The following is a 57262-nucleotide window of genomic DNA, read 5'->3' on the forward strand; positions in this document are numbered from 1 at the left end:
TGAAGGTGCGCCGCACCTTGCCGTCCGCGCCGACCAGCCACACCCGGTCGTCGTCGGTCGAGTAGACGACCCGCTCGCCGCTGCCGGACCGGGCGGGCAGCGCGGCCGGGTTCTTCTTGTCCCGGGGCGTCTTGGAGGCGGTGGTCTTGGGCGTGGCGCTCGCACGCGGCTTGCCCAGGGTGTCCGGAACACTCGCGGACGCCTGATAGGCGAGGAAGCCGACTGCGGCGATCGCCGCCACCGTGAGCCCGGCCACGAATCCCGAGCTGCTCCTAGCCACCGTGTGTGCCCACCTCTCGACCTTCGTACGTCTTTGCTGTGACGGTAGCAGCAGAGGGACGGGACTCCCGGGCGGCCGTGCGTCCGGCTCGGGCGCCGTAGGCTGTTTGCGTGCTCTTGCTCGCTCTGGATACCGCCACCCCCGCCGTCACCGTCGCCCTGCACGACGGAACCTCCGTCGTCGCCTCGTCGAGCCAGGTGGACGCGCGACGGCACGGGGAACTGCTGCTGCCGGCCGTCGACCGGGTGCTCGCCGAGGCCGGTCTGCGGCTGGACGCCGTCACCGGCGTCGTCGTGGGCGCCGGCCCCGGCCCCTACACCGGGCTGCGGGTCGGCCTCATGACCGCCGACACCCTCGGACTCGCCCTCGGCGTGCCCGTGCACGGCCTGTGCACCCTCGACGGGCTCGCGTACGCGGCCGACGTGGAGGGCCCCTTCGCCGTCGCCACGGACGCCCGCCGCAAGGAGGTCTACTGGGCCCGCTACGCCGACCCCCGCACCCGGGTGTCGGAGCCGGCCGTGGACCGCCCCGCCGAGATCGCCGCCTCGCTCGCCGGGCTGCCCGTGGTCGGCGCGGGCGCCCTCCTCTATCCCGACGCCTTCCCGGACGCGCGCCCGCCCGAGCACGTCTCGGCCGCCGCGCTCGCCGCGCTGGCCGTGGAACGGCTGGCCGCCGGCGCGGAGCTCCCGCCGCCCCGGCCGCTGTACCTGCGCCGCCCGGACGCGCAGGTGCCGAAGAACTACAAGGTGGTCACCCCCAAGTGACCGCCGAACTGCGCGAGATGCGCTGGTGGGACATCGATCCCGTCCTGGAGCTGGAGAAGGAGCTGTTCCCCGTCGACGCCTGGTCCCGGGGGATGTTCTGGTCCGAGCTGGCCCACGCCCGCGGTCCGCAGGCCACCCGCCGCTACGTGGTGGCCTGCGACGGCGACCGCCTGGTCGGGTACGCCGGGCTCGCCGCCTCCGGCGACCTCGGCGACGTGCAGACCATCGCGGTCCGCCGCGACCAGTGGGGCACCGGTCTCGGCGGGCGGCTGCTCACCGAGCTGCTCCAGGCGGCGACGGCGTTCGACTGCGCCGAAGTGATGCTGGAGTGCCGGGTGGACAACGTGCGCGCGCAGAAGCTCTACGAGCGCTTCGGCTTCGAGCCCATCGGCTTCCGGCGCGGCTACTACCAGCCGGGGAACGTGGACGCGCTGGTGATGCGGCGGCACGACCCCTCCACCTCCGTACAAGGAACAGAGACCCATGGCTGACGAACCTCTCGTCCTCGGCATCGAGACCTCCTGCGACGAGACCGGTGTGGGTGTCGTCCGCGGCACCACGCTGCTCGCGGACGCGATCGCGTCGAGCGTCGACGAGCACGCCCGCTTCGGCGGCGTCGTGCCCGAGGTCGCCTCCCGCGCCCACCTGGAGGCGATGGTGCCGACCATCGAGCGGGCGCTGAAGGAGGCCGGGGTCACCGCCCGGGACCTGGACGGCATCGCCGTCACCGCCGGGCCGGGGCTGGCCGGCGCGCTGCTCGTGGGGGTCTCGGCGGCCAAGACGTACGCCTACGCGCTCGGCAAGCCGCTGTACGGCGTCAACCACCTGGCCTCCCACATCTGCGTGGACCAGCTGGAGCACGGCGCGCTGCCCGAGCCGACGATGGCCCTGCTGGTGTCCGGCGGGCACTCCTCGCTGCTGCTGTCCACCGACATCACCTCCGACGTCCGGCCGATGGGCGCGACCATCGACGACGCGGCGGGCGAGGCCTTCGACAAGATCGCACGCGTGCTGGACCTGGGCTTCCCCGGCGGCCCGGTCATCGACCGGTACGCGAAGGAGGGCGACCCGACGGCGATCGCGTTCCCGCGCGGTCTGACCGGACCGCGCGACCCGGCGTACGACTTCTCCTTCTCCGGTCTGAAGACGGCCGTCGCCCGCTGGATCGAGGCGAAGCGGGCGGCGGGGGAGGACGTGCCGGTGCGCGACGTCGCCGCGTCCTTCCAGGAGGCCGTGGTGGACGTGCTCACCCGCAAGGCCGTGCGGGCCTGCAAGGACGAGGGCGTCGACCACCTGATGATCGGCGGCGGGGTGGCCGCCAACTCGCGGCTGCGCGTCCTCGCCCAGGAGCGCTGCGAGGCCGCCGGCATCCGGCTGCGGGTGCCGCGCCCGAAGCTGTGCACCGACAACGGCGCGATGGTGGCCGCGCTCGGCGCGGAGATGGTGGCGCGCAACCGGGCCGCCTCGGACTGGGGCCTGTCCGCGGACTCGTCCCTGCCGGTGACCGACCCGCACGTGCCCGGCCGCGGTCACGCGCACCCGCACGAGCACGTGCACGAGGTCGCGAAGGAGAACCTCTACTCGTGACCGTCGCGCTGATGTGGGAGGCCCGCGCCGTCGCCGGGCGCGGCGAGGACCTGCTGGCCTGGGTGCGGCGGCAGCCGACGGAGGGGGAGCCGGTCCGGCGCGAGATCCTGCGCGCGCCCGCCGACCGGGTGCTCGTCATCACCTGGTGGGACGCCCCCTACGACGCGGATCTGCCCGAGCTGCCCGAGCCGGAAGGCGATCTGGTGACCCGGGCGGTGCACCGGTGGCGCTTCGAGTCGGTCCCGCAGGACGGGACGGCGGGCTGATCGGAGGGCGGGCGGGACACCGCCGGCGGCGCGGGGCGGACGGCTGCCCCGGGCCGCCCCGCACGGCCCTCCACCGCCCCCGCCCTCCACCGCCCTCCACCGGCTCCGGGTCAGTCCTCCGTCCGGACCTCGCAGCGCAGCCGGCGGTCCGCGCCCAGCACGCGTCGCGGTCCCGTCAGGGTCAGCCGCGCGGTGTACCGGGTCTGCGCGCTCGACGCCCCCAGCCGCAGCTCCAGCGCGCCCGGCTCGACCACGCGCTCGCCCGCGCGGTCGGTGAGGGCCGACAGGTCCGCGTGGAAGCCGAAGACGACCCGGCGGGACGCGCCGGGTGCCAGGTCCAGCCGCCGGTAGCCGATCAGCCGGACGTCCGGACGGGTCACCGAGGCCACCGGATCGTGCAGATAGAGCTGGACGACCTCGCTGCCGTGCCGGTCCCCGGTGTTGCGGACGGTGAGCGCCACCTCGTACGCGCCGTCCGTCGCGATCTCGGCGTCCGGTCCCCGGAAGTCCTCCCAGGCGAACGTCGTGTACGAGCGGCCGTGGCCGAAGGCGTGCAGCGGTGTCGGGTCCAGGTTGCTGACCTCGCTTGCGAGGCCGAGCGGAGGCTGGAGGTAGGTCCAGGGCTGGCCGCCGGGCAGCCGCGGCACGCTGACGGGCAGGCGGCCCGAGGGGTTGACGCGTCCCGACAGGACACCGGCCACCGCCGGACCGCCCTCCTCGCCGGGGAAGAACGCCTGCACCACCGCGCCCAGCCGGCCGTCCCAGCGGCCGAGCGCGTAGGGGCGGCCGGTCAGCAGGACCAGCACCACCGGGACCCCGGTGGCGGCGAGCGCGTCCAGCAGGTCGCCCTGGACGCCGGGCAGCCGCAGGTCGGAGGCGTCGCAGCCCTCGCCGGACGTGCCCCGGCCGAACAGTCCGGCGCGGTCGCCGAGGACGGCCACGCACACGTCGGCCTCGGACGCCCGCGCCACCGCCTCCGCGAAGCCGGCGGGGTCGGGGTCGGTGACGTCGCAGCCCCGCGCGAACGTCACCTTGGAGTCCGGCAGTTCGGCGCGCAGGGCGTCGAGGACCGTGGGGATCTCCAGGCCCGTCGGCACGTCCGCGTGGTGCGTGAGGACGTGCGAGGGGAAGGAGTAGCAGCCGAGCATGGCCAGCGGGTCCGCCGCGCGGGGCCCGACGACCGCGACACGGGTCTGCGGGGCCAGCGGCAGCACGCCGGACGGGTTGTCCAGCAGGACCACGGAGGCCTCCGCGAGGCGTGCGGCCAGGTCCCGGTTGCCGGGCGAGTCCAGGTCCACCGGGCCGTCGGGCTCCGGCCGCCAGTCCTCGTCCAGCAGGCCCAGTGCGCACTTCTGCGCCAGCACGCGGCGGGCCGCCCGGTCGATCAGCGACTCCGGGACGCTTCCCCGCCGTACGGCGTCCACCAGCGGCTGCCCATAGCAGTTCACCGTCGGCAGTTCCACGTCGATGCCCGCCTCCAGCGCCGCGTGGGCCGCCTCGGCCGGGGTGCCCGCCACCCGGTGCAGGGTGCGCAGGAAGTCCACGCCGAAGTAGTCGGCGACCACGGTGCCGGTGAACCCCCAGCGCTCCCGCAGCAGTTCGGTGAGCAGCCGGGCGTCCGCCGACGCCGGGACGCCGTCCGTCTCGTTGTACGCGGCCATCACCGAGCGGGCGCCGCCCTCGCGGACCGCCATCTCGAACGGCGGGAGCGTGACGTCCGCGAACTCCCGAACGCCGGCCCGCACCGGGGCCAGGTTCCGCGCCCCCGCCGAGGACGCGTACCCGGCGAAGTGCTTCAGCGTGGCGACGATCCCCGCCGACTCCAGGCCCCGGACGTAGGCCGTGCCGATCGTGCCGACGAGGTGGGGGTCCTCGCCGATCGTCTCCTCGACGCGGCCCCAGCGCAGGTCGCGGACGACGTCGAGGACCGGCGCCAGGCCCTGGTGCACCCCGACCGAGCGCAGGTCGGCGCCGATGCGCGCGCCCAGTTCCTCGACCAGTTCCGGGGCGAAGGTGGCCCCCCAGGCGAGCGGGACGGGGTAGGCCGTCGCCCGCCAGGCGGTGAAGCCGGCGAGGCACTCCTCGTGGGCGACGGCCGGGATGCCGAAGCGGCCGGCCGCGGCGATCGCCCGCTGGGCGCGGGCCAGCGCCCTCGCCCCGACCTCCGGGTCCACCGGGGCGGTGCCGAAGGAGCGGGTGAGCTGGCCGAGCCCGAGGGTGATCAGCTCGTCCCAGTCGTGGTCGGCGGTCATCTCGTGCTGGAGCGGGGCGACTCCGCCGCCGTCCGTGGCCGCGCCCACCCACACCCCGTACAGCTGGGCGGTCTTCTCCTCCAGGGTCATCCGGGAGAGCAGGTCGTCGACGCGGGCTGCCGCGCTCTGCGAGGGGTCGCGCCAGGGGGCGGTGGTCATGTGACTCCTGTCGGTGAGGTGGGGTCCGGCCGGCCCCCGGTCGTACGCGGTCACTTGCCGCCCACGCCCATGAGGCCGCCGACCAGGGCGCGGCGGGCCACCAGGTACACGACGAAGATCGGTACGCCGGAGAGGACCACGGAGGCCAGCAGCGCGGGGATGTCCACGCCGAACTCGCTCACGTAGGTGAACAGGCCGAGGGTCAGGACGCGCGGGCCGTCGGACTGGGTGAAGATCAGCGGGAAGAGGAGGCCGTTCCATGCCTGGAGGGCGGAGTAGACGACGACGGTCCCGATGCCGCCCCGGGCGAGCGGCACGGCCAGCCGGAACAGCATCCGGGTGGTGGAGGCGCCGTCGAGTTCCATCGCCTCGTACAGCTCCTCGGAGATGTCCCGCAGGGTGCCGGTGAGGATCAGGACCGACACCGGCATCGCGAAGGCGGCCGTCGGGAGGATGATCGCGAGCAGGCTGTCGTACAGGTCGAGCTTGGCGATCATCAGGTAGAGCGGGACGACGACGGCCTGCGCCGGGATCGCGACGCCCAGCAGGAAGAGCCGGAAGGCGGCCCCCGACCAGATGCCGCGGGTGCGCACGGCGACGTAGGCCAGAGGCACGCACAGGGCCAGGACGATTCCCACGACCCCGGCGGCCACCAGCACGGTGTTCCACAGCAGGTGGCCGAAGCCGTTGTGCAGGACGGTGGAGTAGTTGTCGAGGGTCGGGTGGGCGGGCGGTGTCAGGGCGTTGTGGCCGAGCGCCTCGCTCTGGTGGGTGAGCGAGGCCGAGATCATCGCGTAGACCGGGACGACCACGACGGCCAGCCAGACCACGGAGCCCACGCCGGCGAGCGGGTTGGCGCGGCCGGGCCGCCGCCCGCGGCGGCGCGCGGCGGGGCCGGGGCCCGGGGCCGGGTCCGTCGTCACCGGGCGGCGCAGGGTGGCGTGTGCCATGGCGTCACATCCCTTCCCGGGTGCTGCGCATCGCGCCGAAGCCGGACAGCCGCACCATGAGCAGGGACAGCGCGGTCGCGGCGACCACGAGGAACGAGGCGACGGCGCTGGCGTAGCCGAAGTCGTAGCTCTTGAAGCCCGCCTGGTACATCAGGTACGGCAGGATGGCCGTGTCGGTGCCGGGGCCGCCCTGGGTGAGGATCAGGACGGTCTCGAAGTACGTGAGCGAGCCGACGACCATCAGCACCCCGGAGGTGGTGGCGGTGTTGCGCAGCTGCGGCAGGGTGATGGAGCGGAACTGCCGCAGCCGCCCGGCGCCGTCGACGGCCGCCGCCTGGTAGAGCACCTCGGGGATCTGCCGCGCGCCGCCCTGGTAGATGAGCGTGTGGAACGGGATGAACTGCCAGCCGCCGACGAACACGAGGGCGAGGAACGCGCCGTCGGTCGTGCCCAGGGTGTCCGCGTGGATGATGCCGAAGTTCGGGTCCAGCAGGGCGTAGAACAGCAGGGATATCGCCGTGGACGACAGCAGGAAGGGCGTGAAGAACACCGCCGAGAGGATCGCGCGGTTGCGCTGTCCGCCCGCGGCCCACACCCCCAGCAGCAGGGAGCACACCGTCTGGAACACCCAACTCGCCACCGTCAGCGCGACGGTGACCGTGAGGGACTGGGTGAGCCGGTCGTCGGTGACCAGCTTGCGCCAGTTCGCGAGGCCCACCGGCTGCGGGTCCCCCAGGCCGTTCCACCGCGTGAACGAGAGGTAGAAGGCCAGCGCCATCGGCGCGAGGGCGAAGAACGCGAAGAACAGCACGCCCGGCAGGGCCAGGACGGGGCTCGGGCGGCCCACCCTGCCGCGCGCGGTGGCGCGGGGGCGGCCCGTGGCGCGGGGGCCGCCCGTGAGGTGCGTGCGGCTCACTTCAGCCCCTGGAGGGCCGCGACGAACCGCTCCGGCGAGGACTTGCCCACGAACAGCTTGTCGACCTCGGTGAGCATCGGGGTCGACACGTCCGGGGCGACGGCCTGGTCCCAGCTCAGCGTGAACGCCGGGGCCTCCCGGACCATGCGGTACTGGAAGTCGGCGAACTCCGGGTTGGGCGAGGCGCTCAGCAGGCTCGCGGCGTTCGCGGTGGCCGGCACGTCGCCGTTGGCGATGAGCTCCTTGGTGTAGGCGGTGGAGGCGCTGTCGCGCAGGAAGGCGATCGCCGCGTCCTTGTTGGCGGTCCCGGCGTTCACCGACCAGTAGTTGGTGGGGTTGCCGACCACGTTGCGGATGTCGCCCGCGCCGCCCTCGATCGTCGGGAAGGCGCACCAGCCGAGGTTCTTCCGGGCGAAGTCGGGGAACTTGCCGAGCTGCGTGGAGTACTCCCACGAGCCCATCAGGTGCATCGCCGCCCGGCCCTTGGCGAAGACGGCGGGCGCGCCGCCGTTCCCGTAGCCCACCGAGCTGTAGCCGGTGCCGAAGGCGCCGTCGTCGACGAGTTCCCGGACGGTGCGGGCGGCCTTGAGGACGGCGGGGTCGCCCCAGCCCGCGGCGTCACCGTTCTTGATCTTCTCGAAGACGCCGGGTCCGCCGATCCGGTCGACCAGGTACTCCAGCCACATCAGCTCGGGCCAGATGTCCGAGCCGCCCAGGGCGAAGGGGGTGATCCCCGCCTTCTTCAGCCTGGCGTTGATGTCGAGCAGCTGGTCCCAGGTGGTCGGCGGCCGGAGCTTGTGCTCCGCGAAGACGGTCTTGTTGTAGAAGAGGATCACGGGCTGCATGCCCCGCATCGGGACGCCGTACTTCCTGCCGTCCAGCCCGCCCGCGCTGAGGACGGCGGGGAGGAAGCCGTCCTTGAGGACGGGGTCGGAGGCGATGACGTCGGTGAGGTCGACGAGCCGGCCGGCGTCCTTGTACGCCTTGATCGAGCCGCCGCCCCAGTTGAAGAACACGTCGGGGGCGTTGGGCGAACCCATCGCGGTGCGCAGTTTCGCCGGGTAGTCGGTGGGGGGCAGCTTCTGGAGTTTCACGGTGCCCCCGGTCTTCCGCGCGGCGGCCGACGCGTTGAACCGGCTGACGGACTTGACCTGGATCTTCGCCGCGTCGTCGCCGTAGACGAACGCGGTGAGCGTGTCGCCTCCGCCGCCCGAGCCGCTGCCGGATCCGCAGGCGGTGAGCCCGCCGACGGAGGCCAGGGCGGTCGCGCCCGCGCCGAGGAACCAACGTCTGCTGTGCGACGACTCCATGGGTCGGCACCTCTCGGTCTGCGCGCGGGCCTGCGACAGGCCGACGCGAATGTTTCGACTGGATGAGCGAATGTTCCGGGAACGTAGGGCGATCCCGAGGGTTCGTCAAGGGGTCGCGCAGGGATACGATCGCGGGCATGAAGCCTGGGAATTCCGCGGAGGCACGGACCGCGACGCTCGCCGAGATCGCCCGGGAGGCCGGTGTCTCGGCTCCGACTGTTTCGAAGGTGCTCAACGGCCGCGCCGACGTCGCTCCCGCGACCCGCACCCGGGTCGAGGAGCTGCTGCGCGGCCACGGATACCGGCGGCGCGGGGGAGAGGCGGGCCGCTCCCCCCTCATCGACCTGGTCTTCCACGAGCTGGAGAGCGCCTGGGCGATGGAGGTCATCCGCGGGGTGGAGAACGTCGCGCGGGACGAGGGGCTGAGCGTGGTGCTCTCCGAGAGCGCCGGCCGGCTGACCCCCGGCCGGACCTGGGCCGACCAGGTCGCGGCCCGCCGCCCGCACGGGGTGATCCTCGTGCTGTCCGGGCTCGACGAGGCCGGGCGGGCCCTGCTGACCAGCAGGTCCGTGCCGTTCGTGGTGATGGACCCGGCCGGCGACCCCGGGGACGACGTGCCGTCCATCGGTGCCACCAACTGGCAGGGCGGGCTGGCCGCGACCCGCCATCTGATCGAACTCGGCCACACCAGGATCGGCGCGATCACCGGCCCTTCGCGGATGATGTGCAGCCGCGCCCGGATCGACGGCTACCGCGCGGCGCTGGAGACCGCGGGGCTGCCCGTCGCTCCGGAGCTGATCCGTCCCGGGACCTTCCACCACGAGAGCGGCCACCGGGCCGGTCTCGACCTGCTGCGCCTGCCCGACCGGCCGACGGCCGTCTTCGCCGGCAACGACCTCCAGGCGCTCGGGCTCTACGAGGCGGCCCGCGAGCTCGGGCTGCGCGTCCCCGAGGACCTGAGCGTCGTCGGCTTCGACGACCTTCCGGTGGCGCGCTGGGTGGGGCCGCCGCTGACGACCGTGCGGCAGCCGCTGACGGAGATGGCCGAGGCGGCGGCGAAACTGGTGCTCGAACTGGGGCGACAGGAGCGGCCCGCGGCCGGCACGCGGATGGAGCTGGCGACCCGGCTCGTGGTCCGCAGCAGCACGGCGGCGCCCCCCCGCGTGACCGGCCCCGCCCCCGGTACCGGGGGCGGGCGCGGGCGGTCGAACCCGGAGGGGTAGGAGGGGGCGCTCAGCGTGGACGAGTCGCGGGCGAATGAGGAGGCGTCGCGTCCTGCGGTGCGACGACGTGGGCGCGAGCCGGGCGGGACCCGGTCCCCACCGCTTCAAGGTCTCCTTCAACGACGCCGAACCGGCGATCGTGCAGGAGGCAGCCGACCGAGAGAACCAGGCACTCGCGTCATGGGTCGGTCAGGCCTCGCTGGTCGTCGCCACGGAACAGGTGGTGCCCGTCTCGGCGGATTATGGGCATCCCGGCCGGGGTGCATACCAGGAACAGGCGCAGGCCCCAGAAGAACCGGCTGTGGCTGGCGCAGTACCCGTATCCGGCCCATCCGGCCATGTCCGACCGCTTCACGGTCGAACGCGAGCGACCGCATTCCACCGGCGTGGAGTCGACGATCCAGTGGTTGTCGAACCAGAAGTCCGTGTCGGCGGCCAGGAGACGTATGGTCTTCTTGACCAGCGGCAACGCGGCCCTCAGCCGCTTGTTCCAGCCCGGCTGCTTGGGCACGTACGGGAACATCTCACCCAAGCGGGAGTCGACGAACCGCAGCCACCGCGACTCCGAAGTGAAGCCCAGCAGCGCCTGCGCGACGGCGAGGCAGACGAGCTCGGAGTCTGTCAGCTGCGGCGGTCGGCCCAGCCATCGGGTGCCTCCTATCGCGTCGTCGATCTTCACGTACAGTGCGGTCAGCAGGGCATCCAGGTTGTTCGTCACACATTCCCAGACACCGTCAGCATTCGAATGTCAACGAGAGCCGCACCGCCAGTTCGGTCGGCGACCGTTCCAGCATTCGTGACAGGGTGAACGAATGGCGACGAACCGCGGGCACTCACTCGATCTCCACCCCACCGGATTCAAACCGTGGTCGGACACCACCCCGGCCCACAGAGATCTCCTCGCGGCGAAAGCGCTCGTCTACGACCCCTCCGGGTTCACCTGCTCGCAGCCGGCCCCAGAAACCGAGAGTGCCGCATACGCCGCCCACGCCTTCACTCTTGACGGACTCGCCATCCGATTCCGCGCAGCCAAGACGACCCCGACCAAGGTCGGCCAGTTCGTCACCGTATGGAAGAGGTCCCCGGGCGGGCCCATCCAGCCTTTCGACGCCACCGACCCCGTCGACCTCTTCGTCGTCAGCACCCGCGACCGTCATCACTTCGGCCAGTTCATCTTTCCTATGGACGCGCTCTGCCAACACGGTGTCGCATCAGCGGACGGCTCCGGTGGGAAACGAGCCTTCCGCGTCTACCCGCCCTGGGTGACCACCACCAACCGCCAAGCCGGCACTGCGCAGGCGTGGCAACTGGACTACTTCCTGCACCTGCCCCAGGACCGACCCATCGATTCAGCCCGCGCCCAAGAGCTGTACCACCCATAGGACGCACACGTAGGCGGCGGCCGCGTCGTCGGTGTCGTCGTCGGGGCCGGTCATGGGGCGCTCTCTGGTCGCGGGTCGGGGCCGGCGGCCTGGGGGTGGAAGGCGGCCTCCCACTCGGGGTGGTGCCGCCATCGGCTGTGGGCGACGAGCCGGAGAATCCAGCCGACGGTGTCCACACGGCCGACGAAGGCCGCGGGTACGTGGCCGGCGCAGGCATTGCGCCAGCCGGGGAGGATGTCGAGGACCCACATCAGCGCGGCGCGCTCCTCACTGCAGGCGACAATCTCGACCTCGCACATCCGGGCGGTGAGGAAGGCCCCCAGGCGCAGGTCGCGGGCGCGTTCCCAGGCGGCGTGGGCGGAGGTGTGGCGCCTCTCCTGTGCCGGGTCGGGGCGGTCGTGGTCCTCGGCACTCACCGGGAGTCCACCATCCGGTATTCGGCGGCGATGACGCGCGCCTTGCCGTGGGGGGCGAGGACGGCGAGGCCCTGGTTCTGGAACTCGTCGGTGATCACGGCCCGGCTGGTCGAGTCGTAGATGGACTCCCGGTCGCCGGGGTTGATGTTGTAGGCGCCCCGGTAGGCGGGCTTGAGGAGCGTCTCCTCGGTGTAGGAGCTGGGGAAGGCGGCGAGGACGCCGCCGTCGGCCAGGCGCAGCGCGTAGGTGGCCGGGTGCGCGGGTGTCTTGGCGAAGTATTGGGTGGTGCTGGAGGCGGACATCGCGGGCGCGGTGGCACTGCTGCACGCCGGCAGGGCCAGCAGGGCGGCACCGACGGCGAGGGCGGCCATCGGGCGCCGCAGGGCGGGGGAGAGGGGGCGGCCGGTCATGCGTGATCCTCCTGGATCGGGTGGCGGGCGTGGTCGGTCGACGAGTGGGGGGTGCGCAGGGCGGCGGCGAAGGCCTGTCCGGCGGCGGCCGCGGCCTTCACCGGGGCGCGGGGGTGGGCGTGCATGTGGCGGATGACGGCGGAGCCCACCGCCACCAGGTCGGCCCAGCGGGCGGCGGCGCGGGCCTGGTCGGGCGTGGAGATCCCGATGCCTGCCGCGATCGGCAGGTCCGTCAGGCTCCGCAGGCGGCTGATCAGGTGCGGCAGGGTGGCGCTGATCGACGGGCCGTTGCCGGTGATGCCGTCGGTGGCGGGCGCGTAGATCATGCTGGTGGCCATGGCCGTGATCCGGGCCAGTCGCTCGGGTGTGGTGCGTGAGGAGACGAGCGGGATCGCCGCGAGGCCGGCGGCGCGCGCGGCCTCCAGCCAGTCCCGCGACTCCTCCAGCGGCAGGTCGGGCAGGAGGACGCCGGAGATCCCGGCGGCCGCGGCCCGCGCGGCGAACCGGGCGGGCCCGTAGGCGTGGACGGGCTGCCAGTACGACGTGACCACCAGCGCGGCCGCCGACGTCGCAGACAGCTCCCGCGCCGCCTCGAACAGATGCCGCATCCGGAATCCTGCGGCGAGCGCGGTCCGGGAGGCGTCCTGGATGGTGGGGCCGTCCAGGACGCCCGGGTGCGGGATGCCCAGCTCGATCACGTCGGCGGACTGCGCGAGCAGGTGCAGCGCTTCCCGGCCGGTCGCCTGGTCGGGATAGCCGACAGGCAGGTAGACCGCGAGCGCCGACCGGGCCTGTGCCCTGGCCTGCTCGATTGTGCGGGCCAGGTGGGCCCCGACAGGCTCGGGGGCAGGCCACCACGGCAGCGCCACGACCGGTGCCGTGGTGGCGGGCGCCTTCACCGCTGCACCCCGTACAGGCCGCGGCCTTCGAGGGCCCGGATCGCCTGGTGGTCGGCGTTGATGGCGTCGGCGCTGTCCGAGGCCAGGGTCAGCCGGCCGGGCGAGGTGAGCAGGTCGACGGTGCGGGTGATGGGCGCGCCGGGGGTGAGCGCACCGACGTGTCCGGTCACCGTGGGCAGGGCCAGCAGCTCGGCCAGCAGTGCCTCATCGAGGGCGCCGTCCTGTGGGGCGATCAGGGAGACCTTGGTGACTAAGCGCGGCGGGCGCCGTGCGTCGGCGTGCAGGGTGGGCCGCCCGGTCAGGGCCGCGAAGACGGCGTCACGGACGTGGTCGCTGTCGGTGGCCTCCCGCATCGCGGCCACGTCGTAGGAGCCCTCCGGGCGGGCACCGGTCTCGATGAGGACCGCGCCGCGCCGCGGCACCCACATCACCTCGGTGTGCGCGGGCCCGGTCCGCACCCCGAGTGCGTCGAGGACGCGCGCGGTGTAGAGGGCGAGCTGGCGCGGGATCAGCCGGGAGGGCTGGAGCAGGTCGAGGCGGTCGCAGAGCAGGCCGGTGCGGTGATCGGCCCAGACTTCGGTGAAGGCGTGGCGGGGGACACCGCTGCCCGGGGCGGGCGCGGACACGGAGTTGACGACGTACTGCTGCCCGACGAGCCGCTCCTGGACGACCAGCTCGTCGTTGGGGCCGCCGAGTGCGTTGGGCACCTGGTGCAGTCGCCCCCAGGCGGCCCGGAGGTCGGCAGGGCCGGAGCAGAATGCCACCCCGTCACTGCCGCCGGAGTCGGCCGGCTTGAGGACGAACTCCCCGCCGGGCTGCCGCTCCGCCCAGTCCAGGGCCTCGCCGAGACGGTCGGTGCGCAGGCTGCGCGGTGCGTCCAGACCGGCGTGGCGCAGCGCTTCGGCCATGGCGCCCTTGTTCCGGCGCAGCTCCGAGGTCCGCGGGTCGTTGCCGGGCAGGCCGAGCCGGTGGGCGAGGATCTCGGCGAGGGGGACACCGATCTCCGTCCCCGCGAGGATCGCACTCACCTCCAGCTCGCGCAGCGCCCGCGCGGTGCGCTGCATGTCGCCGTCGTGCACGACGACGTCGCGGTAGCCGACCGGGTCCAGGGCGCCCCGGTACATCGCGGGCAGCAGCGCGTCGGAGAGGGTGACGGCGACGCAGTCCCATCCGCGGTCGGTGACCTCGGCCCGGTAGTGGCTGCCGGTGCCGAACGGCGCGACGACGGCGGCGACCCCTCGGGTGGGGCGGGCCGTGGATGTGGTGGCGGTGTCGAGCGCGGACACGGTCATGGAAACCTCCAGGGGATGGGAACGGGCAGGAGAAGGCGGGCGGGTGGTCAGCGGACGCAGGTGGTGGTCCGAGGCGGCACGGCGGGGGCGGGCCGCCCGGGCACGGCCGTCGCCACGCCTGCCTGCCGGGCGGAGTCGGTCGGGAAGTGCGTCACCTCGTCCGCCCGGCTCACCTCGTCGGTCAGGCCGGAGCGGGCGAAATGCGCGGAGGCCTCGGCGTGCGGGTTTCGTCCGCGGCGCGAGCGATGGGCAGGGTCGACGGATGGCTCCTTCCGGGAGGGGGACGGTGGTGGCGGCGCGCGGCAGCGGGGCCATCGGCGGGCCCGGCACGATCACCCCGCACGGCCGCAGGTGTCGCCGCCGCGGCGATGCCCGGCCGCGGCCGGGCATCGGAAGCCCGCCGGAGTCGGGTCAGACCTGGAACGTGTGCGCCGCACTGCACTTCACGGGCCGGGCCGACCCCTTCTGCACACAGACCCTGATCCGCTTGGTCGCCCCTTCGGAGAGGGTCGGCCGCGTCGAGGTGCACGAGCCGTCGTTGAAGCGGTCGGTGGCAACCGAGGCCCACGTGCCGGTCGCCCGTGTGATCTGGACGACCGCCTTGTAGCCGTCCGTGGCGATGTCGCAGGCCGTCACCCGCTGGGAGACGTGGTGGTAGAAGCCGGAGGCGCCGCCGCCGGTGGAGTACCACCAGCCCGAGCTGGCCGATGCGGGAGCGGACAGTGCGGCAGCGACGAGGGCTCCGCCGACCAGGGCGGGCATGGAGCGCTGAGTGAAGCGTGTGAAGGACATCGACAACTCCGGTCGGTCAGTGCGTGGGAGAGAGGGAGGGCTGCGGCGAGCGGGGGCCGCGCAGCAGCAGACCCAGCGGAAGGCACACCACGGCGCCCAGGACGACGCAGGCGAAGGTGGTGTCACCGACGAGCCCCGGCCCGCCGTGCGTGAGCGGCCACCCGGCCAGAACAGGCGCGCAGATGATCGCGGTGGTCAGCGTCGTGCCCCAGATACCGGTGCAGAGGCCACGGGCGTGCGGCGGCGCGATCCGGTCGAGTACGGCCGTCGCCGCGACGAACGCGACGATTTCTCCGGACACGGCTCGTCCTTGCGTCAAGGGGGAAGCCACGACATCCAGGGCCCGGCGCGGGCTCTGGATGTCGTGATGGAGGCCGTTCGGGGTGCCGCCGGAGGAACACGGCGGCACCCCGCGGGGCCGAGGGCCGCAGGCTTGTGGCAGAGCCCGGGCGCGAAGCCGGTGAACGGCATGCTCGGCCGGAGGGGCCTGGTCAGGCGGGAGGCAGGTTCCCCTGACCAAGCGGCGGGAAGGCGTCAGGGTCGGCGCGGCGGGCGCCCGGGACGCCCCGTGGCCGTAGCGGCGGGTCGCTGCGCGGCGGTCCGTGTCCGGTGTCGCGGCGCGTGGTGCAGACTACGGGGGGAATCGGGCACAGCTTCCTCCTACGAGGTGCTGGGGCGCTCCGACGCAGGCCGCACAGCTGGTACTTGTCCCTCTGAGGCAGGTACGCGGTGGCCTATTCTGTCCGGCGGCGTGCTCGAACACGCCGCCTGAGCACCCCAGGGCGAATGGTGATCTCTGGTGGTGCGCTGCTCGCGGCGGTCGTCTCCTGCGTCAACAGGAGGCGACCGCCGTTCCTCGTGCCGACCCCACTCCGCGTAGCCCGGGCCCGTGGTGCCGTCTGCGTCAACAGACGGACCGGCGGCTGAGTTGGTACAGGCGCCCGCGGCGTGGCGTCAGTTGATCGTCAGGCTGCCTGCACGGTCTCTCGGGGCCGGATGCGCCGTGGCGAGGCGCCGAGCGGAGGCCTTCCGCTCGGCGCTCCCCGACCCTCCGACCGGGCCGGTGCTCCCCCGGGGCGTCGGTGCTGCGCCCGTGGCCGCCGCCTTGTGCGGGCGTTAACGACGTCCATGTCTCCCCCTGTGCTGGACCCGCGGGGCGCGCCGTTCCGCACGTCGGGCTGTGCGGAGGCCGCCTGTCGCGGCGTGGATCTGGCGGACCGTTCGGTCCGACAGATGACCATATTGTCAGTTGGCTTCGACTGTGCGCCATTGGCGCCGGCCGATGGTGCGGACTCAAGCTACTCGATCAGACACCAGGTCTCACAAGCAGATTCGTGCCTCTGGTCGCCGTCCAAGCGCACTCGGCTACGGAACTTCGCCATCGAGCCCCGTATGCCATACGCCCGGTTTACGACGTTCAGTCGTTTATCTGTAAGTGACCAGTTGGTCTGTTCAGGTCGCGCCAAGTCTGGGACTCTCGTCGCTGGAACGTCAAGCGCAAGGGGGGTGGAGGTGGCCCGGCGGGTTGGTTCCGCCTCGTCGGTCACGAAAGGCGTCCTGTCGGCCACCATGTCGACCGTGTCTGGCTTTGTCGGCTGTCTGGAAGGCAGGGGTGCCGACGTCCGAACCGGTGCCGTCGTCGCGAGAAACGGAGAGCGCGTGAGGGGAACCCGGCGCACCGTGCGCCCGAGCGCTCCGCAGGGTTGCCTCGGGGGGAGCTGCTCTCGGCGCACGGGGAGTGCTGTGCCTGCGGCGGTCTCGCCGTGCCCGGCCTGATGGCGCCGGGCGAGCTGAGCAAGCCGCAGGCGTGCCATGATTCCGCCTGCGGGGGAACTATCGAATGGGTGCTCAATCGGCAGAGGCTGATCCGACTCGTCCACGGGACTGGTCCGGAGTACTCATTCTGGAATATTCGGAATGAATCGCTGCAAATATGGCGCGTGATAGTTCGCCCGATACCCCGGGCGGAATGCGGAAAGGTAAGGCCAGTGCCCGAGGCGCCCAAGAAATACGAAGCTCTCTCCGGTCGGCATGGATGGTCCCCGCAGGAACTCAAGCTTATCCGGGCGGCGGGACACGAATTCGAGGAGAATGGGTACGAAGGGGCAGCCGTACGCAAGATCGTGCAGCGGGCCGGCGCAACGCAGGGTGCCTTCTACTACCACTTCGACGGCAAAAAGGATCTGGCCGCCGCGATCCTCAAGGCGACTTTCACGGTCGAGGGTCTTGTAGAGCAAGACATTCAGCTTCAGATGGTTGTCGACACCGGGATGATCCTGGCCTACAAAATTGTTCGGGACACCGCCATCCGGGCGGCGTTGAGGCTGTCCCTTACGTATAATGCGCGCGACGTCTACGGGACTCCTTGGCCCGACTGGATCAACATCAATACCGCCCAGTTGGACAAGGCCAAGGAGATGGGCGAAGTCGGGGCGGACGTCGACACCGTCGCGCAGGCCCACCAGATCTCCGGCGCTTGGTCGGGCATCGTTCTCACCCATCACGCCGTCTACGGGAACCTTGACGGCCTCGAAGGGCACGTCTCGACGATGTACCAGAACCTCATGACCGTTATCGCGCACCCGCGTATCCTGAGGAAAATCGACTTCTCGGAGTCGCGCGGGCGGGACCTTTACCAGGCATTCCTGGAGCGGCAGGCCTAGGCCCCGAACTTCCCTTCCGATTCGCGCCGAGTGCATGCCTATCGGCCGCTTTGTGGTGCCCTGAATCACTGGCGATGAGCGTGACGGGCGGGCGATGCCCGGACGTTACGTGTGGCGTGCATCTCTGTTTGCATGAAAATTCAACCGCAGGGGTATGCAGCGCTCGCCATCGGTACGTGATTTTTTGAGAAAGGGTTGCCTTGGAGCCCTCCACGGCCACTGATGCCGTCGACCGACGTGCACTCATCTCGCTGTTCGCCCGCCTGAGGAAAAGCGCCGGCCAGGAAAACCCCCTCCCCGCATACAAAAGCCTTTCCGCGATGGGCGACGTCATTCCTGCGCCGTGGGGCGGATATCTCGTAACGTCCTACCGCCTGTGCGACCGTGTGCTCCGGGACAGGTCCTGGAAGGTCCCTGACCGCGACTGGCGCACGACGCAAGCCGACAGGGCCCGTTGGGATTCGCCCGCCTCGCGCCAGATGGGTGCCGCTCTGCCGATGATGAACCCGCCCCACCACACACGCATGCGCCGGTCACTGGGGAACCTTTTCCCTCAGGTGTCCCTGGCGGCGATGCAGCAGACCGTGCAGAGTGCAGCCGACGAGTTGATCGACCGATTCGTCGAGCACGTGCATGCCGGACCCGCCGACTTCAACCGACTCGTCAGCGACGAACTCCCGGTCATCAGCATCGGACGATGGATGGGCCTGCCCGCAGCCGACTACGGCCTCCTGCGCGACCTCACCCACGATCAGGTCTACTCGCAAGAGCTGTTTCCGACCACCAGCCAGCTCGCAATCTCCGACGCCGCCACGGCGCGACTGCGCTCCTACTTCACCGAATTGATCCGTGAGCGCCGACGAATACCGGGCGACGACCCTGTTTCGTCCTGGCTCACCACCTGGGACACCCTCGAACCCGACAGAGTCAGGGCAGACGAAGCAGTACACGGACTGGCCCTTTTCATGATCCTCGCCGCCCTGGAAACGACGGCACACGTCCTGTCGAGCACCTTACGCCTGCTGCTGGAACACCCCACCCAGATGGACTGGCTGCGCCGCCATCCCGACCTCATTCCCGGGGCCGTCGAAGAAGCGCTCCGCTACGACGCCCCCATCCACATGATCAGCCGCATCGCCCCCGCCGACACGGTCATCGGGGACGTCCTCGTGCCCGCCGGCCAGATGGTGCAGCTCATGGTCGGAGCCGCCCACCACGACCCGGACCAGTACGCCAACCCACACCGCTTCGACGTCCGGCGCCGCGCCCCGCACCTCGCATTCGGGGCGGGCATCCACTACTGCCTCGGCAACGCCCTGGCGCGGATGGAAGCCGCCGCCCTGCTCGCCTCCATCCTCCGCAGGCCCATCCGGCCCCACTTGAGCGAGCCGGCGCGATGGGCCCCACGAGTGGCCTTCCGCCGCATCACCGCCCTCCACCTCACCCTCCCCTGACCGAACAGAATCGAGATGAAGCCGCGCATGCGCACGGATTTCAAGACTCTCCGCGTCACCCTGAACGGCCCCGTGCTCACGGTGGAGCTGAACCGCCCCGACCACGGCAACGCCGTCGACGGGCAGGTCCTCATCGACCTGCTCGACCTGCTGAGAGCGCTGGAAGAGGACACCGCCGTCCGGGTGGTGGTGCTGTCCGGCGCCGGAGACCACTTCTGCCAGGGCGGTGATCGATCCGAGTTTCCCGCGCTCCTGGCCCAAGAACCCGGCGGCCAAGCCCTTCGGGCTCTGGCCGCCCGGGCCCACCGAGTGTGTGCCGCGCTCGCCGAACTGGGAGCGGTGACGATAGCGCGCCTGCACGGAGACGTCATAGGCGCCGGGCTCGGGCTCGCCGTCTTCTGCGACCTGCGCATCGGTGACGAGAGCTGCCGCTTCCGGATGCCCGAGGTCGGACTCCGAGTCCCTCCGGCGTGGGGCGGAGTCCTGCCGCGCCTGGTGGAGGAGGCAGGGCGGGCCACCGTGCGCAAGTTGCTGCTCACGTCCGAGGAGTTCGACGCGGAGAAGGCGGAGAAGTTCTCCATCCTCCACGAGGTCGTCCCGGTCGGTCATCTGAATGCGAGAGTCGACCAGGTCGCTCGACTCGTTGCCCGCCGCGACCCGGCCACCGTTCAGATCACCAAGCGCATGCTGTCGGCCGACGCACATCGCACCGCCGGTCTCCTCGATGAGGAGCTGCTCACTGCGGCGATCTCGCGACAGAGCAGCGGGAGCCGGGGGCGAGCCGTGCGTGCCGGTCAGTGAACCGGCCTCGGGGGCCGGCCAAACAGCCATCAGCGGTAGCGGGCACTCCGTTTGCCGGGCGAGCCGACCTGTCGTCGGAAGGGCAACGACGGGTGCTCATCCGCTGGCTATCGGATTACTCAAGTTCGTCCAGTCCCATGGCGGAGCCCTGCTCCCCTCAGGCTCACGCCCGAACCGGAATCGCACCTGATCGCCTCCATCCGGCCGTCGCGGGCGTGTGCGACGGCCTCGCCGAGGCGGGGATCGTGGCAGGCGGTGCTGGTCATCGCGGTCAGGTCGGCGCCGGTGAACGCAGCCGGAGACCCTGGGTACGCCGACCCGCGAGTGATGGCCGTCGGCGGGCGCACGGTGCCCCTGTGGGCCTTGGGCCGTCGGCCGCTCTGGTTCCCCGAGGAGTCCGACTGGGTGGTGGGCTGCTCCTACCGGGGCCTGCCTGTGGGCGTATTCCCCGCGCCGGTCCGGCCCGAGACAATGACCTAATTTCGGCGCCGCGGTGCCGACGCGGGGCTCCGGAGACCAGCACCCCTCGGCCGCCGCAGGGCCGCTCGGGCACCGCTGGGCCGCCCGGCTATCGCCGGGCCGCTCGGGCACCGCTGGGCCCCTCGGCTATCGCCGGGCGGCTCGGCTGCCGCCGGACCACCTCGGCCACCGCCGGGCCCTTCGGCCATCGCCGGACCCCCTCGGCCACCGCCGGACCCGCGGGCTCGTTGTCGCCCGCCGCCGGGCCCCTCGGCCACCGCCGGGCCGCCTCGGCCACCGCCGGGCCGCCTCGGCCATGGCCCGGCCGCCCGGCCGCAGCCAGGCCCTCGGCCGCCGCCGGACCCGCGGGCTCGTCGCTGCCCGCTGCCCGCTGCCCACCGCCCGCCGCCCGAACAGCCCATCGCGCTGCGCCCCTTCGGGGGGCCCGGCCGACCCTGCCGTGTACAACCAAGGCGCCGGCCGGTGAGTCTCGTGCGGTGAGTCGTTGAGTCGTTGAGTCGGTGCGTCGGTGAGCCGGTGCGTCGGTGAGCCGGTGACCGCGACAGGAGGGTGGTGGCGATGGACGCCGTGGGTGCGCGGTGGGCGGGACCCCTCGCCCTGGGGCTGCTGGCGCTGGTCGCGCCGACCGGGGCCGGCCCGTCCGGTGCGACGACCGTCCCCGTCACCCCCGCCTTCGTGCCGGTTCCCGCCGCGTCCCCCGTCCGCGACGACTTCGACGGTGACGGCCACCCGGACCTCGCGATCGCCGACAGCCGGGCCACGGTCGGCGGGCGGCGGGGCGCGGGCCGCGTCACCGTGCTGTACGGCGGCCCGGGCGGCGACCCCTCCACGGCCCCGGCCCGCCGGGCCGTCGTCAGCCGCGCCACCGCGGGCGTACCCGGTGCACCGGCCGCGGGGGAGGGGTTCGGGACCGCGATCTCCCGGGGCGACCTGGACGCCGACGGCTACGCGGACCTGGTCGTCGGCACCGCGGGCAGGGGCGGTGCGGTGATCCTCCGCGGCGGCCCGCACGGCCTGTCCGGCGCGGTCCCGCTGCCCGCCGCCACCGCGCGGGCGGGCGACTTCGACGGCGACGGCCTGCTCGACCTCGCGCTCTTCCGCCCCGGCCGCGGAGTCGCCGCCGGGACCGTGGCGGCGATCTGGACGGGCCCGGTGGGGCGCGGCGGCGAGCCCGCCCGGGTGAGCGCGCTCGACCCCGGCGGGCTCGCCCGCGTCCGGGTCGCGGGCGGCGCCTCCGGGGACCTCGACGGTGACGGCCGGGACGACCTGGCGCTCGTGGTGCGCGCGGGCGCGGGCCCGTACCGCGTCCACGTCTACCGTTCCACCACCGCCGGCCCGGTGCGGACCGCGGACCACCGGGGCGGCCCCGGACTTGCCGTCGGCGACCTCGACGGCGACGGCTACGCGGACCTCGTCGCCGGCTCCGGGCGGCGGGCCGAGATCGCGCACGGCTCGGCCGCGGGCGTCGGCCCGGGCAGCGGCTGGACGACGGTACGGCTCGGGGGCGCGCCGGTGCCGTCCGGCCGGTCCGGCGCGGGCCCGGACGTCACCGGCCCGGGAGTGCGGCTGCTCGACACCGACGGCGACGGCTGTGCGGATCTGGCCGCCGTGCCGGGCGGGCCGGCCGCCCGGCACGGCGGTCTGCGCCGGCTGTCCGGCTGTCGGGCCGGCGCCGTCCGGACCGTGGCCGGCGGCGGCTGACGCACCCCTGCGGGCACACCGCGAAAAGAATCCGGGGAATCCTCCCCGGCGGTGTCGAAAGCGCCGCTCCCCGATCGACGCACGGGTGAGAGGCGGGGACGGCCCCGTCCCCCGGAACGACCGACGACCATCCGGAAACACCCGGAGTCACCGGGAACCACCGGGCATCACCGGGCATCACCGAGACACACGAGGAGTCACCATGCCGCGCTACCTGTCGCTCGTCCAGATCGACGAGAGCACCGCGCCCCCCGAGGGCCCCAGCCCCGAGCTGATGCAGCGCATGGGCGAGCTGATCGAGGAGATCACCAAGGCGGGCGTCATGCTGGAGACCGAGGGGCTGACGCCCTCCGCGCAGGGCAAGCGCGTCCTGTGGTCGGGCGGCGAACTGACCGTCACCGACGGCCCCTTCACCGAGTCCAAGGAGGTCGTCGGCGGCTACGCGATCATGCAGTGCAAGGACATGGACGAGGCCCTGGAGTGGACCAAGCGGTTCCTGAAGGTGCACGAGGAGCACTGGACGGTGACCTGCGAGGTGCGCGAGATCGCCGGCGGCTGAGCGGGCGTTCCGCTTGGCCCGGGGCCGCCGCGGGTGTCTGATGGTGGGCTGTGGAACAGCAGCCCGCCCAGGCCCCCGGCGGCGGCGTCGACCGGGCCGTCGAGACCATCTTCCGCATCGAGTCGCCCCGCATCATCGCGGCCGCCGCGCGCATCGTCCGCGACGTCGGCATCGCGGAGGAACTCGCGCAGGACGCCCTCGTCGCGGCCCTGGAGCAGTGGCCCCGCGACGGGGTGCCCGACAACCCCGGCGCCTGGCTCACGGCGACGGCCAAGCACCGCGCGATCGACCTGGTGCGCCGCCGGGAGCGCTACGCCCGCAAGCTGGAGGAGGTCGGCCGGGACCTCTCCAGGTCGGCGCCGCACCACCTCGACGAGCCGTCCGATCCGGACGACATCGACGACGACCTGCTCCGGCTGGTCTTCACCGCGTGCCATCCCGTCCTGTCCGCCGAGGCCCGGATCGCGCTCACCCTGCGGCTCGTCGGCGGCCTGACCACCGCCGAGATCGCCCGCGCCTGCCTCGTCCCCGAGGCGACGGTCGCCCAGCGCGTCGTCCGGGCCAAACGGACGCTCGCGGCGCGGGCGGTCGCCTTCGAGGTGCCCTACGGCCCGGACCGCGAGGCCCGCCTCGGGTCCGTGCTGGAGGTCGTCTACCTGGTGTTCAACGAGGGGTACGCGGCCACGGCGGGCGACGACCTGCTGCGCCCGGCGCTGTGCGAGGACGCCCTGCGGCTCGCCCGGGTCCTCGCCGAACTGATGCCGAAGGAGCCCGAGGTGCACGCCCTCGCGGCCCTGCTGGAACTCCAGGCGTCCCGCGCCGCCGCCCGCACCGGGCCCGGCGGCGCACCGGTCCTGCTCAAGGACCAGGACCGCCGCCGCTGGAACCGCAGGCTGATCCGCCGAGGCTTCACCGCGCTCGACCGCGCGGGCGCCGTCGCCACCGGGAGCCCGGGGCCGTACGCCCTTCAGGCCGCCATCGCCGCCTGCCACGCGCAGGCCCCCGACTACGAGGACACCGACTGGCAGCGGATCGCCGTCCTGTACCGGCTGCTGGCCGCCCGCGTCCCCTCGCCGGTCGTCGAGCTGAACCGCGCCGTCGCCGTCTCGATGGCCGACGGGCCCGGCCCGGCGCTGGAGATCGTCGACGCCGTCGCCGGTGAACCCGCGCTGCGCGGCTACCACCTGCTGCCCAGCGTGCGCGGCGATCTGCTGGCCCGGCTCGGGCGGACGCAGGAGGCGCGGGCGGAGTTCGAGCGGGCCGCCGCGCTGGCCCGCAACGACCGGGAGCGCGCTCTGCTCACGGCGCGGGCCCGGCAGGTGCCGGACGCCGGGTGAGAGGCGCCCGGGCCGGCCCGGCGGTCAGGCCGCGGCCGGCCGCGCGGGCGCCCCGACGAGCATGGTCGGTGCGCCCGCGACCCGGGTCAGGAACACCGTCGCGGACCGCGGGCCGCGCGGTTTGACCAGGCGCCGCAGCTCCTCCGGTTCGACGGCCGAGCCGCGCTTCTTCACGGTCAGGACACCGACCTCCCGCTCCCGCAGCAGCGCCTTGAGCCGCTTCACGCTGAAGGCCAGCCGGTCGGTGATCTCGTAGGCGGAGGCGAACGGGGTGGGGCGCAGGTCGTCGGCGGTGACGTACGCGATCGTCTCGTCCAGCAGGCCGCCGTCGAGGTCGGCCGCCACCTCGGCGACCAGGTGGGCCCGGATCACGGCGCCGTCCGGTTCGTACAGATAGCGTCCGACCGGCCGGACCGCCGGGTCGGGCAGACCGCGCCCGCGCAGTTCGCGCGGGCCCGGCAGCAGGGTGGCGCGCACCAGTCCGGGCTCGGTGCCGAACCACAGCACCGCCTCCTTCACGTCGCCGCCGTCGGAGATCCACTCGGCCTCCGCCGCGGCGGGGACCGCCTCGTGCGGGATGCCGGGGGCGATCTTCAGCGCGGCGACCGGGGCCTTGGCCGCCGCGCCGAGCGCCCAGGACAGCGGGGGCGTGTAGGACTCCGGGTCGAAGATCCGGCCCCGGCCGCCCCGGCGCCCTGGGTCCACGAAGACCGCGTCGTACCCGGCGGTGTCCACCGCGGTGACGTCGCTCTCGCGCACCTCGATCAGGTCGGCGAGCCCGAGCGCGTCGGCGTTGGCCCGGGCGGCGGCGGCCGTCTGCGGGTCGTGGTCCACGGCGAGCACCCGGATGCCCGCGCGGGCCAGCGCGATGGCGTCGCCGCCGATCCCGCAGCACAGGTCGGCGACGCTGCGGACGCCCAGCGCGCGCAGCCGTGCGGCGCGGTGCGCCGCCACGCTCGTGCGGGTGGACTGCTCCACGCCGTTGGGTGTGAAGAACATCCGCCGCGCGTCCTCGGCGCCGAACTTCGCCGCCGCCCGCTGCCGCAGCCGGGCCTGTCCGAGGGCCGCCGAGACCAGGTCGGCGGGGTGGTCGCGGCGCAGCCGGGTGGCGACGGCCAGTTCCCGCGCCGGTTCGGTGCCGTGGACCTCGTCGAGCAGGGCGCGGCCCTCGGCGGTGAGCAGGGAGGCGAAGGAGACGTCGTTCACCCGGCCATTGTGGGCCAGTCGGTGGACGGTGCGCCGCCGGCCGCGGTGTCGGGGCGGTGCCGGGCCGCTGACCTGCCAGGATGCGGCCCCATGCGACCCGTACGACAAAACGATAAGAACCGCGCGAAGCGGTCTGTTGTGCGCTGCGGGGTCGGCGTGCTCGCCCTCGCCGCCCTCGTCTCCGGCTGCGCTTCCGACGGCTCCGGCTCCCGCGCCGCGCGGCCGGCCGCCGGCCAGCAGGCCGGGCGGCTCCAGGCGCCGCCCGCCCGCGCCCTCGACGCGTACGCCCTGCGGCTGCGCAAGGCCCAGGCCGCCCGCACGGCCGTCGCCAAGCGCTGGGGGCTGGCCGTCGCACCCCTGACGCCCCCGGCGCCGCCCGCACGGAAGCCGGTCATCGAGGCCCGCAAGGGATTCGAGGTCGACGACCAGAGGAAACTGGGACTGCCGCCGGTCTTCACGACCGTCCCCACCAAGGACAGGGTCGTCTTCCTCACCATCGACGACGGTGAGGAGAAGGACCCGGAGTTCCTGCGCATGATGAGCGAGCTGAAGATCCCCTACACCGTCTTCCTCAGCGACTACCTCGTCAAGGACGACTACGGGTACTTCCGGAAGATGCGGGACAGCGGCGTCACCCTCAACAACCACACCCTGCACCACCCCTATCTGCCGGGGCTCTCCTACGCGCGGCAGAAGCGGGAGATCTGCGGCATGCAGGACGTGATGAAGAAGCAGTTCGGCAAGCGGCCGACGCTCTTCCGCCCGCCCTACGGCAACTACAACCAGGACACCCTGCGCGCGGCCAAGTCCTGCGGCGTCAAGTACGCGCCCATCTGGGACGAGGAGGTCTTCGTCGACCACTGGGAGTACCGCGAGGAGGACCAGGACCTGCACCCCGGCGACATCGTCCTGACCCACTTCCGCGGCCCCAAGGAGTGGAAGGGCACCATGCCCGACCTGGTCCGCCGCTTCCTCCAGCGGGTCACGGCCGAGGGCTTCGCGGTCGCGCGCCTGGAGGACTACCTGTGAGGCTGCGGCTCCCGGTCGCCGGACTGCTCGCGGCGCTGCTGCTCACCGGCTGCGCGCAGTCCGTCGACCCGATCGAGCGGCTGGGCAGGAAGGCGGCGCAGCGGGTGCACCCGCCGGAGGCGGCGTACCGCCGCTGGGGTCTGGCCGCCCCGATCGCCCCGGCGCCGCGCCCGCCCGCCCGCACCGCCGCCCGCACCGCCGGACCCGGGCTGCCGCCCGTGGTGGACCACGTCCGCACCCGCGACAAGGTCGTCTTCCTGACGTACGGCGACGGAGCCGAGCGCGATCCGCGGTTCGTCGACATGGTCCGTGAACTGCGGCTGCCGGTCAGCATGTTCCTCACGGACAGTGTCGTCGGGCCGGGGTACGCGCACGTCGCGCGGCTGCGCGCGGTCGGCGCCACCGTCCAGAACCACACCCTCGACCACGTCGCGCTGCGCGGCCTGCCCTACGCGGGCCAGCGGGCCGAGATCTGCGGCCAGCAGGACAAGCTCCACCGGCGCTTCGGCATCCGGCCCCGGCTGCTGCGGCCCCCCTACGGCCGGTACGACGCGACCACGCTGCGGGCCGCGGCCGACTGCGGGGTCGGCGCGGTCGTCCTCGGCAGCGCCCCCGGCGCGCACCGGCTGCGGCCGGGGGACATCCTCGCCGGCTTCGAGGAGCCCGACCTCACGGAGGCGACGCTCCGGCTGCTCCGCCGCGCCCAGGCCGAGGGCCTCACGCCCGCCCGGCTGGAGAACTACCTCTGAGGTGCGGTCCCGGGCGGCCCGGGGGAGGGGTCCGGGGGAGCGGTCCGGGACGCGCCACGCGCCCGGCTTTGGCACTCCGCTTGACCGAGTGCTAATCGCAGTCATAGTCTCAGGCCTGGCACTCCCCACTGGAGAGTGCCAACAGCGACGGGCAGGTCCGGCACCCGCGACGACGGATCGACCTGGTCGCCACCTCAGACAGTTAACCCCGTGAGATCTCCGAAGGGGGAGGTCGGATCGTGACGACCGCCAGCTCCAAGGTTGCCATCAAGCCGCTCGAGGACCGCATCGTGGTCCAGCCGCTCGACGCCGAGCAGACCACGGCCTCTGGCCTGGTCATCCCGGACACCGCGAAGGAGAAGCCCCAGGAGGGCGTCGTCCTTGCCGTGGGCCCGGGCCGCTTCGAGGACGGTAACCGTCTTCCGCTCGACGTCACCGTCGGCGACATCGTGCTGTACAGCAAGTACGGCGGCACCGAGGTGAAGTACAACGGCGAGGAGTACCTCGTCCTCTCGGCTCGCGACGTGCTCGCGATCATCGAGAAGTAATTCACCGGGCAGGAGCGTCCGGGGGCTTCCCCCGGACCACCTCGCGCCCAGCATTGCAGTGAACTGCGCCCCTGGCCCCCCGCTCCTTCCGATGAACCGGGCGCTGGGGGCGCCGTTCGTTTCTCCCAAGTTTTCCGAGAGGGCTGAACCGCTCCCATGGCGAAGATCCTGAAGTTCGACGAGGACGCCCGTCGCGCCCTTGAGCGCGGCGTCAACAAGCTTGCCGACACGGTGAAGGTGACGATCGGCCCCAAGGGCCGCAACGTCGTCATCGACAAGAAGTTCGGTGCCCCCACCATCACCAACGACGGCGTGACCATCGCCCGCGAGGTCGAGGTCGACGACCCGTACGAGAACCTCGGTGCCCAGCTGGTGAAGGAGGTGGCGACCAAGACCAACGACATCGCGGGTGACGGTACGACCACCGCCACCGTGCTCGCCCAGGCGCTCGTGCGCGAGGGCCTGAAGAACGTCGCCGCCGGCGCCTCCCCCGCGCTGCTGAAGAAGGGCATCGACGCGGCCGTCAAGGCGGTCTCCGACGAGCTGCTCGCCACGGCGCGCCCCATCGACGAGAAGTCCGACATCGCCGCCGTCGCCGGCCTGTCGGCCCAGGACCCGCAGGTCGGCGAGCTCATCGCCGAGGCGATGGACAAGGTCGGCAAGGACGGTGTCATCACCGTCGAGGAGTCCAACACCTTCGGCCTGGAGCTCGACTTCACCGAGGGCATGGCCTTCGACAAGGGCTACCTCTCGCCCTACATGGTGTCCGACCAGGAGCGTATGGAGGCCGTCCTCGACGACCCGTACATCCTCATCCACCAGGGCAAGATCAGCTCCATCCAGGACCTGCTGCCGCTGCTGGAGAAGGTCATCCAGGCGAACGCCTCCAAGCCGCTCCTCATCATCGCCGAGGACGTCGAGGGCGAGGCCCTGTCGACCCTGGTCGTGAACAAGATCCGCGGCACGTTCAACGCCGTCGCCGTGAAGGCCCCCGGCTTCGGCGACCGCCGCAAGGCCATGCTCGGCGACATCGCCACCCTCACCGGCGGCCAGGTCATCGCCGAGGAGGTCGGCCTCAAGCTCGACCAGGTCGGCCTGGACGTGCTCGGCACCGCCCGCCGCGTGACCGTCACCAAGGACGACACCACGATCGTCGACGGCGGCGGCAGCGCCGACGAGGTCGCCGGCCGCGTCAACCAGATCAAGGCCGAGATCGAGAACACCGACTCCGACTGGGACCGCGAGAAGCTCCAGGAGCGCCTCGCGAAGCTGGCCGGCGGCGTGTGCGTGATCAAGGTCGGCGCCGCCACCGAGGTGGAGCTGAAGGAGAAGAAGCACCGTCTGGAGGACGCCATCTCCGCGACCCGCGCCGCGGTCGAGGAGGGCATCGTCTCCGGTGGCGGCTCCGCGCTCGTCCACGCCGCGAAGGTCCTGGAGGGCAACCTCGACAAGTCCGGCGACGAGGCCACCGGTGTCGCCGTGGTCCGCCGCGCGGCCGTCGAGCCGCTGCGCTGGATCGCCGAGAACGCCGGCCTGGAGGGCTACGTCATCACCTCCAAGGTCGCCGAGCTCGACAAGGGCCAGGGCTTCAACGCCGCCACCGGCGAGTACGGCGACCTGGTCAAGGCCGGCGTCATCGACCCGGTGAAGGTCACCCGCTCCGCCCTGGAGAACGCCGCCTCCATCGCCTCCCTGCTGCTCACGACCGAGACCCTGGTCGTCGAGAAGCCGGCCGAGGAGGAGGCCGAGGCCGGTCACGGCCACGGTCACGGCCACGCCCACTGACGCTCCGCGTCGTGAGTGCGGGTCGGCCCGCCGCGGCACGACCCCGTGAGAGAAGGTCCCCGTTCCCTGCGGAACGGGGACCTTCTCGCGTCGCGGAAGCCTTGCTCCTCCGCCGTGCCCCCGGCCGCCCGCACCGGGCGGCGCCGCCGCCAGGGGGCCCTGCGAGCGGCCGACGCGGAACGCCCGCCCCGCGCGGTCCTGTAACGAGCGGGCCACAGGACCGCGCGCGTCCGGAATTCCGCAGTGCACGCCGCTGCTCCTGTGCCACCATCAACCTTCCTTTGTCACGGGAAGGTTGGTCATATGGCGGGCTGGACCAATGATCACAAAGTCAAGATCGTTGTCGCTTTTGTCGGTGCGCTGGCGGTGATCGTCGCCGCGGTCGTCACCGGCCTCATGAAGTCGGACGGCACGAAGGTGGATCAGAAGACGGGCAGGGACGGCACCGTCTGCGTCCAGTCGACGTGCTAGGCAGTGGAAACCATGCGGGCGTGGCGAACAGTGGTGCGTGCGTCGGCGTTCGTGGTGCTGTCGGCGCTCGCGGTCACGTCGTGCAAGGACACCACGATCAACCAGAAGGCGGGCGGTGACGCCGAGGCCTGCGTCCAGGGGGCCGTGTGCTCCCCGGACCGGGGCTCCGCGGACGCGCCGGAGGACACCGCCGCCGCGGAGAGCGCCGCTCCGCCGGACGCGGACGGGTCTGCCGACGGCCCCTCGGTGCAGGGCGACGGCGGAGGCGACGGCGGAGGCGAGGGCGCGGCGTCCGGCGGGGAGCGTGCCGGCGGCGCGCGGGGCGACCGCGGGCAGGACGGCACCGGCACCGGCTCCGTGCAGGGCGAAGCCGTCCCGGTCAGCGTCGCGTTGTCCGGCGGGAACCTGCCGGAGGGGCTGAAGGACTCCGCGGACGGCTGCGTGATGGGAACCTGCACGTCCTGGAACACCGGCGACGTGGTCATCGGCGGGAAGACGTTCGACACCGGATTCCTGGTCGCGTGCACGATCGCCTGCGGAGGGAGCGAGAACGGGTACTTCCAGATGAAGCTGGCGGGCAGGTACGCGACGCTCGACGCGACCTTCGGCATCGCCGCCGATTCCCCCGGGTCCGATACGACGGAGACGCTGAAGGTGAACCTGGTCGACCAGGGCACGGGCAGGGTCCTGTACGCGCAGACGCTCGAGTACGGCAGGAGCCATGCGCTCAGAGGCTTCGACGTCTCGCACGTCGGGCTGCTCAGGATCTCCTTCGAGGGGGCGCTCGGCAGGGCTCACGGAGCGGTGGGCGCCCCGGTGGTCCGCAGGTGACGGGGGTGCCGGACGTGCGACGCCCGAGGAGAGCGGCCCGCGGCGCCGTCCTGCTGTGCGTGCTGGTGTCCGCGGTGGCCGGATGCGGGGAGACCAACAACATCCACCAGCAGGCCGGACGGGACGGCAAGGTCTGTGTGAACGCCGCCTGCCCCGAGGAACCGGAGCAGCCCGGGCCGTCCGCGTCCTCCGCCGCGTCGCCCTCCGCCCCGGAGAGTCCGCGCGAGTCCTCCGGCGACCACACGACCGACCGGGAGACCGCGGCCGGCCCCGACCCGGGAGGCGACGCGGAGGAGCCGACGGCAGCACCCCGCCCGGACGTGCGGGTGCGCTACCTGACCGACGACGGGCCGATCGGCGGATACGGCAACAACGAGCGGAGCGACGTCGCGGTCCTCGGTGACGGCCCGCACCCGAAGAGCGTCGTCTTCTCGCCCGGGGTCTTCGGCAAGGAGGTCAAGCCCCTCTCCTTCACCGTTCCCACCGGCCTGACCGGCTTCCGCGCGAAGGTCGGGCTCGACAAGGACACCCTGCCCGACTACGTGGCGCTGGTCGCGATCACGCGACGCGACGGATCGACGGTCACGAGCCTCACGCTGCACGGCGGCGAGGTGCACGACGTCACCGAGGACGTGTCCGATGCCGGCCTGATCACGATCGACGTCTCGATCGTGACGTGGGCGTCCGACGCCATCAACAGCAGGCCGCACGTCGTCGTGGGCGACGGCCGGTTCGTCACGTAGTCGTGCCGACGGCGCCGCCCGTCCGCTCCGCGGCCCGCCGCCGGGGACGAGCCCGCCGGGGACGAGCCGGTCACCCCGGCCACCACCACCGAGACGGTCCCGGCGCCCGGCCCGCCCGCCGCCGGCCCGGTCCCGGCCCGCCCGCCGACCACCGCGGCACCCCCGAACGTGAAAGGTCCCCGTTCCGCAGGGAACGGGGACCTTCTCGGGTAAGAACGACGTCCGACTCATGCCGTCAACCTCTTCACCGGGGACCGTACTTGCGTCCCGTCTTCGACGTGATCCCGCCCAGCAGCGCGCGCGGGGTCACCTTCACCACCCCCATCAGCACCTTGTACCGGGCGTCGGGGACGGACAGCGTCCGGCCGCGGGCCAGATCCGCCAGCGCCGCCGTGACCAGCTTGTCCGCGTCGAGCCACATCCAGTTCGGGATGTTGTCCGTGCCCATCCCGGCCCGCTCGTGGAACTCGGTCCGCACGAAACCGGGAGCCAGCGCCATCAGCCGCACCCCGCTGCCCGCCAGGTCCCTGGCCGCGCCCTGCGTGAACTGCACGACCCACGCCTTCGACGCCCCGTAGGTGCCCCGCGGCACGAACGCGGCCACCGACGCGACGTTGACGATCCCGCCCCGGCCGCGCTCCCGCATGCCCTCGGCCGCAGCCGACGTCAGCCGCAGCACCGCCTCGCAGTGCACCTTGAGCATCGTCAGCTCGTCCGCCATGGCCACGTCGAGGTACTGGCCCTTGTTGCCGAAGCCCGCGTTGTTGACCAGCAGGTCGACCGGGCTCCTGCGGTCCGAGAGGCGGGCGGCGACCGCCTCGATGCCCTGGTCGGTGGCCAGGTCGGCCGTCAGCACCTCCGCCTCGATGCCGTGCCGGTCGTGCAGTTCGGTCGCCTGCTCGTGCAGCCGCTTCGTGTCCCGCGCCACCAGCACGAGGTTGTGTCCGTCCGCCGCCAGCCGCCGCGCGAAGGCGGCGCCGATCCCCGCGGTCGATCCCGTAATCAGAGCCGTTGTCATGGCGCAAGGTTAGTGACCCGCCCGCGGGCCCTGCGCCCGGTGCCGCCCGGGCCCGGTCCGGCCCGTCCGCCGCCGCTCGGCCGGGGCGGGCCGGACCGGAGAGCCCGTCATGCCTCCTGCTGCGCCACGTACTTCTCCGCGATCGCCCGTGCCTCCGGATGCAGGGCCGCACCGGCCGCCAGCAGCCGCGGCAGCAGCTCCCGCCGGGTCGTGACCGCGCTGAACTGCAGGGCGACGGTCACCTCGTGATCGGGCCGGTGGACGATCTCGACCCGGTCGCCCGCGCGGATCTCGCCGGGCACGACGACCCGCAGGTACGCGCCGGGCGCGCCCCGCTGCGTGAACCGCCGGACCCAGCCCTTCTCGCCCAGGTGCTCCTGGAAGGTGCGGCACGGGATGCGCCCGCTCGTGACCTCCAGGACCACCTCGGGGCCGATCCGCCAGCGCTCGCCGATCCGCGCCCCGGACACGTCGAGTCCCTGTGTCGTGAGGTTCTCGCCGAACGCGCCGTTCGCCAGCGGGCGGCCCAGTTCGTTCTCCCAGACGTCGAGGTCCTCGCGCGCGACCGCGTACACCGCCTGGTCGTCGCCGCCGTGGTGGCGCAGGTCGCACACGGCGTCCCCGGCGATCCCGCTCCCGGCGGTCCCCTTCGGCCCGGGGGCCGCCACCCGCAGGGGCCCCTCGACCGGACGCTTGTCGATGCCGGTCACGCCGTCGGGCTGGTCGGTGTGGTCGACGGACCGCGCCCGGCCCACGTTCAGCGACAGAAGCTTCATAGGGCCACGCTAAGTGATCGATTCCAAAGCGTCGACACCATATTCGGCGCCGTGTCCAAGCCTGGCTTATGCTCGACGGGTGATCGAGGCCCGTCATCTCCGCGTCCTGCGTGCCGTCGCCGGCACCGGTTCCTTCTCGGCGGCCGGCCGCGAACTGGGCTGCACCCAGCCCGCCGTCAGCCAGCAGATGAAGGCGCTGGAGTCCTCGGTCGGGACCCCGCTGCTCGTGCGGACCGGCCGCGAGATGCGCCTCACCCAGGCCGGTGAGGCGCTGGTCCGGCACGCGGCGAGCATCCTGGCGGGTCTGACCGCCGCCGAGGAGGAGGTCGCCGCGATCGCCGGCCTGCGGGCGGGCCGGGTCCGGCTCGTCTCCTTCCCGAGCGGCAGCTCGACGCTCGTGCCCACGGCCCTGGCCGCCCTGCGGGCCGCCCACCCCGGCACCCGGGTCTCCCTGGAGGAGGCCGAACCGCCCGCGTCCGTGGAGAAGCTCCGGGCGGGCGACTGCGACATCGCGCTCGCGTTCCGGTACGAGGACGCGCCGGGCGGCGAGGAGTGGGACGACCTCGTCGTACGCCCACTGCTGACGGACCGTCTGGTCGGGCTCGTCCCCGAACGGCACCGGCTCGCCCGCGCGGAGTCGGTGGCCATCGGGGAGTTCGCCGCGGAGGCGTGGATCGCCGGCTGCCCCCGCTGCCGGGGCCGGCTGGTCGAGGTGTGCCGGGCCGCCGGGTTCGAGCCCCGCATCGACTTCGCCACGGACGACTACCCGGCCGTGGTCGGACTGGTGGGTGCCGGACTCGGCGTCGCCGTCCTTCCCGAACTCGCGATCGAGTCCGTCCGCGCGAAGGGTGTGCGGACGGTCACGGTGGAGCCCGCGGTGCGCCGCGAGATCGTCGCCCTCACCCTCCCCGACCTGGCCGAGGTGCCGGCGGTGGCCGCGACGCTGGACCGGCTCGCACGGGCGGCGGCCCGCTGAGACCCCCGCGGGCGCGCCGGTGGGCGCCCGTTAGCAGAAACGTTCCTTCACGTGTTCGAAGCGGAGCCGCCACCGCTGCCGCCGGCCGACGCCGTGACCAGCCGGTTGCGGGCCCGGCCCATGAGTTCTTCGCGCTCGTCCTCGGTCAGTCCGCCCCATACGCCGTACGGCTCGCGCACCGCGAGCGCGTGTGCCGCGCACTCCGCGCGCACCGGGCATCTCATGCAGACCTCTTTGGCCGAGTTCTCGCGTGCGCTCCGTGCCGCACCGCGCTCGCCCTCCGGGTGGAAGAAGAGCGAGCTGTCGACCCCGCGGCAGGCCGCGAGGAGCTGCCAGTCCCAGAGGTCCGCGTTCGGACCGGGAAGGCGGGAGAAATCTGCCATTGCTTGTCCCCTTGTTCCGTTCTGGGCTGCCCTGTGACCACCGACCGTACATCTACGATCTAAGGAGATGAAAATATGACTCATTGCGAATCTAGCCTCAGACACCAGCAAAGGGGAAGAAAACAGGCTGAATGGGGCATAGGTTGTGGTGAAACGTTGAGGGTCGGCGCGCATGTCTGCACTGTGTCCGGTCCCTCACGTACAGTGCCGATGACGACTGGCTGCCCCGTAACTCTTTCGGGTGACCGTCGTTGAGATGGGCGGAGGCGGTTGAACAAACAAACGCTCGGGCAGACGGTCCTATCCGTCGGCGGGCGTCGACCGCACAGGTGACGATTCGTACCCAGCCTGGAGGCTCAACGTGACGCGCATCAGCTGCGGAGGGCGGCCATGACATCCGTCCTCGTCTGCGACGACTCCCCGCTTGCCCGAGAGGCGCTCCGCCGCGCGGTCGCGACCGTGCCCGGTGTCGAGCGCGTGACCACGGCGGCCAACGGCGAGGAAGTCCTCCGCCGCTGGGGGGCCGACCGCTCGGACCTGATTCTGATGGACGTGCGCATGCCCGGACTGGGCGGCGTCGAGACGGTCCGGCGGCTGCTGTCGGCCGACCCCGGTGCGCGCATCATCATGCTCACCGTCGCCGAGGACCTGGACGGTGTGGCGCTCGCCGTCGCCGCCGGCGCCCGCGGCTACCTGCACAAGGACGCCTCCCGGGCGGAGCTGCGCGCCACGGTGACCCAGGCGCTCGCCGACCCCACGTGGCGGCTCGCCCCGCGCCGGCTGCGGTCGGCCGAGATGGGGGCCGCGCCCACGCTCACCGCGCGCGAGATCCAGGTGCTCGAAGGGATGAGCCACGGGCGCTCGAACGCGGAGATCGGCCGTGAGCTGTTCCTCTCCGAGGACACGGTCAAGACGCACGCCCGGCGCCTGTTCAAGAAGCTCGGCGCCTCCGACCGGGCGCACGCGGTCGCCCTCGGATTCCGCTGGGGCCTCGTCCGCTGAGAGGCGCGACCGCAGGAGTCCCCGCCCGTCGGACGACGGGTGGGGCCGGGCCGGCGACAAAACCGTCCGCCGGGCCTGGGAGGAGAGTGTCGTCGGTGTCCGATCCCCGTTTCCCGGCGGATGCCGCATCCTTGAGGTGTGGAGTTCCTCGGGGACAAGTCGGACGAGCGGAAGGGGAGGGCGCAGGAGATGAGTTCCGGCGCACCTGCTCATAACGCTTCGGTGCACAACTACGGACGCGGTGCCGCGGACGCTTCGGCGCCGAGGCACCATGGACCGATGCGTGACGACGAGACGACGGGGATCGGTGCGCTCGTCCATCGCGCGGTCGACGGCGACGAGCAGGCGACCCACGATCTGCTCGCCCACGTGCACCCGCTCGCGCTGCGCTACTGCCGCACCCGTCTGTCCCGGCTCCCGGGCGACGCGCGGCACTTCGTGGAGGACCTGGCGCAGGAGGTCTGCGTCGCCGTGCTCCTCGCCCTTCCGCGCTACAAGGACACCGGCCGCCCCTTCGAGGCGTTCGTCTTCGCCATCGCCGCGCACAAGGTCGCCGACCTCCAGCGCGCCGCGATGCGCCACCCGGGGTCCACGGCCGTTCCCTCCGACGAGATGCCGGAACGGCCCGACGACTCCCTCGGCCCGGAGGAGCGCGCCCTGCTCAGCAGTGACGCGGAGTGGGCCAAGAAGCTCCTCGCCAACCTTCCCGAGAACCAGCGCGAGCTGCTGCTGCTGCGGATCGCGGTAGGCCTCACGGCGGAGGAGACGGGCCAGATGTTGGGAATGTCACCGGGCGCCGTCCGGGTCGCCCAGCACCGCGCCCTCAGCCGGCTGCGCGCCCTGGCCGAACAGTAGGCTCCGCCGCCTCGGGCACCTCCCGGCAGCACCCGGTTCTCCCGTCTTCGTTCTCCTGTCCTCTCGCCGCCTCGCGGGCCCAACGGCCGCGGGGGCGGCGACGTTCCGTGGCGCCGGCCCGCCCGGCAGGGCCGCGCGATCCGGCCCCGCGAGCCCGCCGCGACCGCGCCCGGGGGCCGGACTGAACACGGGCGGCGGAATGACCGTACGAACATACGAAGCCGTCGCCTTGCCGGAACCGTGGAATGAGAGAGCCGTCCTTCCCGTTAGCATGGACATCCGCACCGATCAAGGCCATTTGGGGAAGGTGTCATGACTGCCAACGTCGACGGAGTGCCCGCCAAGTTCGCGACGCTCGGGCTGACCTACGACGACGTGCTGCTGCTGCCGGGCTCGTCGGACATGGCGCCCGACCAGATCGACACCGCCTCGCACATCTCGAAGAACGTCAGGGTCAACATCCCGCTGCTGTCCGCCGCCATGGACAAGGTCACCGAGTCGCGCATGGCGATCGCGATGGCCCGCCAGGGCGGCGTCGGCGTCCTGCACCGCAACCTGTCCATCGAGGACCAGGCCAACCAGGTCGACCTGGTGAAGCGCTCCGAGTCCGGCATGGTCACCGACCCGATCACCGTGCACCCGGACGCCACGCTCACCGAGGCCGACGCGATCTGCGCCAAGTTCCGCATCTCCGGTGTCCCGGTCACCGACGGCGGCGGCAAGCTGCTCGGCATCGTCACCAACCGCGACATGGCCTTCGAGACCGACCGTTCGCGCCAGGTGCGCGAGGTCATGACCCCGATGCCGCTCGTCACCGGCAAGGTCGGCATCTCCGGCGACGACGCGATGCAGCTGCTGCGCCGCCACAAGATCGAGAAGCTTCCGCTGGTCGACGACGCGGGCGTCCTCAAGGGCCTCATCACCGTCAAGGACTTCGTGAAGGCCGAGAAGTACCCGAACGCGGCCAAGGACGGCGAGGGCCGCCTGCTGGTCGGCGCGGCCGTCGGTGTGGCGGGCGACGCCTTCGAGCGCGCCCAGGCACTGATCGAGGCCGGCGTCGACTTCATCGTCGTCGACACCGCGCACGGCCACTCCCGGCTCGTCGGCGACATGGTCGCCAAGATCAAGTCGAACGCGTCCGGCGTCGACGTCATCGGCGGCAACATCGCCACCCGCGACGGCGCCCAGGCGCTCATCGACGCCGGTGTCGACGGCATCAAGGTCGGCGTCGGACCGGGCTCCATCTGCACGACCCGCGTCGTCGCCGGCATCGGCGTCCCGCAGGTCACGGCGATCTACGAGGCGTCCCTCGCCGCCAAGGAGGCCGGGGTCCCGGTCATCGGCGACGGTGGCCTGCAGTACTCCGGTGACATCGCCAAGGCCCTGGTCGCGGGCGCCGACACGGTGATGCTCGGCTCGCTGCTCGCGGGCTGCGAGGAGTCGCCGGGCGAGCTGCTCTTCATCAACGGCAAGCAGTTCAAGTCGTACCGCGGCATGGGCTCCCTGGGCGCCATGCAGTCCCGGGGCGAGCAGCGCTCCTTCTCCAAGGACCGCTACTTCCAGGAGGGCGTCGCCTCCGACGAGAAGCTCGTCCCCGAGGGCATCGAGGGCCAGGTGCCCTACCGCGGCCCGCTCTCGGCGGTCGTCCACCAGCTGGTCGGCGGGCTGCGCCAGTCGATGTTCTACGTCGGCGGACGGACCGTGCCCGAGCTTCAGGAGCGGGGCCGCTTCGTGCGGATCACCTCCGCGGGCCTCAAGGAGAGCCACCCGCACGACATCCAGATGACGGTCGAGGCGCCGAACTACAGCCGCGCCAAGTAGGCGCGCGGTACCGATCGACGGGCGCCACGCCTGTGCGCGGCACCCCGACAGGGCGGCTCCGGGAGGTTCCGGGGCCGCCCTCGTCGTGGGCGTCGGGGATACTGGGAGGCGCAGAAGCGAAGAGGGAAAGGCCACAACGTGACTGAGATCGAGATCGGGCGCGGCAAGCGCGGCCGCCGGGCGTACGCCTTCGACGACATCGCCGTCGTCCCGAGCCGCCGTACGCGGGACCCGAAGGAGGTCTCGATCACCTGGCAGATCGACGCCTACCGTTTCGACCTGCCCTTCCTGGCGGCCCCGATGGACTCGGTCGTCTCGCCGGCCACCGCGATCCGCATCGGGGAGCTGGGCGGCCTCGGCGTCCTGAACCTGGAAGGTCTCTGGACGCGCTACGACGACCCGCAGCCGCTCCTGGACGAGATCGCCGAGCTGGACGCGGACACCGCGACCCGCCGTCTCCAGGAGATCTACGCGGCTCCCATCAAGGAGGAGCTGATCGGCCAGCGCATCAAGGAGGTGCGCGACTCCGGGGTCGTCACCGCCGCCGCGCTGTCCCCGCAGCGCACCGCGCAGTTCTCCAAGGCCGTCGTCGACGCGGGCGTGGACATCTTCGTCATCCGCGGTACGACGGTCTCCGCCGAGCACGTCTCCGGCGCCGCCGAGCCGCTGAACCTGAAGCAGTTCATCTACGAGCTGGACGTGCCCGTGATCGTCGGCGGCTGCGCCACGTACACCGCGGCCCTGCACCTGATGCGCACCGGCGCGGCCGGCGTGCTCGTCGGTTTCGGCGGCGGCGCCGCGCACACCACGCGCAACGTGCTGGGCATCCAGGTCCCGATGGCCACCGCCGTCGCCGACGTCGCCGCGGCCCGCCGCGACTACATGGACGAGTCGGGCGGCCGGTACGTGCACGTGATCGCCGACGGCGGGGTCGGCTGGTCCGGCGACCTGCCCAAGGCGATCGCCTGCGGTGCCGACTCGGTGATGATGGGCTCCCCGCTGGCCCGCGCCACGGACGCGCCGGGCCGCGGCCACCACTGGGGCATGGAGGCGGTGAACGACGAGCTGCCGCGCGGCAAGAAGGTCGACCTCGGCACCGTCGGCACCATCGAGGAGATCCTCACCGGCCCCTCGCACATCCCGGACGGCTCGATGAACATCTTCGGCGCCCTGCGCCGCGCGATGGCCACCACCGGCTACAGCGAGCTGAAGGAGTTCCAGCGCGTCGAGGTGACGGTGGCGGACGCGCAGCACAAGCGGTAGTCCGCCCGCGATACGGCCGGGGGGGGGGGCCCCCCCCGGGGGCGGGCCCCCCCCGGCCGGGGGGCCCCCCCCCCCGGCCGTATCGCGGTCCCGTCGGAGCGGGGGACCGCCTCAGAGCCCGGCCTTGCGGGTGCTCTGGAAGGCCACGTAGGCCGCGATCGCGAAGAAGACGAAGGTCAGCGGGTCGGCCCCTTCCTTCCATGCCTGCTGGACCACGTCGAAGTGGTCGAAGAAGACGTCGTTGAAGCCGACGCCCAGGTCCTTGGCGCCGATCATGGCCGTGCCGATGAGCTGGCCCAGGTAGATCGAGGCGACCGAGACGACGACGCTCACGACCGGCAGGGTCTGGTTGCGGCCGCCGAGGCGGCCCGCGGCGATGCCGACCAGGAAGCCGACGCCGACGGCGGCGTAGCCGATCTCGTGCTCGGTGGCGCCGATGACGACGCCGTACAGGATCGCGGAGACCGTTCCGGCGACGAGGGCGGCGACGAGGCCGAGCGCCAGGTTGTTGCGGGCCGGTGCGGCCGGGGCGGCGGGCGAGGCCGGGAAGCCCGGCTGGGGCGCGCCCTGCGGGCCGGCCTGCTGCGGTACGTCCTGTGCGGGCGCGGCGTGCGGGCCGGGCCCGGCCGCGTACGGGTGGTCGGCGACCGGCGCGGCGGGCCCGCCCGCGTACGGGTTGTTCTCGACCGGCGCACCGGACGGAGGCGTGGTCTGGCTCATGTGGGATCCCCCCCAGGGATACGGGCGCACCGGAGTGGCGCGCCGGACGCGTTCGCGCACGCGTACGGGACGCCCGGGATGCGGGCGCACGTGTGTGCGAGAGCTGCCGCACAGTAGCAGGCGCGAGGGACCGTCCGTGAGGGGAATTCCCCGGGTCAGAGCCGGTGTGCCGCGCCGGTCGGGGTCGCTCCCCTTGTGTCCAGCAGGAGTTGGGCCTTCACCGACAGTCCTTGCAGGTCGTAGGTGCGGTGCTGCTGGAGCAGGATCGTCAGGTCGGCGTCGGCCGCCGCCTCGTAGAGCGAGTCGGCGCGCGGGACGGGCCGGCCGAGCACGCTCCAGGCGGGGACGTGCGGGTCGTGGTAGCTCACCGACGCGCCGAGTTCCATGAGGCGTACGGCGATCTCGTGGGCGGGGGAGCCCTGCTGGTCGGGCACGTCCGCCTTGTAGGTGACGCCGAGGAGCAGGACGCGCGCGGCGCGGGCGGACTTGCCGTGTTCGTTGAGCAGCGTGGCGGCGCGCTGGATGACGTACCGGGGCATGTGGCTGTTGACCTGCTGGGCCAGCTCGACCATGCGCAGCGGGCGGCCGGAGTGCCCGGCGAGGTCCTGCGGGGTGCCGTGCCCGCCGACACCGGGACCGGGGCGGAACGCCTGGAAGCCGAACGGCTTGGTCTCCGCGCAGCGGATGACGTCCCAGAGGTCGACGCCGAGGTCGTTGCAGAGCACGGCCATCTCGTTGACGAGGGCGATGTTCACATGGCGGAAGTTGGTCTCCAGGACCTGGACGGTCTCCGCCTCCCGGGGGCCGCGGGCACGGACGACCTTGTCGGTGAGGCGCCCGTAGAAGGCGGCGGCCGACTCGGTGCACGCGGGGGTGAGGCCGCCGATCACCTTCGGCGTGCCCGCCGGGGTCACGTCGCGGTTTCCGGGATCGACCCGGCTGGGCGAGTAGGCGAGGTGGAAGTCGCGTCCCGCGCGCAGCCCGGAGCCCGTCTCCAACAACGGGCGGAGGAAGGTCTCGGTGGTGCCGGGGGGCACGGCCGACTCCATGATCACGGTGGTGTGCGGGCGGAGCCGCCCGGCGAGCGTGCGGGCGGCCGTCTCCACCTGGGCGAGGTCGAGGACGCCGTCCGCGCCGCGGGGGGTCGGCGCGCAGATCACGGCGGTGCGGACCCGGCCGAGCTCGGCCGGGTTCGCGGTCGTCCGGAAGCCCGCCGAGAGCATTCTGCGCAGCTCGGCGGGGGTGAGCGGGCCGCTTTCCGGACCCGTCTTGTAGCCGACCGTGGAGATGCCGGCGGTGACGGCGGCCTGGGCCAGGGGCAGGCCGAGATGACCGAGTCCGATGACGGCGAGGTCTGCGGGCATGGAGTGGGCCGTCCTTCCCAGTAACCGAAGCGGGACAGGTGCGCAAGCCCTGTGGACAGGATGGGCGAGAGCAATGTCAGACTAGGAGTAAATATGACCGATATGTGGGATTGTCCGGCCGAGATTCCCTGCGCGTCGCCGAGTGTTGTCCACAGGCCGAGGGCGGTCGGTGGCCGATGAGGGGCAAGACGGTCAGACTTTGGGCAAGGGGGTAGATGAGCCGGGCGTCGCCCGACAGGTGCGGCCACAGCGCGACTACAGCGGGAGGCAGCGGTGAGGACAGCGACACTGGGGCCGGCGGAGCGGGCCGAGTCACTGGCGGGAATGGCCGAGCGGGAGCTGGACATCCTGGTCGTGGGTGCGGGTGTGGTCGGCGCGGGGACCGCGCTCGACGCCGTGACCCGCGGTCTGTCCACCGGCCTGGTCGAGGCGCGCGACTGGGCCTCCGGGACGTCGAGCAGGTCCAGCAAGCTCATCCACGGCGGCCTGCGCTATCTGGAGATGCTCGACTTCGCGCTGGTGCGCGAGGCGCTCAAGGAGCGCGGCCTGCTGCTCGAACGGCTGGCGCCGCACCTGGTGAAGCCCGTGCCGTTCCTCTACCCGTTGCAGCACAAGGGCTGGGAGCGGTGGTACGCCGGCTCGGGCGTCGCGCTGTACGACGCGATGTCGATGGCCCGCGGCCACGGGCGCGGGCTCCCCCTGCACCGCCACCTCACCCGCAACCGCGCCCTGCGGGTCGCCCCCGCCCTGAAGAAGGACGCCCTGGTCGGCGCCCTCCAGTACTACGACGCCCAGATGGACGACGCCCGCTTCGTGGCGAACCTGGTGCGCACGGCCGCCGCGTACGGCGCGAAGGTCGCCAACCGTGCCCGGGTCACCGGATTCATCCGCGAGGGTGAGCGCGTCGTCGGCGCACGGGTGCGGGACCTGGAGGGCGGCGGGGAGTACGAGGTCCGCGCCAAGCAGGTCGTGAACGCCACCGGCGTGTGGACCGACGACACCCAGGGCCTGGTCGGCGAGCGCGGCCAGTTCCACGTCCGCGCGTCGAAGGGCATCCACCTGGTCGTGCCGAAGGACCGGATCAACTCGTCCACCGGCCTGATCCTGCGCACCGAGAAGTCCGTGCTCTTCGTGATCCCGTGGGGCCGCCACTGGATCATCGGCACCACCGACACCGACTGGGACCTCGACAAGGCCCACCCGGCCGCGTCCAGCGCCGACATCGACTACCTGCTGGAGCACGTGAACTCGGTGCTCTCCGTCCCCCTCACCCGTGACGACGTCGAGGGCGTCTACGCGGGCCTGCGCCCGCTGCTGGCCGGAGAGTCCGACGCGACCAGCAAGCTGTCGCGCGAGCACACCGTGGCCCACCCGGTGCCCGGACTCGTCGTCGTCGCGGGCGGCAAGTACACGACGTACCGCGTGATGGCCAAGGACGCCGTCGACGAGGCGGTGCACGGCCTCGACCAGCGCGTCGCCGAGTGCGTCACCGAGGAGACCCCGCTGGTGGGCGCGGAGGGGTACCAGGCGCTGTGGAACGCCCGGGCGCGCATCGCGGCCCGCACCGGACTCCACGTGGTCCGGGTGGAGCACCTGCTGAACCGCTACGGATCGCTCGCCGAGGAACTCCTCGACCTCATCGCGGAGGACGCCTCACTCGGCGAACCGCTGCCGGCCGCCGAGGACTACCTCCGGGCCGAGATCGTCTACGCCGCCTCCCACGAGGGGGCCCGGCACCTCGACGACGTGCTGACCCGGCGCACCCGCATCTCCATCGAGACCTTCGACCGCGGCACCCGCAGCGCCCGCGAGGCCGCCGAGCTGATGGCGCCGGTCCTCGGCTGGGACAAGGACCAGATCGAGCGCGAGGTGGAGCACTACGAGAAGCGGGTGGAGGCCGAGCGGGAGTCCCAGCGCCAGCCGGACGACCTCACGGCGGACGCGGCGCGGCTGGGGGCACCGGAGATCGCGGCGTCCTGACCGCCGCCCGGCCCGCGGGCCGTGGTCCCGCCGGCCGCCGGGCCGCGGCGGACCGGAACTCGGCGCCGGGCGCGGCCGGTTCGCGCGCCGGTCCGCGACGCGGGCGGCGCCGGAGCCCGCACGGCCACCGCGGGGGACGCGCTCCGCGCGCCGGGGCGCCGGTGCTGAGGGACGGTGAGATCCCCTGCCCGGCAGGCGGGTTCGGGCCATGAGGGGGCGGCCGGCGGGGTGGGTATCGCCGGGAAGGTCCGAGGTGTCCGGGGCCGCGCCGCCGGCGGGGCGGCCGGCACCGCGTCCTGTCGGCAGGCGGATGCGGCCCGGCGGGCCGCGCACGGCCGACGGGCGGGGCGCGAGGGGCCACGGGCCCGCGGTGGGAGCGGTGCGGCTGCCGCGGGACGCGTCCGCGGGGGCCCGGCGTCTCACTGGCTGAGCTGTTGCGGTCCCAGGGGCCCCCTGGGCGTCGGGCACTTGTCGGGTGGGGGACAATGGAGGCTCTGTCAGGGCGGGTTGCATGAGGGGACGCATGTCGGAGGCGGAGCGGGCGGGGGCATCCCGTCAGGACAAGAGCGAACGTCTCCTCGCCGGGCGGTACCGGCTGGGGGACGTTCTCGGCCGCGGCGGCATGGGCACGGTGTGGCGCGCGCAGGACGAGACCCTGGGCCGCACGGTCGCCGTGAAGGAGCTGCGGTTCCCGTCGAGCATCGACGAGGAGGAGAAGCGCCGGCTCATCACGCGGACCCTGCGCGAGGCCAAGGCGATCGCGCGCATCCGCAACACCGGGGCGGTCACCGTCTTCGACGTGGTCGACGAGGACGACCGCCCGTGGATCGTGATGGAGCTGGTCGAGGGCAAGTCCCTCGCCGAGGCCATCCGTGAGGACGGCCTGCTCACGCCGAAGCGCGCTGCCGAGGTCGGCCTCGCCGTCCTCGACGTGCTGCGCGCGGCGCACCGCCAGGGCATCCTGCACCGGGACGTGAAGCCGTCGAACGTGCTGATGTCGGACGACGGCCGGGTGGTGCTCACCGACTTCGGGATCGCGCAGGTCGAGGGCGACCCGTCCATCACCTCCACCGGCATGCTCGTCGGCGCGCCCTCGTACATCTCGCCCGAGCGGGCGCGCGGGCACAAGCCCGGTCCGGCCGCCGACATGTGGTCCCTCGGCGGCCTGCTCTACGCGGCGGTGGAAGGCGTCCCGCCGTACGACAAGGGGTCCGCGATCGCGACGCTCACCGCGGTGATGACCGAGCCGGTGGAGCAGCCGAAGAACGCGGGCCCGCTGGAGAGCGTCATCCACGGTCTGCTCGCCAAGGACCCCGAGCAGCGGCTCGACGACGCGGGCGCCCGCGCCCTGCTGAACGAGGTGCTGCGCGAGCCGGAGCCGAAGCCCGCCGAGCCGGAGCCGATGGACGCGACCAGGGTCGTGGCCCTTCCGCCGGTTCCCGGGGAGGTCCCCGCACAGCGCGGTGCCGGCGGCGGAACGGGCTCCGGCGCCCGCAGGGGCGAGGAGGCGTCCGAGCGCCTGCGCGGGGCGCTGCGTTCGGTGCGCAAGGCGGCGTCGGCGGCCGGTGCGGCCACCGCGGCGGCGACGGCCCGGGCGAAGACCGCGGGCGGCCCGTCCGCCGGCACCGGCGCCCCGGGTGCGGCCGGGACGGCCGCCACCCCGGACGCGGACCCGGCCGCGGGCGCCGCGGCCGCCGACACGGCCGTGGCGTCCCCGTCCGCGGGGCTGACCGCCTCGGACCGGTCCGGCCCGGCCCGGGCCGGGGACGGCAAACGTGGAGACGCGCCGGTGAACTCCGGTTCCGCCGGGGCCTCGGGCGGTACGGGCACCCCGGCCACCCGGAGCACCTCCGGGTCCGGTTGGCCGGTCGCCCCGGAGCGCCCGCCGCGCCCGGCGCCGAAGGCGTCGCTGACCGACGTGGTCCCGCGGCGCACGCTGGTGATCCTCGCCGTGGTCGTGGCGCTGGCGGTGCTCGGCACCGTGCTGGCCCTCACCCTCGGCGGCGGGGACGGCGCGGCGAAGGACGACACGGGCGGGGCCAAGGCGGTGCCGTCCGCAGGGGCGAGCGCCGGCGGCGGCAAGGACGGCGGCTCCGAGGACGACGCCGGGGACGACCGGGGCGCGGCGCACACCGACAGCGACGCCTCCGCCGGCTCCGGTGCCGGCTCCACCACCAAGGAGTCCCCGGGAGCCGCGTCCGAGCCGGACGCGAGCGCGTCGCAGGGCGCGGGGGACGACGACAAGGGATCGGGCTCCGCCTCCGGTGCGACGTACAAGAGCCCCCAGGGGTTCTCGATCGTGCTGCCGAAGGGCTGGAAGTACCGGTCGGCGGACGCCGCGGGGGCGCGCTTCACCGGCCCCGACGGACAGAAGCTGCTCGTCGGCTGGACGTCGACCCCCAAGTCCGACCCGGTCGCGGACTGGAAGAACCAGGAGCGCTACATGACGCGCTCCCAGTACACGCGGCTGCGCATAGAGAAGGTGGACTACCGCGGCTGGAACACGGCCGACTGGGAGTTCACCTACGTGGACGGCGGCACCGGGTACCGGTCGATCGACCGGGGGTTCGTCGTGAACGCGCATCAGGGGTACGCGTTGATGTACACGGCGAAGGCGTCCGCCTGGGACGGCGACGTGCGCAAGGACACCTGGAAGCAGCTGACCCAGACGTTCCAGCCGAAGTCGTGACGTACCGCGCGCCGGGGTGACGCCCGGCCGCGGAAGGACGGGCCGAGATCTCGTATCACCGCTCTGCGGATTGCCCCGGGCACGTATCGTGAGTGGTTGCGGACCGTACGAAGCCGTAACGGGACGCAGGGCGAACGGAATTGACCGACCGGTCGGCTGGGGGAGGCATCGTGGACGACTACGCGGGACGAGTCCTCGCGGACCGCTACCGCCTGCCGCTGCCGCCGTCCGACGCGTACGAACTCGCCGAGAGCCGGGCCTTCGACACCTACAGCGGACAGGAAGTCCTGGTCCGGCAGGTGCCGTTGCCGGAAATCGTCGAGGCCGAGATGCTCGACGCCGACGGGCTGCCCGAGGGCTACGTCGCCCGGGACGGGGGAGTGCGGCGCGCGTCCGCCCGCACCACCCGCCGTCCCGCCGATCCGGCGGTGCGGCGCGCCATCGAGGCCGCCCAGGCCGCCGCCCGGATCCCCGACCACCCGCGGCTCGACCAGGTCTTCGACGTGTTCGCCGAGGGCGGGTCGCTGTGGATCGTGAGCGAACGCGTTCCGGCGAGGCCGCTCGCCGCCCTCCTCGCCGAGAAGCCGCTCAGCCCCTACCGGGCCGCCGAGGTCGCCGCCGACGTGCTGACCGCGCTGCGCGTCCTGCACGCGCACGGCTGGGTGCACCGGAACATCACCGCCCGCACCGTCCTGGTCTGCGACGACGGCCGGGTGCTGCTGACCGGCCTCGCGGCGGGAGCCGCCGAGGAGGCCCTCTGCGGGTACGACCCGGTGCCGGTCCGCGACGAGGGTCCCGGCGGGGAGCCCGGCTCGGCGCCCGCGCCGGACGCCGCAGGCGTCGCCCGGCGCGGATTCGGCGCGGGCACCGCACCGGCCGGCCCCGGCGGCCCGGAGTCCTCCCCGGGCGCCGGCTCCCGCGGCGGTCCCGGCGGGCGGGCGCTCCCGGGCGGGGCCGCGGGCGGCGCCGGGCACGGGGTCGCCGTGCGGGCCGGTTCGGGAGCGGACGCGGAGGCGGCCCGGCGTGCCGCCATCGAGGCACGGGCCGAACAGGGCACGCCCGTACCGGGCAGGCCCGCACCGGGAGCCCCGGCCTCCGGTCCGCGCGCGCTCGAAGCGGGCGGCCCCGCCCGGCCCGGCGCCCGGCCGCCGGTGCCCGGTGGACCGGCCCCCGAACCCGATGCGCCCGGCCGGCCGGGCGGTCCGGGCGGTGACGCCCGCGCGGCGCGCGCCGGAGCCATCGCCGCCTACCGCGCCGGCGCCCGTGCCGCGGCCCGGGTGCAGGAGGAGCAGCGGACCGACCCGCTCGCCCTCCCCGCGGCCGGCACCGAGCGCGACGGCCGGAGCGGGACGCCCGCCACGGGTCCCCAACTCCCCGCGCAGGGCGGCCCGTACGGTCGGTACGCCCCCCGGCAGGGAGAGGACGACCGGACCGGCCACCGGCATCCGCACGACCGGCAGGACGGGCAGGACGGGCAGGGCGCCGCGGGCCCGTACGCGCCGGGGCCCGGGCAGGACCCGGCGCACGGGCGGCAGGACCAGGGGTACGGCGTCCCCCGACTCCCGCTCCAGAGCGGCCGGCAGCGGCCCCCGGCCGCGCCGCCCGGGCAGATAGCCGATCCGTACGGCGTCGCGGGCGCCGGCCCGCACGGTGCCCGACCGCGACCCGCGCGCCCCGGCGGCCCGGGCGAGGGCGGCCCGGAGCGTTCCCCCTTCCCCCGTGCCGCGGCGCCCGAGGGCCGCCTCCCGGACGGCCGCCACGGACCCGGGGGACTCGGACCCGCCCCCGTGCCGCCGCGGCAGGGCGGATACGCGAACGCCGGCGGGCCCGGCGCCCCGGCGCCGCCGGACCACTCCCCGGCCCCCGATGCCCCGCGGGCCGCCGCGCCCGGCGGGAGCGGCGGCTGGGGCGATCTGGTCGCCGGCGGACCGCCGCGGCGCGGGCCCGCCACCGCGCTCGCCGCCGAGCGCGCGCGGCAGGCCCGGATGGCCGTGGTCGGGCCGGTCACCGAGCGCTGGGCGCCGGAGCAGGCCGGACCGGTGCACGAGAACTGGCAGCTCGCGGCGCCCATCGGACCGGCCACGGACCTGTGGGCGCTCGGCGCCCTGCTCTTCCGCGCCGTCCAGGGCCACGCCCCCTACCCGGAGGACAACACGGCCGAGCTGGTCCAACTCGTGTGCGCCGAGCCGCCCGCGTTCGCCGAGGAGTGCGGCCCGCTGCGCCCGGTGGTGGAGTCGCTGCTGCGTCAGGACCCCACCGAGCGGCTCGACTTCGAGGAGCTGCGCGGCTGGCTGCGGTCGCTGGTGCGGTCCGCGCCGGAGCCCGAGGCCGGGGCGCACGTGGTGGCGGCGCCGCCCGTCGACCCGAGCCGGCTGCCGATCGTCAGGCGGCGCGGCGAGCTGGTCCGGCGCCGTCGGGCGGGGCTGCCCGCGACCGGCCCGCACGCCCGCCACAAACGCGCCAAGCGCGAGAACTCCGGCACGCCGCGCCGCCTGGGCCGGAACCTGGTCCTGCTGGTGCTGCTCCTGCTGGTCGCGGCGATCGCGTACGCGATGGCGTTCCTGCCCAAGGCCGGTGAGGAGGGCGCGGACGGCCGGCGTACCGGAGCCGCCGGACAGGTGAGCCCGGCACCCGCATCCGGCGGCGATCCCGACGCGAGCAGCGAGCCCCGCCCGGACCGGACGGCGCCGTCGAGTGACAGAAGCCCTTCGGGGAAGGCGAGTTCGACGTCCACGGACACCGGCGGCGACGCGGACGTGGCGCAGGGCTTCACCCTCCGCAAGGACCCCGCGGGGTTCCGGATCGCGGTGGCGAGCGGCTGGGACCGCGCGCCGAAGAACGGCCGCGGCCAGGTCGTCTACTCCCACGGGGACTTCGAGCTGATCGTCGTTCCCGGACGGGACGCGACGAGCCGTTACGGCGACGACCCGATGACGTACCAGCGGGAGAGCGAGAAGGAGTTGCAGCCCTTCCGCGACTCGACGTGGGCCACGTCGAGCGGGATGCGGCGGATCGACGTGGGCGGCCGGGTGATGGCGGAGGGCCAGTTCACCTGGCAGGACGCGGCGGGCCGCTCGCTGTACGTACGCAACCTCGCGATCGTCGTCGGCGGGCGCTACCACGTGGTGCAGCTGCGCGGCCCGGAGGCCGAGCGCGACGAGGTGACCCGGCTGTACGAGCAGGCGTCCGAGAGCTATCAAGTCACCGGCTGAACAGGCCGGCTGACCCTCCGCCACCGGGGCCGCGAGAGGGGCGCACGCCGCCGCGCGGCGGACGGCGGCGGGAGCGGGACGGTTCACCCGGCCGGCGGGAAGGGAGAACCGTCACAGTGCTGTCTCCGTACGCCCCCGCTTGTTCCCTGCGTGGTGACCGAACTTTAGTCTGACCCTGTCAAGACCATTGCGGGGGAACGTGAATCAGATGCAGGGCCTGCTCCTTGCGGGCCGCTACCGGCTCGTGGACTCCATCGGCAGCGGTGGCATGGGCCGGGTGTGGCGCGCGCACGACCAGGTGCTGCACCGTGCCGTCGCGGTCAAGGAGCTGACCGCGGCGCTCTACGTCTCCGACAGCGAGCAGAACGTCCTGCTGGCCCGCACCCGTGCCGAGGCCCGGGCCGCCGCGCGCATCAACCACTCCGCCGTCGTCACCGTGCACGACGTCCTCGAACACGACGGCCGCCCCTGGATCGTGATGGAGCTGGTCGAGGGCGAGTCGCTGGCCGACGCGGTGAAGGAGCGCGGCCGTATCGAGCCGCGCGAGGCCGCGCGCATCGGCCTGTGGGTCCTGCGGGCCCTGCGCGCCGCGCACGCGGCCGGGGTGCTGCACCGCGACATCAAGCCCGGCAACGTCCTGCTCGGCCGTGACCGGCGGGTGCTGCTCACCGACTTCGGCATCGCGCAGATCGAGGGCGACACCACCATCACCCGTACCGGGGAGGTGGTCGGCTCGGTCGACTACCTGGCCCCGGAGCGGGTGCGCGGCCACGATCCGGGGCCGGCGTCCGACCTGTGGGCGCTCGGCGCCACGCTGTACACGGCGGTGGAGGGCAGATCGCCGTTCCGCCGCACCTCGCCGATCGGCACCATGCAGGCGGTCGTCGAGGAGGAACCCGCCGAACCGGTCCACGCGGGCGATCTGGGGCCCGTCCTGGCCGGACTGCTGCGCAAGGATCCGGCCGGGCGGCCCGGCGCGGAGCAGGCCGAGCGGATGCTCGCCGAGGTGGCGGAGGGCCGGCGCCCGGAGGCGGCGCCGGCCCACCCGCCCACCGTGCGGACGGGGTACGGCCCCCCGGAGGCGGGGACCGGCACCGGCACCCGCGAGCAGACGGCCCCCGCCGCCCCGTACCCCCCGGCCGGCCCCGCGCCCGCGCGGCGGCACCGGCTGCGCACGGTCGTCCTGGTCGTCGCGCTGGCGGCGGTCATCGGCGGGGGCGTCGCGGTCGCCCTCCAGCAGTTCGGCCACAACGGCCGAGCCGGCACCGGCTCTCCCGCCGCCTCCGCCTCGTCGACGCCGAGCGCCTCCGGCACGCCGGGCGACGACGCCTCCGGCGCCAGCGTGGTACCCGCCGGCTGGGAGCGGATCGACGACCCGGTGGGCTTCAGCGTCTCGCTGCCCAAGGGGTGGAAGCGGTCCGTGTCGATCGACCAGGACGGTCTGCGCCAGGTCGACTACACGCCCGACAAGGGCAAGCACCTCGTGCGGATCGCCGTCGACACCGCACCCGACTACCGGACCTCCTACGAGCACATGAGCGCCCTGGACCAGCGGGTCGCCGAGCGCCTGCGGGACTACCGGAAGCTGCACTTCAAGCAGGAGCTGTTCCGCGACCAGCCGGGTGTCCGCTGGGAGTACGCGTGGGACGCGCTGGGCAAGGACGCCCCGCACTACTTCCCGGGGCCCTACCGGGCGATCGACGTCGGGTACATGAACCGGGAGGGCACCGAGTACGCCCTCTACGCGGCCTCGCCGGCCGGCGACTGGGACACCACCGGCAAGCAGTTCGCGTGGATTCTGCGGAGTTTCCAGGAGGGCTGACCCTCCGGGCGGCGGGTTCTCCGCCCGCGCGCCCACCCGCCGCGGCGGGCCGCACAGTTGGCCGATCACCGTCACGGAAGGCGTTCGTCCGGTGCGGCATGATGGGGCGTATGGGGACCGAGGGGGAGAACGTCCGCGTGATCGCGGGCCGTTACCGGCTGGAGGCGAGAATCGGCCGGGGCGGCATGGGGGTCGTCTGGCGTGCCACCGACCAGCTCCTCGGCCGGCGGGTCGCGGTGAAGGAACTGGCCCTCGACGACTCGCTCTCCGCGGAGGAGAACCGCCTCCAGCGCGACCGGACGCTGCGCGAGGCGCGGGCCGTGGCCCAGCTCCACCATCCGCACATCATCGTGGTGCACGACGTCGTCGTCGACGACGAACGCCCTTACATCGTCATGGAGCTGATCGACGGCGGCTCGCTCGCCGAGCGGATCTCGGCCCGCGGTCCGGTGGACGCCCGGGAGGCGGCCCGCATCGGCATCGACCTGCTCGGGGCGCTGGCCCGGGCGCACGAGGCCGGTGTGCTGCACCGCGACCTCAAGCCCGCCAACGTCCTGGTGGAGGCCGGCACCGACCGGGTCGTCCTGACCGACTTCGGGATCGCGCAGGTGGCGGGCGCGACGACGCTCACCGAGAGCGGCGCGTTCGTCGGCTCCCCCGAGTACACCGCGCCCGAGCGGATGTCCGGGACCCGCACCGGTCCCGAGTCCGACCTGTGGTCGCTGGGCGCCCTGCTGTGCACGCTGCTGAGCGGCGCCTCCCCCTTCCGCCGCGACTCGCTCGGCGGCATCCTGCACGCGGTCGTCGTGGACGAGATCCGCCCCCCGGCCGAGGCCGCGCCCCTGCTGCCCGTCGTCCGGGGGCTGCTGGAGCGCGATCCCGAGCGGCGGCTCGGCGCGGCCGAGGCGGAGCGGCTGCTGACCGCCTTCCGGGACAGCGGGCGCACCCCGCGGTGGTCGGCCCCCTACACCCCCACCCGGCGGGACAACCCGCTGCACCGGCCCGCCTCCCGGGCGCAGCCGGCGCGCGGCGGCGACCGTCCGCCCCGGCAGTCCTCGCGGGGACTGCTCCTCGCCGCCGCCCTGGTCGCCGCGTTGGCGGGGGCGGGGGTGTCGGCGGCGGCCCTGCTGATGCACGACGGCGGGGGCGGGAAGCAGTCGCCGCCCTCGTCGAGCGCGCCGGGCGGCCCGTCCGGCACGACCGGCCCCCCGTCGAGCGGGCCCGGCCCGTCGGCGTCCCGCACCCCCAGCGCGTCACCCGCCGGAGCCGCCCCCACCGGCTCCTTTGCGGCGCCGCCCGACGGCTACCGGCTCGCCTCCGATCCGTACGGTTTCGCGCTCGCCGTCCCGGAGGGCTTCCGGCGGGACCCGCAGGGGGAGCGGGTCTTCTACCTGTCGCCCGGCCAGGTCTTCCGGCTCGGCGTCAAGGTGAGCGAGCCCGCGTCCGGCGGCCCGGTCGGCGTGCTGCGGCGGCAGGCGGACGAGGGGCCCTCGACCAACCCCGGCTACCGCGACAGCCGGGTCACCCGGACCACGCACGCCGGGCGCCCCGCCGCGCTCTGGGAGTTCACCTGGGACGGCTTCAGCGAGACGGAGGGGGCCCGGCACACCTACGACCTGTGCTGGGAGGAGGGCGGCCGGATGTACGACGTGTGGGTGTCGGCGCCGGTCGGGCGGGTGAAGGACGCGAGGCGCTACTTCGACGTGGCCGTGGACAGCTTCCGCCGCACCTGACCCCGCACCCGCCGCCGAGGCCGCGCCGGGAGCGCGGAACCCGTGCGGAGGCGGGCGAACGGGAGATAGCGGGCGGTGCGCGTCACGGGTGTGTGACCGGCGTCCGGCAGGGCTGGATGTCGACGCCCCCGCCGCGATAGAGATGGACCATGAGCGACAACGGGGGAGTCCCGCACGGGGGCGACGAACCGACGAGTTTCGGTCTGCAACCACCGCGGCAGGCCGCGCCGGACCGGCCGGCCGAGGCGCGGGCCGCCGTTCCGTATCCGGGCAATCCGTACGCCGCGCCGGCCGGGGCCGGCCCCGGGCGGGCGGACCGGCCCGCGCCATCGCAGGCGGGCCCGGCACGGCCCGCCTCCGAGCCGGGGGCCGGACGGCTCGTCGCCGGGCGCTACCGGCTGCTGTCCCGGCTCGGGCACGGCGGCATGGGCACCGTGTGGCGGGCGCAGGACGAGACCGTGGACCGCGAGGTCGCCGTGAAGGAACCACGCGTCCCGGACCATCTTCCCGAGCGGGAACGCGCCAACGTGTACGAGCGGATGCGCCGCGAGGCGCGGGCGGCGGCCCGGCTGGACCACCCTGCCGTCGTGAACGTCCACGACGTCGCGGTCGTGGACGGACGGCCCTGGATCGTCATGGAGCTGGTGCGGGGCCGCTCGCTCGGCGACGCGCTCCAGGAGGGCACCCTCGGCGTCCGCGAGAGCGCCCGGATCGGTCTGGAGGTGCTCGGCGCGCTGGAGGCGGCGCACGCCGCCGGCGTCCTGCACCGGGACGTCAAGCCCGACAACGTGCTCCTCGGCCGGCACGGCCGGGTGGTGCTCACCGACTTCGGCATCGCCCAGATCGAGGGGGAGACCAGCCTCACCGACACCGGCGGCTTCGTCGGCTCACCCGAGTACATCGCGCCGGAGCGGGTCCTCGGGCAGCGGCCGGGCCCCGCGTCGGACCTCTGGTCGCTCGGCGTGGTGCTCTACACCGCGGCCGAGGGCGTCTCGCCCTTCCGGCGCAGCAACACCGCCGCCACCCTCCAGTCCGTCCTCAACTCCACGCCGGCCGCGCCCGCCTCGGCGTCCGGGCCGCTCGCCGAGGTGATCGACGGTCTGCTCGCCAAGGACCCCGCGCAGCGGCCCGGCCCGGACCGGGTCCGCCGTCTGCTGGAGGAGGCCGCGCGGCCCCCGGCGCCCGCGCCGACCCAGGTCGTGACCGTCGCGGGTCCGACGGGCGGCGAGGGCTCCGGCGGCGGTCCGGGCGTCCGGATCGGCCGGCGGGCGCTGATCGGGCTCGGCGCCGCGGTCGCCGCCCTCGCGGTGGCGGCGTATCTCGTGATCGCCGACCCGTTCGCCGGCCCGCTGCCGGACGGCTGGAGGAAGCAGCACGTCAAGGACGTCGCCGCGACCCTGGCGGTGCCCGCCGACTACCAGCGGACCACGCCGGACCGGTCCTCGGACAAGGAGCACTGGGTCGCCTTCACCGACTGGAGCGGCAGCATCCGGGTCGGGCTGACCCTGGCCCGGAAGTCCGAGGACACGAGCGGGCAGATCAAGGGCTCCGCGGCGGCCCAGATGTACGCCGACGACGGCGAGTTCAGGGAGAGCGGCGAGTACAGCCTGAGGATGCCCGAGGGGGCGCGGACGGACACCGCGGGGGACACCACCTACCGGGGCCGGAAGTCCGCCGAGAACACGGTCACCTACACGACGACCGACAGCCAGGACCCCCTCCCGCGCGAGCTGCGGATCTTCTACTACAAGTCGACGGCCGGCGACATGTACAAGCTCACGGTCGGCTATCCGGGCAAGGGGGACTTCACGGAGCGCGGACGGGAGGTGGCGCGGCAGGCCATCGCCAACCTGGACGTGGACGAACTGTGAGCGCGAAAAGTGCCGTACCGGCGACCACCGGACCGTCAACGCCCTGATCAGCGGGTTTGCTGCCAGTGATCGCTGGCGGTGTGTGCGTGGTCGGTGAAAGGACGTTACCGACGGGTACCCAAAGGGGGCGAGCGGGCATACCCTGCCGCTCATGACGGACTCGCAGGCCGCGGAACAGGCCACGGAAACGACCGGCACCGACGAGACGGCCGCCGCCGGCGCGGCGGCGGCATCCCCCGCGCTGCCCGACGCACCCCCGGCCGCCGGCACCCCGGCCGCCGGGACCTCCGCCGGCGAGGCCCCCGCAGCGGCAGCCCCCGGCGCTCCGGCTCCCGGGACGCCGGCCCCCGCCGCGCCGGGCGGGACGGCCGCGTCCGTCGGCACCAACCCGCTCGCGGCCGCTCCCCCCGGCGCGCGGACCGCGGCCGACGTCGTGACCCCCGAACTGGTCGCCCAGCTCACCAAGGGCGTCGTCGGGTCCGGGCGGACCGTCAGCCACACGCCGCTCACCGGCGAGAAGCTCGCCGACCTGCCCGCGTCCGGCCCCGAGGACGTCGAGGCCGCCTTCGCGCGGGCCCGCGCCGCCCAGACCGCGTGGGCCGCCACCCCGGTCCGGCGGCGCGCCGCGGTGCTGCTGCGCTTCCACGACCTCGTGCTCGCCCGCCAGGCCGAGGTGCTGGACCTCATCCAGCTGGAGACCGGCAAGGCGCGGCTGCACGCCTACGAGGAGGTCCAGGCCGTCGCCGTGGCCGCCCGGCACTACGGCCGCAAGGCACCCGCCTACCTGCGGCCCAAGCGGCACACCGGCGCCGTCCCGGTGCTCACCAAGGTCACCGAACTGCGCCACCCGCGCGGTGTCGTCGGGCAGATCGCGCCGTGGAACTACCCGCTGGAGCTGTCGGTCGGCGACGCGCTGCCGGCCTTCGCCGCGGGCAACGCGGTCGTCATGAAGCCCGACACCGAGACCTGCCTGACCGCCCTGTGGGCCCGGGACCTGCTCGTCGAGGCGGGGCTGCCCGCCGAGGTCTTCCAGGTCGTCCTGGGCGACGGGCCCGTCGTCGGGCCCGAGGTCGTCCGGCACGCCGACTACGTCTCCTTCACCGGGTCGACCCGCACCGGCCGCGAGGTCGCGCGGGGCGCCGCCGACCGGCTCGTGGGCGTCTCCCTCGAACTCGGCGGCAAGAACGCCATGGTGGTCCTGGAGGACGCCGACATCGAGAAGGCCGCGGCGGGCGCCGTCCGCGCCTGCTTCTCCTCGGCCGGTCAGCTCTGCATCTCCATCGAGCGGCTGTACGTCCACGAGTCGGTCGCCGACGCGTTCGCGGAGCGGTTCGCGGCCCGCACCCGCGCCCTGCGCCTCGGCACCTCCCTCGCCTACGGGGCCGACATGGGCTCGCTGGTCGGCGAGCGGCAGCTGGAGACCGTCACCCGGCACGTGGAGGAGGCCGTCGCCAAGGGGGCCACCGTCCTGGCCGGCGGTGTGGCCCGCCCCGACATCGGCCCCTTCTTCTTCGAGCCGACCATCCTCGACGGGGTGGAGACGCCGATGGCCGTCTGCGCCGAGGAGACGTTCGGGCCCGTGGTGTCCCTGTACCGCTTCGCCACCGAGGACGAGGTCGTCGAACGCGCCAACGCCACCCCGTACGGCCTCAACTCGTCCGTCTGGACGAAGGACGGCCGGCGTGGCCGCGCGCTCGCCGCCCGGCTGCGCACCGGCACCGTCAACGTCAACGAGGGCTACGCGCCCGCGTACGGCAGCGTCCAGTCGCCCATGGGCGGCATGAAGGACTCCGGCCTCGGCCGCCGGCACGGCTCCGAGGGCATCCTCAAGTACACCGAGGCGCAGACCGTCGCCCAGCAGCGGCTGCTGCCGATGGCGCCGTCGTTCGGCATGGACGACGAGGCGTACGCGGCGTTCATGAACCGCAGCCTGAGGGTCATGAAGGCGTTCCGGCTGCGGTAGGTCCGGCTCGCCCCGCCCACCCCCGCCGCCGCGCGCGGCGCACCCGGGAGTCCCACCCGTTCTCGACGAGGAGAGCAGCACGTGTCACAGGAGAGTTCTGCCCAGGAACAGCCGGACGCGGGAGCGGAGGCCGGCGAGGGGACGTACGACTACGACGTCCTCGTCGTCGGCTCGGGCTTCGGCGGCTCGGTCACCGCGCTGCGGCTGACCGAGAAGGGGTACCGCGTCGGCGTCCTCGAAGCGGGCCGGCGCTTCACCCGCGAGACCCTGCCCAAGAACTCCTGGGACGTCAGGAACTACCTCTGGGCGCCGCGGCTCGGCATGTACGGGATTCAGCGCATCCACCTGCTCGGCAACGTGATGGTCCTCGCGGGCGCCGGGGTGGGCGGCGGCTCCCTCAACTACGCCAACACCCTCTACGTGCCGCCGAAACCTTTCTTCGAGGACCCGCAGTGGAAGGACATCACCGACTGGGAGGAGGAGCTGAGGCCGTACTACGACCAGGCCCGGCGCATGCTGGGCGTGCGGCTCAACCCCACCATGACCCCGTCGGACGTCC

49 protein-coding genes and 2 pseudogenes (2 of these 51 only partly in view) are annotated in these 57262 nt (G+C 73.4%); 33 read left to right on the forward strand and 18 right to left on the reverse strand.

The features are described from left to right. Positions 1 to 280 carry the 5' portion of a hypothetical protein gene (locus tag ACGFS9_RS16940; RefSeq protein ID WP_393253923.1) on the reverse strand. 275 nt of this gene lie to the left of the window's left edge, so the window shows 280 of its 555 coding nt (coding positions 1-280); the start codon lies at positions 278 to 280; the stop codon falls past the left edge of the window. Positions 281 to 390: 110 nt separating this feature from the next. Between ACGFS9_RS16940 and tsaB the strand changes: the two genes are divergently transcribed. From tsaB to ACGFS9_RS16960, 4 genes are read left to right on the forward strand one after another with little or no spacing between them, the layout of a single operon-like run. Continuing rightward, positions 391 to 1044 (forward strand): tRNA (adenosine(37)-N6)-threonylcarbamoyltransferase complex dimerization subunit type 1 TsaB, encoded by a 654-nt coding sequence (gene tsaB, locus ACGFS9_RS16945; protein ID WP_393253924.1) that lies wholly within the window; start codon positions 391 to 393, stop codon positions 1042 to 1044. Between the two features lie 17 nt (positions 1045 to 1061). After that, on the forward strand, positions 1062 to 1535 hold the full coding sequence (gene rimI / locus ACGFS9_RS16950) for a ribosomal protein S18-alanine N-acetyltransferase (RefSeq protein ID WP_393254051.1): 474 nt from the start codon (positions 1062 to 1064) through the stop codon (positions 1533 to 1535). Continuing rightward, positions 1528 to 2631, forward strand: coding sequence for a tRNA (adenosine(37)-N6)-threonylcarbamoyltransferase complex transferase subunit TsaD (tsaD, locus tag ACGFS9_RS16955; protein WP_393253926.1), 1104 nt, complete (start codon positions 1528 to 1530; stop codon positions 2629 to 2631). The genes rimI and tsaD overlap by 8 nt, the downstream gene beginning before the upstream one ends. Next, positions 2628 to 2897, forward strand: a complete 270-nt coding sequence (locus tag ACGFS9_RS16960) for a hypothetical protein (protein ID WP_393253928.1) — start codon at positions 2628 to 2630, stop codon at positions 2895 to 2897. Before tsaD ends, ACGFS9_RS16960 begins: the two co-directional genes overlap by 4 nt. Before the next feature lie 110 nt (positions 2898 to 3007). Here the strand turns inward: ACGFS9_RS16960 and ACGFS9_RS16965 are convergent, their stop codons facing one another. The 4 genes from ACGFS9_RS16965 to ACGFS9_RS16980 are packed head-to-tail and all read right to left on the reverse strand — an operon-like array spanning position 3008 to position 8484. Beyond that, the gene (locus tag ACGFS9_RS16965; protein WP_393253929.1) at positions 3008 to 5308 is read right to left on the reverse strand and encodes a glycoside hydrolase family 3 N-terminal domain-containing protein; all 2301 of its coding nucleotides are present in this window, start codon (positions 5306 to 5308) and stop codon (positions 3008 to 3010) included. A gap of 50 nt (positions 5309 to 5358) precedes the next feature. Next, positions 5359 to 6258: a carbohydrate ABC transporter permease gene (locus tag ACGFS9_RS16970; RefSeq protein ID WP_393253930.1), complete on the reverse strand. Its 900-nt coding sequence runs from the start codon at positions 6256 to 6258 to the stop codon at positions 5359 to 5361. 4 nt (positions 6259 to 6262) lie between these two features. Continuing rightward, positions 6263 to 7174: a carbohydrate ABC transporter permease gene (locus tag ACGFS9_RS16975; protein WP_393253931.1), complete on the reverse strand. Its 912-nt coding sequence runs from the start codon at positions 7172 to 7174 to the stop codon at positions 6263 to 6265. Then, on the reverse strand, positions 7171 to 8484 hold the full coding sequence (locus tag ACGFS9_RS16980) for an ABC transporter substrate-binding protein (RefSeq protein ID WP_393253932.1): 1314 nt from the start codon (positions 8482 to 8484) through the stop codon (positions 7171 to 7173). The genes ACGFS9_RS16975 and ACGFS9_RS16980 overlap by 4 nt, the downstream gene beginning before the upstream one ends. 137 nt (positions 8485 to 8621) lie before the next feature. On the opposite strand from ACGFS9_RS16980, the gene ACGFS9_RS16985 reads away from it, so the two are divergent. After that, positions 8622 to 9707 (forward strand): LacI family DNA-binding transcriptional regulator, encoded by a 1086-nt coding sequence (locus ACGFS9_RS16985; protein WP_393253934.1) that lies wholly within the window; start codon positions 8622 to 8624, stop codon positions 9705 to 9707. Between the two features lie 241 nt (positions 9708 to 9948). Here ACGFS9_RS16985 and ACGFS9_RS16990 read toward each other — a convergent pair. Then, positions 9949 to 10425, reverse strand: a pseudogene (locus tag ACGFS9_RS16990) (IS982 family transposase); the annotation flags it as partial. Between the two features lie 94 nt (positions 10426 to 10519). Between ACGFS9_RS16990 and ACGFS9_RS16995 the strand changes: the two are divergent. Then, entirely contained in the window at positions 10520 to 11089 is a 570-nt protein-coding gene (locus ACGFS9_RS16995) for a MepB family protein (protein WP_393253935.1), read from the forward strand. A gap of 50 nt (positions 11090 to 11139) precedes the next feature. Here the strand turns inward: ACGFS9_RS16995 and ACGFS9_RS17000 are convergent, their stop codons facing one another. The 6 genes from ACGFS9_RS17000 to ACGFS9_RS17025 all read right to left on the reverse strand — a co-directional run bounded on the left by ACGFS9_RS17000 (position 11140) and on the right by ACGFS9_RS17025 (position 15199). Further along, complete coding sequence (locus tag ACGFS9_RS17000) at positions 11140 to 11505, reverse strand: hypothetical protein (RefSeq protein WP_393253937.1); 366 nt, start codon at positions 11503 to 11505, stop codon at positions 11140 to 11142. Further along, on the reverse strand, positions 11502 to 11915 hold the full coding sequence (locus tag ACGFS9_RS17005) for a hypothetical protein (protein ID WP_393253939.1): 414 nt from the start codon (positions 11913 to 11915) through the stop codon (positions 11502 to 11504). The genes ACGFS9_RS17000 and ACGFS9_RS17005 overlap by 4 nt, the downstream gene beginning before the upstream one ends. Next, entirely contained in the window at positions 11912 to 12814 is a 903-nt protein-coding gene (gene trpA / locus ACGFS9_RS17010; protein WP_393253940.1) for a tryptophan synthase subunit alpha, read from the reverse strand. The genes ACGFS9_RS17005 and trpA overlap by 4 nt, the downstream gene beginning before the upstream one ends. Continuing rightward, entirely contained in the window at positions 12811 to 14106 is a 1296-nt protein-coding gene (locus tag ACGFS9_RS17015; RefSeq protein WP_393253942.1) for a hypothetical protein, read from the reverse strand. The genes trpA and ACGFS9_RS17015 overlap by 4 nt, the downstream gene beginning before the upstream one ends. Before the next feature lie 411 nt (positions 14107 to 14517). Continuing rightward, positions 14518 to 14898: a hypothetical protein gene (locus tag ACGFS9_RS17020; RefSeq protein ID WP_393253944.1), complete on the reverse strand. Its 381-nt coding sequence runs from the start codon at positions 14896 to 14898 to the stop codon at positions 14518 to 14520. Between the two features lie 16 nt (positions 14899 to 14914). Further along, the gene (locus ACGFS9_RS17025; protein ID WP_393253945.1) at positions 14915 to 15199 is read right to left on the reverse strand and encodes a hypothetical protein; all 285 of its coding nucleotides are present in this window, start codon (positions 15197 to 15199) and stop codon (positions 14915 to 14917) included. A 1687-nt stretch (positions 15200 to 16886) separates the two neighbouring features. On the opposite strand from ACGFS9_RS17025, the gene ACGFS9_RS17030 reads away from it, so the two are divergent. From ACGFS9_RS17030 to ACGFS9_RS17060, 7 genes and pseudogenes are all read left to right on the forward strand, one after another. After that, positions 16887 to 17561, forward strand: a complete 675-nt coding sequence (locus tag ACGFS9_RS17030) for a TetR family transcriptional regulator (RefSeq protein ID WP_393253947.1) — start codon at positions 16887 to 16889, stop codon at positions 17559 to 17561. 572 nt (positions 17562 to 18133) lie between these two features. After that, the gene (locus ACGFS9_RS17035) at positions 18134 to 19015 is read left to right on the forward strand and encodes a cytochrome P450 (RefSeq protein ID WP_393253948.1); all 882 of its coding nucleotides are present in this window, start codon (positions 18134 to 18136) and stop codon (positions 19013 to 19015) included. 27 nt (positions 19016 to 19042) lie between these two features. After that, positions 19043 to 19816 carry an enoyl-CoA hydratase/isomerase family protein gene (locus tag ACGFS9_RS17040; protein WP_393253950.1) on the forward strand — a complete coding sequence of 258 codons (774 nt, stop codon included), beginning with the start codon at positions 19043 to 19045 and terminating at the stop codon, positions 19814 to 19816. Positions 19817 to 20122: 306 nt separating this feature from the next. Then, positions 20123 to 20257 (forward strand): annotated as a pseudogene (locus ACGFS9_RS17045) (glycosyltransferase family 2 protein); the annotation flags it as partial. A 597-nt stretch (positions 20258 to 20854) separates the two neighbouring features. Beyond that, complete coding sequence (locus ACGFS9_RS17050) at positions 20855 to 21997, forward strand: FG-GAP repeat domain-containing protein (protein ID WP_393253951.1); 1143 nt, start codon at positions 20855 to 20857, stop codon at positions 21995 to 21997. Positions 21998 to 22199: 202 nt separating this feature from the next. Beyond that, positions 22200 to 22556 (forward strand): YciI family protein, encoded by a 357-nt coding sequence (locus ACGFS9_RS17055; protein ID WP_393253953.1) that lies wholly within the window; start codon positions 22200 to 22202, stop codon positions 22554 to 22556. A 50-nt stretch (positions 22557 to 22606) separates the two neighbouring features. Further along, on the forward strand, positions 22607 to 23893 hold the full coding sequence (locus ACGFS9_RS17060; RefSeq protein WP_393253955.1) for an RNA polymerase sigma factor: 1287 nt from the start codon (positions 22607 to 22609) through the stop codon (positions 23891 to 23893). 24 nt (positions 23894 to 23917) lie between these two features. On the opposite strand, the gene ACGFS9_RS17065 is transcribed toward ACGFS9_RS17060, so the two are convergent. Beyond that, the gene (locus ACGFS9_RS17065) at positions 23918 to 25099 is read right to left on the reverse strand and encodes a methyltransferase domain-containing protein (protein ID WP_393253957.1); all 1182 of its coding nucleotides are present in this window, start codon (positions 25097 to 25099) and stop codon (positions 23918 to 23920) included. A 90-nt stretch (positions 25100 to 25189) separates the two neighbouring features. On the opposite strand from ACGFS9_RS17065, the gene ACGFS9_RS17070 reads away from it, so the two are divergent. The 7 genes from ACGFS9_RS17070 to ACGFS9_RS17100 all read left to right on the forward strand — a co-directional run bounded on the left by ACGFS9_RS17070 (position 25190) and on the right by ACGFS9_RS17100 (position 31255). Then, a complete protein-coding gene (locus ACGFS9_RS17070) occupies positions 25190 to 26128 on the forward strand; it encodes a polysaccharide deacetylase family protein (protein ID WP_393253959.1) in 939 nt (312 codons plus the stop codon). Next, positions 26125 to 26877, forward strand: a complete 753-nt coding sequence (locus ACGFS9_RS17075; RefSeq protein WP_393253961.1) for a polysaccharide deacetylase family protein — start codon at positions 26125 to 26127, stop codon at positions 26875 to 26877. Before ACGFS9_RS17070 ends, ACGFS9_RS17075 begins: the two co-directional genes overlap by 4 nt. Before the next feature lie 239 nt (positions 26878 to 27116). Continuing rightward, complete coding sequence (gene groES, locus ACGFS9_RS17080) at positions 27117 to 27425, forward strand: co-chaperone GroES (protein ID WP_369261375.1); 309 nt, start codon at positions 27117 to 27119, stop codon at positions 27423 to 27425. 156 nt (positions 27426 to 27581) lie between these two features. Further along, complete coding sequence (groL, locus tag ACGFS9_RS17085; protein WP_393253962.1) at positions 27582 to 29210, forward strand: chaperonin GroEL; 1629 nt, start codon at positions 27582 to 27584, stop codon at positions 29208 to 29210. 303 nt (positions 29211 to 29513) lie between these two features. Further along, complete coding sequence (locus tag ACGFS9_RS17090; RefSeq protein WP_393253964.1) at positions 29514 to 29681, forward strand: hypothetical protein; 168 nt, start codon at positions 29514 to 29516, stop codon at positions 29679 to 29681. A 33-nt stretch (positions 29682 to 29714) separates the two neighbouring features. Beyond that, positions 29715 to 30512 carry a hypothetical protein gene (locus ACGFS9_RS17095; protein WP_393253966.1) on the forward strand — a complete coding sequence of 266 codons (798 nt, stop codon included), beginning with the start codon at positions 29715 to 29717 and terminating at the stop codon, positions 30510 to 30512. 14 nt (positions 30513 to 30526) lie between these two features. Next, positions 30527 to 31255, forward strand: a complete 729-nt coding sequence (locus ACGFS9_RS17100; protein WP_393253967.1) for a hypothetical protein — start codon at positions 30527 to 30529, stop codon at positions 31253 to 31255. 244 nt (positions 31256 to 31499) lie between these two features. On the opposite strand, the gene ACGFS9_RS17105 is transcribed toward ACGFS9_RS17100, so the two are convergent. Together ACGFS9_RS17105 and ACGFS9_RS17110 are read right to left on the reverse strand one after the other, a co-directional pair. Further along, positions 31500 to 32273, reverse strand: coding sequence for an SDR family NAD(P)-dependent oxidoreductase (locus ACGFS9_RS17105; protein ID WP_393253968.1), 774 nt, complete (start codon positions 32271 to 32273; stop codon positions 31500 to 31502). A 107-nt stretch (positions 32274 to 32380) separates the two neighbouring features. Further along, positions 32381 to 33049 (reverse strand): MOSC domain-containing protein, encoded by a 669-nt coding sequence (locus ACGFS9_RS17110; protein ID WP_393253969.1) that lies wholly within the window; start codon positions 33047 to 33049, stop codon positions 32381 to 32383. A gap of 79 nt (positions 33050 to 33128) precedes the next feature. Here ACGFS9_RS17110 and ACGFS9_RS17115 point away from each other — a divergent pair, with 79 nt between their 5' ends. Continuing rightward, entirely contained in the window at positions 33129 to 34025 is an 897-nt protein-coding gene (locus ACGFS9_RS17115; RefSeq protein WP_393253970.1) for a LysR family transcriptional regulator, read from the forward strand. Between the two features lie 47 nt (positions 34026 to 34072). On the opposite strand, the gene ACGFS9_RS17120 is transcribed toward ACGFS9_RS17115, so the two are convergent. Then, positions 34073 to 34408 (reverse strand): WhiB family transcriptional regulator, encoded by a 336-nt coding sequence (locus tag ACGFS9_RS17120; protein ID WP_393253971.1) that lies wholly within the window; start codon positions 34406 to 34408, stop codon positions 34073 to 34075. Positions 34409 to 34798: 390 nt separating this feature from the next. On the opposite strand from ACGFS9_RS17120, the gene ACGFS9_RS17125 reads away from it, so the two are divergent. From ACGFS9_RS17125 to ACGFS9_RS17140, 4 genes are all read left to right on the forward strand, one after another. Further along, entirely contained in the window at positions 34799 to 35410 is a 612-nt protein-coding gene (locus ACGFS9_RS17125; RefSeq protein ID WP_003948568.1) for a response regulator transcription factor, read from the forward strand. A gap of 279 nt (positions 35411 to 35689) precedes the next feature. After that, complete coding sequence (locus ACGFS9_RS17130; RefSeq protein WP_121405541.1) at positions 35690 to 36265, forward strand: sigma-70 family RNA polymerase sigma factor; 576 nt, start codon at positions 35690 to 35692, stop codon at positions 36263 to 36265. A 312-nt stretch (positions 36266 to 36577) separates the two neighbouring features. Further along, positions 36578 to 38086: an IMP dehydrogenase gene (gene guaB, locus ACGFS9_RS17135; RefSeq protein ID WP_393253973.1), complete on the forward strand. Its 1509-nt coding sequence runs from the start codon at positions 36578 to 36580 to the stop codon at positions 38084 to 38086. A gap of 138 nt (positions 38087 to 38224) precedes the next feature. Then, positions 38225 to 39349 (forward strand): GuaB3 family IMP dehydrogenase-related protein, encoded by a 1125-nt coding sequence (locus ACGFS9_RS17140; protein ID WP_393253975.1) that lies wholly within the window; start codon positions 38225 to 38227, stop codon positions 39347 to 39349. Between the two features lie 111 nt (positions 39350 to 39460). Here ACGFS9_RS17140 and ACGFS9_RS17145 read toward each other — a convergent pair whose 3' ends face one another. Then, positions 39461 to 40069 (reverse strand): hypothetical protein, encoded by a 609-nt coding sequence (locus tag ACGFS9_RS17145; RefSeq protein WP_393253977.1) that lies wholly within the window; start codon positions 40067 to 40069, stop codon positions 39461 to 39463. Between the two features lie 155 nt (positions 40070 to 40224). Further along, entirely contained in the window at positions 40225 to 41433 is a 1209-nt protein-coding gene (locus ACGFS9_RS17150; RefSeq protein ID WP_393253979.1) for a nucleotide sugar dehydrogenase, read from the reverse strand. A 273-nt stretch (positions 41434 to 41706) separates the two neighbouring features. On the opposite strand from ACGFS9_RS17150, the gene ACGFS9_RS17155 reads away from it, so the two are divergent. The 8 genes from ACGFS9_RS17155 to ACGFS9_RS17190 all read left to right on the forward strand — a co-directional run. Next, the gene (locus ACGFS9_RS17155; protein WP_393253980.1) at positions 41707 to 43413 is read left to right on the forward strand and encodes a glycerol-3-phosphate dehydrogenase/oxidase; all 1707 of its coding nucleotides are present in this window, start codon (positions 41707 to 41709) and stop codon (positions 43411 to 43413) included. Positions 43414 to 43936: 523 nt separating this feature from the next. Then, the gene (locus ACGFS9_RS17160) at positions 43937 to 46102 is read left to right on the forward strand and encodes a protein kinase (RefSeq protein ID WP_393254053.1); all 2166 of its coding nucleotides are present in this window, start codon (positions 43937 to 43939) and stop codon (positions 46100 to 46102) included. 170 nt (positions 46103 to 46272) lie between these two features. Next, the gene (locus tag ACGFS9_RS17165) at positions 46273 to 49314 is read left to right on the forward strand and encodes a protein kinase (RefSeq protein ID WP_393253981.1); all 3042 of its coding nucleotides are present in this window, start codon (positions 46273 to 46275) and stop codon (positions 49312 to 49314) included. Positions 49315 to 49522: 208 nt separating this feature from the next. Further along, a complete protein-coding gene (locus ACGFS9_RS17170; protein ID WP_393253983.1) occupies positions 49523 to 51136 on the forward strand; it encodes a serine/threonine-protein kinase in 1614 nt (537 codons plus the stop codon). Positions 51137 to 51246: 110 nt separating this feature from the next. Beyond that, positions 51247 to 52869, forward strand: coding sequence for a serine/threonine-protein kinase (locus ACGFS9_RS17175; protein WP_393253985.1), 1623 nt, complete (start codon positions 51247 to 51249; stop codon positions 52867 to 52869). Between the two features lie 149 nt (positions 52870 to 53018). Next, a complete protein-coding gene (locus tag ACGFS9_RS17180) occupies positions 53019 to 54740 on the forward strand; it encodes a protein kinase (RefSeq protein ID WP_393253987.1) in 1722 nt (573 codons plus the stop codon). Positions 54741 to 54891: 151 nt separating this feature from the next. Continuing rightward, positions 54892 to 56703, forward strand: a complete 1812-nt coding sequence (locus ACGFS9_RS17185) for a succinic semialdehyde dehydrogenase (protein ID WP_393253989.1) — start codon at positions 54892 to 54894, stop codon at positions 56701 to 56703. An 81-nt stretch (positions 56704 to 56784) separates the two neighbouring features. After that, a protein-coding gene (locus ACGFS9_RS17190) for a GMC oxidoreductase (protein ID WP_393253990.1) crosses the window boundary here: on the forward strand, positions 56785 to 57262 show its beginning. 1355 nt of this gene lie beyond the right edge of the window; 478 of the gene's 1833 nt are visible here — the first part of the coding sequence; the start codon lies at positions 56785 to 56787; its stop codon lies off the right edge, out of view.

This window comes from Streptomyces sp. NPDC048566 (assembly GCF_043199735.1).
Taxonomy (GTDB): Bacteria; Actinomycetota; Actinomycetes; order Streptomycetales; family Streptomycetaceae; genus Streptomyces.

Bases quoted from the DNA above. Each gene is read 5' to 3' on its own strand.
- rimI (WP_393254051.1), top strand. From the start codon at position 1,062: ATGCGCTGGTGGGACATCGATCCCGTCCTGGAGCTGGAGAAGGAGCTG.
- tsaD (WP_393253926.1), top strand. From the start codon at position 1,528: ATGGCTGACGAACCTCTCGTCCTCGGCATCGAGACCTCCTGCGACGAG.
- ACGFS9_RS16965 (WP_393253929.1), bottom strand. From the start codon at position 5,308: ATGACCACCGCCCCCTGGCGCGACCCCTCGCAGAGCGCGGCAGCCCGC.
- ACGFS9_RS16970 (WP_393253930.1), bottom strand. From the start codon at position 6,258: ATGGCACACGCCACCCTGCGCCGCCCGGTGACGACGGACCCGGCCCCG.
- ACGFS9_RS16980 (WP_393253932.1), bottom strand. From the start codon at position 8,484: ATGGAGTCGTCGCACAGCAGACGTTGGTTCCTCGGCGCGGGCGCGACC.
- ACGFS9_RS16985 (WP_393253934.1), top strand. From the start codon at position 8,622: ATGAAGCCTGGGAATTCCGCGGAGGCACGGACCGCGACGCTCGCCGAG.
- ACGFS9_RS16995 (WP_393253935.1), top strand. From the start codon at position 10,520: ATGGCGACGAACCGCGGGCACTCACTCGATCTCCACCCCACCGGATTC.
- ACGFS9_RS17005 (WP_393253939.1), bottom strand. From the start codon at position 11,915: ATGACCGGCCGCCCCCTCTCCCCCGCCCTGCGGCGCCCGATGGCCGCC.
- ACGFS9_RS17015 (WP_393253942.1), bottom strand. From the start codon at position 14,106: ATGACCGTGTCCGCGCTCGACACCGCCACCACATCCACGGCCCGCCCC.
- ACGFS9_RS17020 (WP_393253944.1), bottom strand. From the start codon at position 14,898: ATGTCCTTCACACGCTTCACTCAGCGCTCCATGCCCGCCCTGGTCGGC.
- ACGFS9_RS17035 (WP_393253948.1), top strand. From the start codon at position 18,134: ATGCAGCAGACCGTGCAGAGTGCAGCCGACGAGTTGATCGACCGATTC.
- ACGFS9_RS17040 (WP_393253950.1), top strand. From the start codon at position 19,043: ATGCGCACGGATTTCAAGACTCTCCGCGTCACCCTGAACGGCCCCGTG.
- ACGFS9_RS17050 (WP_393253951.1), top strand. From the start codon at position 20,855: ATGGACGCCGTGGGTGCGCGGTGGGCGGGACCCCTCGCCCTGGGGCTG.
- ACGFS9_RS17055 (WP_393253953.1), top strand. From the start codon at position 22,200: ATGCCGCGCTACCTGTCGCTCGTCCAGATCGACGAGAGCACCGCGCCC.
- ACGFS9_RS17070 (WP_393253959.1), top strand. From the start codon at position 25,190: ATGCGACCCGTACGACAAAACGATAAGAACCGCGCGAAGCGGTCTGTT.
- groL (WP_393253962.1), top strand. From the start codon at position 27,582: ATGGCGAAGATCCTGAAGTTCGACGAGGACGCCCGTCGCGCCCTTGAG.
- ACGFS9_RS17090 (WP_393253964.1), top strand. From the start codon at position 29,514: ATGGCGGGCTGGACCAATGATCACAAAGTCAAGATCGTTGTCGCTTTT.
- ACGFS9_RS17105 (WP_393253968.1), bottom strand. From the start codon at position 32,273: ATGACAACGGCTCTGATTACGGGATCGACCGCGGGGATCGGCGCCGCC.
- ACGFS9_RS17110 (WP_393253969.1), bottom strand. From the start codon at position 33,049: ATGAAGCTTCTGTCGCTGAACGTGGGCCGGGCGCGGTCCGTCGACCAC.
- ACGFS9_RS17120 (WP_393253971.1), bottom strand. From the start codon at position 34,408: ATGGCAGATTTCTCCCGCCTTCCCGGTCCGAACGCGGACCTCTGGGAC.
- ACGFS9_RS17125 (WP_003948568.1), top strand. From the start codon at position 34,799: ATGACATCCGTCCTCGTCTGCGACGACTCCCCGCTTGCCCGAGAGGCG.
- ACGFS9_RS17130 (WP_121405541.1), top strand. From the start codon at position 35,690: ATGCGTGACGACGAGACGACGGGGATCGGTGCGCTCGTCCATCGCGCG.
- guaB (WP_393253973.1), top strand. From the start codon at position 36,578: ATGACTGCCAACGTCGACGGAGTGCCCGCCAAGTTCGCGACGCTCGGG.
- ACGFS9_RS17145 (WP_393253977.1), bottom strand. From the start codon at position 40,069: ATGAGCCAGACCACGCCTCCGTCCGGTGCGCCGGTCGAGAACAACCCG.
- ACGFS9_RS17150 (WP_393253979.1), bottom strand. From the start codon at position 41,433: ATGCCCGCAGACCTCGCCGTCATCGGACTCGGTCATCTCGGCCTGCCC.
- ACGFS9_RS17160 (WP_393254053.1), top strand. From the start codon at position 43,937: ATGTCGGAGGCGGAGCGGGCGGGGGCATCCCGTCAGGACAAGAGCGAA.
- ACGFS9_RS17170 (WP_393253983.1), top strand. From the start codon at position 49,523: ATGCAGGGCCTGCTCCTTGCGGGCCGCTACCGGCTCGTGGACTCCATC.
- ACGFS9_RS17175 (WP_393253985.1), top strand. From the start codon at position 51,247: ATGGGGACCGAGGGGGAGAACGTCCGCGTGATCGCGGGCCGTTACCGG.
- ACGFS9_RS17180 (WP_393253987.1), top strand. From the start codon at position 53,019: ATGAGCGACAACGGGGGAGTCCCGCACGGGGGCGACGAACCGACGAGT.
- ACGFS9_RS17185 (WP_393253989.1), top strand. From the start codon at position 54,892: ATGACGGACTCGCAGGCCGCGGAACAGGCCACGGAAACGACCGGCACC.